The sequence below is a fragment of the Streptomyces sp. NPDC001744 genome (assembly GCF_042892575.1).
In the GTDB taxonomy this organism is placed as follows: Bacteria; Actinomycetota; Actinomycetes; order Streptomycetales; family Streptomycetaceae; genus Streptomyces.
Map to the genome: position 1 here is coordinate 1 of NZ_JBIAUG010000023.1, position 56,943 is coordinate 56,943.

Below are 56,943 nucleotides of genomic sequence, written 5' to 3' on the forward strand. Positions count from 1 at the left end.
GTGCCTACATCGGGGCCGGGCCCTGGGTGACCACACCGATCAGACGGCTCCCGAACCGGGACCTCACCACGACCCAGCAGACGATCAACCGGGCCTTGTCAGCGGCGCGAGCACCGGTCGAACGAAGCGTCGCAAGGCTGAAGTCCTGGCACATCTTCCGCAAAGCCCGCTGCAGCCCCAATCGCATGACCGTCATCGCCGCAGCCGTCCTCACCCTGGAGCGTCAACGCTGAAAACGCTCAGCGACTTAAGCCCGCACTCGGCCAGGAACCGCTGCCGGTGATGCGTCGTCGACGTGGGCTTGTGGCCGAAGACGGGGGCTGCCTGGCCGGTCATCTGATTCACGGGGACGAACAGGTCATCGACGCCGGCCAGGTCGCGGGCCCGCTGACCGAGCCGCATCGCGAGGCGGATCACGCCTCCGGGTGTGCGGAGGTTGCCGCCGTCGCGCACGCGCATCGACTTGTCCCAGGCGCCCTGTGCCCGCCGTTTGAGGTACCGGACGCTGACGTACCCCTTCGAGGGGCTCATCAGGCAACCGGCCTTCAGGGTGCCGATGCATTCGGGTTCCATGCCCGTCTGGCAGCCCAGCAGAATCTGGAACCTGATCACGTCGTTCAAGCTCAGGTGCAGCCTCGCGTTGAGCCGGCGCATCCCCCCATGCGCCGCAATCCCCGTGATGTCCTGCTGCCCGGGCACCAGCGGCCCGCGGTGGGCGATGTACCAGCAGATGTTCTCCAACGCGTCCCAGCCGTGCAGGTCGGGATCACGGCCGGCGGCGGCCAGCCGTTCGCCCTCCAGGATCCGGTCCCGGATCTTGCCCACCTCGCTCAGCGCCGCGGCCTCCAGGGCATCGAACACCGGAAACGGGTACGCGTCCAGCGGCCGCTCAGAGCCGTGTTCCACACCGACCGGCAGGCCGAGGCGCTGGCGGAAGGCGTGGTTGAACGAAGCCGGGCTGTGCTGCTCAGTGAGCCGCAGCAGGCGGCACAGCTCCCGCATCCGTTTGCGCCGCCAGGCGCCGCTGGCCTTGCGACTCACGGGAAGCCTGGCCTCGTAGGCGTCCAGAAGTTCAGGCTCCAGGTCGCCCAGGTCGATCTCCTCGCCGAACTCCGGGCACACCATGCGGGTGAACAGCACGAAGTCCCGCAGTGTCTTGACGCGACGGCGCAAAACCTCCCGCCTGTAGTGCGTCTCGATCTGCTCGACCCCCTCCACGACGGCCTTACCGAAAGGCCGCACGAGTCGAGGCACCCCAATGTCGGAGAGGTCCACCTCCTCGCTCAGCCCTGACGGCATCGGTACGGTGAAGGCGATCAGCCCCAGATCTGGCACGGCCGCGGGCGTCTCTGCGGCTTCCGCTGGGCCGAACCTGACACGGCGCGGGCTCACCGGCCCACCTCGTCAACCTGCAGACCCTCCAGCACGGCGGAATGTTCGTCCCACTCCGCCAATGCGGCCAGCACGATCTCCTGAGCCTCATCCAGCACGTCGAGGTACTGGTGAACCGTGTGCTCGTGCGCATGGCCGAGAAGAAGCTGCAGCTTGCGCATCGGGTTGCCGATCAGCAACCGCTTGATCTGAGCGAGAGTGAACCGGCGGTCCTCCCTCATCCCCAGCGCGCGAACCGTCTGACGGAGCAGCAGACCCAGCATATGGACGGCGAACGTGTGCCTTAGCGTGTGCGGATGAACGTCGAAGTCGAGGCCGAGGGCTGCGCATCGTTCGTTCGCGCGACGGAAGGCCGACTGCCAGGTCGAACTCCTCAGCGGAAGACCGCTCTCCCCCAGCCACAGCCACAGCGGCCCCAGCTCCGCCCCGCGGGCATCCACCGACAGCAGGCGCAGCCTGTCCTCGTAGGTGAGGCTCGCATAGGTCCAGGCCCGGGAGCGCCCTTCAACAACCAGCGCCTGCCGGCTCGAGCGCATGACCCGGTAGCCGTCCTCCCACCCGTAGGCGCCGGCCGCGCGCCTGCGCTGGACCAGCTCGTCGCGTTCGATCGCGATGTAGTGGTGGAGGTCGCGCAGCACGCGCCGGCGCGCGTACACCGTCCGCGTCTTGTTCCGCTTCGTCGTGGCCTTCGACAGGCGGAAGCCACCCCGGTCGTGAGCCAGCGGCGGAACCTCCGGCAGCAACAAGCACGACGCCTCGGTCAGCCGCATCCCGGTGCACACCAGAAGGTCCGCGAACAGCGCGTTCCGCTCGCCGTTACGGCCCCGCCACTTCGGGTCCCGCCCACCGCCCGGAAGGAAGCCGCGCAGCCCCACGTCCCGCCACAGCAGATAGTCCTCGTAGGCCAGGAAGCGGAACGGCTGGCCGTTCTTGCCTGGCTCCGACTCCGAGTTCACCCGCACCTGCTTGGGCCCGTTCGGCGTCATCACCACCTTGTCGACGTACCCGAACGGCTCGGCAGCCAGGATCTCGGCATCCAAAGACCACGCCACCCACTTGTCCAGGGCCGCGATGTACCGCTGCCATGAGCCGTATTCGATCCGCTCGTCCGGATCCTTCGCGAACAGGCGGGCCTGCTTGAAGGCGCGCAGGTCCGCGCCGTCCATCTCCCAGATCGTCTTGCCGCCCCTGGCCTCGTGCAGGAAGCGGCAGGTCAGCATCAGTTCCGAGCAGTACGCCTCCTGCCCGTTGCGTGAGGGGACACCCCAACTCGGCAGATCACGCAGCATCCGGTTCAGCTCCGGGTCGTACGAACCGTCAGGCCCCAGGATGAACCGTTGCCCCTCCTCAACACCCGCCCTCCGCAAAACACCGTCCGCGTCGACCAGCCCCGCTATCTCACCGAACTCGACCACCGTGCGATGGCTCGCGACCACCGCCTCCCCACCGCCACCTTCTCCTGGACGCACCAAACCCACCCCTCCTCACTCGACGGCATGAGACACACCGAGCGGTCAGATAACCCGGTGATCTTTGAGACGCCTCATACTGCCGCGATAACGGACGGCCGTGTGCTGGTGCTGCTGGACCCGGACACGGGCACGGCCTCTCTGCCCGGAGGCGCTCCCGGCCCCGGGGACCGCGAGGACCCGCTGCTCGCACTGCGCCGGAAAGCCCGCGAGGAGGCCGCGGCCGAGTTCGGCGAACCGCTGCTCCTCGGGCACTTCTCCGGGCCCGGCGAGCCGGGTGTCCGTCTCCGCCACGCCGCCGCGCTCACCCGCCTCGGTCCCCCGCCCGTCGATCCGGTCACCGGCCGCGCCCGCATCCGGATCCTGGCCGCGCCCGAGCAGGCCCTGGAACTCTTCGACCGGGGTCCGCAGACCACCGACCCGCTCGCCGCCGTCCACCGGGCCCGCGCCCGGCTCGGCATCCCCAGGGCCGTACGCCGGCCCGTCACCGAACCGGCGGACGACACCGACCTCACCACCTGACGCCCCCGGACCCGGTCTCCGGACCCGGACCCGGGTCCGGGTCCGGAGACCGGGTCCGGGGAGAGGCGGGGCCGTACGAGCGGCGCGTCACGCGTGTGCGGTTCGTGGTTCTCCGCCGGCCGCCAGGGCCTCGGCACCGGGCGCTCCGATCCGTTCGCCGGCCGGCGTCCCCGCCCCGGCCGCGTTCCGACGGGTGGCGCGACGAGTGGCCCCTCGTACCGCTGTCGTCCTATCGTCCCGGTAAGGGACGTTTGCGCCAGAGGGGACGCGAGAGGAAGGGAAGGGACATGCCGGAGAAGTTCTCGGTGGGAGACCACGTCCGGTGGAACTCCGAGGCCGGGTTCGTGGAGGGGGTGATCATCCGGAAGCACACGGAGGACGTGGAGTACAGGGGACACACGCACCGGTGCACCGAGGACGATCCCCAGTACGAGATCAGGAGTGACAGGACCGGTCACATCGCCCTGCACAAGGGCGGCGCGCTGACGAAGTCGCGGACCCCTTCGTGACGGTGGCGCGCTCCCCCGGGCGGACGGCGGGATGACGAACCGGATCTGCACGGTGGGACATTCGACGCGCGGCTTCGACGAGCTGTTGTCGATGCTGCGGGAGAACGAGGTCACCTTTCTGGTCGACGTCCGCGCGTTCCCGTCGTCGCGGAAGTTCCCGCAGTGGAACCAGGAGGCGATCGTCGGGGCGCTGCCCTCCGACATCGGGTACCGGTGGCTCCGGAAGCTGGGCGGTCGGCGGCACACCCCCAAGGGCGTGGAGAGTCCGAACGGCGCGTGGAGGGTGAAGGCGTTCCGCGACTACGCCGACTACATGGCCACCGACGCGTTCGCGGAGGGGCTGGAGGAGCTGATCGGGCTGGCCGGGCACGAGCGACCGGCGATCATGTGCAGTGAGGCCGTGCCGTGGCGCTGCCACCGCCGCCTGATCACCGACGCCCTGATCGTCGCGGGCGTGGAGGTGGTCGACATCCTGTCGGAGACCACGACACGCCCGGCGGTCCTGAACGAGAACGCCCGTGTCCACCACGGGCACCTGACCTATCCGCCCGGACCCTGACATGGGTTTCGTCGAGGACGTACGTGCCGTGGTCGCCGCGATTCCGCCCGGAGCCGTGATGACGTACGGCGACATCGGCGAACGGGTGGGCATCGGCCCCCGGCAGGCCGGGCGGGCGATGGGCCTGCTCGACGACGGCGTCCCGTGGTGGCGGGTCGTTCACGCCGACGGCACCCCCGCGACCTGCCACGGCGGACGGGCGGTGGGCCTCCTCCGCGAGGAGGGCACACCGTTCCGCGGCGCACGGGTGGACATGCCGCGAGCCCGGCACGGGTAGACGGCGTCCGTCTCCGTCCTGTCCCGTCCTGCCAGGGGATCCGTCCGTCGCGCCGGCGTGCCGTCGGACCGAACACGTCGGGGGGCCCGGTCGCCGTCACCGGCGCCCGGGCCCCGAGCCTTCACCACCATGTGCCGGCCGAACCGCACCGGCCTTCTTCTTCCGCTCCCCTGCGCCCACCGGGGCGAAGGAGCGGGGATCGCGGCTGTGTGACCGGGGACCACCTTCCCATCCGGGGCCTGCGGTACCCGGGCGCGTACGCCCGGGCGATCCTGATGGCGTCCGCTCCTTACCTCTTCTTTCCTTCACTCCACCAACGGGTACTGCTGCGCGGCCCCTGGGACCGCCCGGCCCGGCGGCCAGCGGAGGAACCCATCACACCCGGCCCCACCACTCCACCGCCGTTCCGCACCTGCTGAACCTGCTCGCGCGGCAGTGCGTCCCTGCCGCGCCCTTCGGACTTCCTTGGCTACGAACAGAACACTAACCCCACCACCCGCCAATGTCTACCTTCGCCACGATAGATTTTCTACACCGGAACCCGACGGGAAACTACTCCGGGGAAGAGGGGGCACATCGTGCGCGACGGCGGGAGCGACGCTGCCGACGCGGGCCCTTGCGGTGCCGCCGGTGCGCATCCCCTCTCCCGCCGAACCGGCCCCGACACGGCATCCGCCCCCCGCCCGGCGGGGACCGACGTGCGGGGGAGGCGGGTCGATGCCGTCCCCGACGTGTCCGCTCGTGCATGATGCTCGCCACGGGCTCCGCGCCGGGAGCCGAGCGGGAAGGAAGTGGCAGTCGTGGGCACGGGACGGTCCGCTCTGGAACACCGGCGGCAGGCCGAAGAACACCCGTGGCCGCCGCGGTGGATACGCCGGCTGCCGCCCGCGCTGATCGTGGTGTCGATCGTGCTCGACCGGATGACACCGCCGTCCTACTTCTTCGGCTCGCTGCTCACGGCCTCGGTGGCGCTGGCCATCTTCGCCTACCCGCCGCTCGGCGTCGCCGCCACCGGTGCGGCGGCATGCGGCCTGCTGGCCGTCGCCGAGCAGGTCGAGGACGACATCGGTCCCCAGACCATCACGACGCTGATCGTGCTGGCCACGGTCACCCTGCTCTCCGTCGCGCTGTGCGCGGTGCGCGTCCGGACCGAGAAACGTTTCCGCCATGTGCAGGCGGTCGCCGAAGCGGTGCAACTTGCCCTGCTGCGACCGCTCCCCGCCCAGGTGGACGGGGTGCGGATGGCCGGTTTCTACCGGGCCGCCGACGACGAGGCGCTCATCGGCGGGGATTTCTACGGCGTCCGCCGGACCTCCTTCGGGGTCCGCGTGATCGTCGGGGACGTCAAGGGCAAGGGCATGGACACCACCCAGACCGTGGCCACGGTCCTCTCGTCCTTCAGGGAGGCGGCCCTGCTCCAGCCGACGCTCGCCCAGCTCGCCGACCGGATCGACACGGCGATGCAGCTCGACCGCGCCAACGCCGAGCCGCTCGCGGACCTCGACGGCGCACCGGACTCCGCGCCGCCGGAGGACCCCGGAGAGCCGGTGACGCTGGCGGACGAACTCTTCGCCACGGCGGTCCTGCTCGAATTCTCCCCGGACACACGTGAGATGCGGGCCCTGAACCGCGGTCACCAGCCCCTGCTCCTCGTCGGCTCCCGCGGCACGAGCGTCGTGCGGACCGAGCACAGCCTGCCACTGGGCATGGGAGACCTTCTGGTCGGACAACCGTCCACCGCCACCTGCCTGGTGAAACCCGGTGACATCCTGATCGCCTACTCCGACGGCGTCACCGAGGCACGCGACCGCTCCGGCGCCTTCTATCCCCTCCTCGAACGGCTGCGGGCCCACTGCGCCGACAGCGCCCGGCCGCTCTCCCCCCTCGCCATCATCGAGTTCCTCAAGCACGACCTCGCCCAGTGGGCCCCCGCCCTCACCGACGACATCGTCGCCATCGCCCTCCAGCCCTTTCCGCCGGCCCAGGAACGCGTGACCGCCGCCGATCCGCCGGCTCCCGCCGTCTGAGCCGTCCTCATTGCCCAACGCGCCGGGCTCCGGGCGCCTTGCCGGAGGAAGCCGGTGAACCGGGCGGTGCCGAGTGCGCGTTCGCCCGTCCGTCCGGCGATCGTTCACCTGGTGTACACGTCGGGCCGGGGTTACCCGTCGCCCGGTGGCCGCCGTGCCGACACGAGGGGGGCCCAGGCTCTCGCAGGACCACCCGCCCCCCTTTCAGAGGAGATCCGCGTGACCCGCTCCACGATCGTCCGGTCGTCCGTGCTGGCCGTGGCCACGGCCCTCGCGGCGGCCGCCCTGGCCGTGCCGGCCCAAGCCGGGGACCACCACCGCCTCTCCGGCGGTTCGCTGCCGTCCGTGACCCCCCGCGCCGAGACGCCGGTACTGCACGACGACGACGAGGGCGGCAACGCCGACGCGGACGACCCCGCCATCTGGCGCAACGCCGCCGCCCCCGGCCGCAGTCTCGTCATCGCCACCGCCAAGGAGGGCGGCCTGCGCGTCTACGACCTGGACGCGCGCCCGGTGCAGTCGATAGCCGCGCCTCCCGCCGCCGGGGAGGACGACGCCCCGGGCCGCTTCAACAACGTGGACCTCGTCCACGGTCTGCGCCTCTCCTCGGGGAAGGCCGATCTGGCCGTCACCAGCGACCGCGGCAACGACCGGCTGCGTTTCTACCGCATCGACCGCGACCGCGCCGGCGGCCCGCTGACCGACGTCACCGACCCCGCCGCGCCCGCCGTGTTCTCCAAGGACCAGGCCGAGGTCGACGAGCAGCAGACCGCCTACGGCCTGGCGACCTGGACCGATCCCGCGACCGGGAAGGCCTACGCCCTGGTCAGCCGCCGCGAGCGCACCAGCATCACCCTCCTGGAGCTGCTGCCGACGGCGGACGGCAAGGTCACCTACCGCAAGGTCCGCACCCTGGACCTGCCCTCCACCTTCCGCCTCCCCAACGGCACGTCGTGGTCGCCGTGCGCCGAGCCCGGCGAACTGCCGCAGGTCGAGGGCATGGTGGTCGACCCCGCGAACGGCACCCTGTACGCCGGCCAGGAGGACGTCGGCATCTGGCGCCTGAACGCCGACCTCACCGGCACCCCGAAGCTGATCGACAAGGTCCGTGAGTACGGCGTCCCCGGGGTGTACGACGAGGGGACCGAGGAGTGCGCGCCGGGCGCCGACCCCGGTTACGGCGGCACCAGGATCACGGCCGACGTCGAGGGCCTGACGCTGGTCGAGGAGGAGGACGGCGACGGTTACCTCCTCGCCTCCAGCCAGGGCGACAACACCTTCGTGGCCTACGACCGGGAGCTGGAGGACGACAACGAGTACGAGGGCGGCTTCCGGGTCGCGTCCGCGAGCGGCACCCCGGACGGATCGGAGGAGTGCGACGGCGCCGCCGCCCTGAACGCCCCCCTCGGCTCGAAGTACCCCCATGGCCTCCTCGTCGTACAGGACGGCCACGACTCCCCCGGTGACGGCGACCGTCCGTCGACCAACTTCAAGTTCGTCGACCTCGGCACCGTGATGGAGGCCCTCGACAACTGACGCCGGCGGTGCGCGCGGCGGGTCCGTCCCGTCGGCCGGCGAACGGCCCGGACCGTTCCGTCCGGACCGGCCGGCGGGACACCGCCTCGCGCACCCCCTCCCCGGGCCGGGGGGCCCCCCCCCCCCGGGGGGCCCGGGGGGGTGTTTTTTGCCGGGGGGGGCCGGGCGGGGGGGCGGCGGGTGGGGGAGGCCGGGGGGGGGGTCCGGCCGGGCGGCGGGCTACGGGCCCGCCGCGTCCCGCCGGGGGGGGGGGGGGCCACCCCCCCGCCCCCCCCCCCCCCCCGCCCGGGGCCCCCGCCCCCGCGGGGCCCCCCGGTCCGCTTTTCATGCCCGGGAGCGTCCGGAGCGGCGGCCTCGAGTTCGGCGATGCCGTGACCGGGTACATCGGCGGCGGCCACGGCACCGGCGGGTCCGCGAGCGGGTCGAAGTGCTCGGCCCGGAGTCGCCCACGGCGGGGAAGGGGAACGCGGACGGGCCGGCCGTCCGGTGGTCGGCGCCGTTCGTGAGGGACCGCGTCCCCGTGCCCGGCGCGCGGAGCCTGCCGGCGACCGGCTTCTCCGGCCGTAGTGGTGCAGCACGACCCGGGGCCGTCCGGGCCTTCCGGCGCGACGGACCGGTACGGCGGACGATGTGCCCGTGCGGCCGTGCGCGAGCGCCGTACGGAGCCGCCGGGCCGGCGGGCACGGAGGCGGCCCGCCCGCCGGAGCAGGTCGTTTCCCGGGGACGGAGAGCCGTCGTGTCCGATGCCTTGACCCCTCCGGGAGCCGGACCCTACCGTGCTCAAGACCTTGCGGAAAATTTCCGAAAAACCTTGCAACTCCTCGCGTTCACCGGCCCGTTCCGTCGATGCCGCGTGTCCGCGCCCCCCACCCCACCCCCACGAGGAGATCCCCATGAGGTTCCGCCTCAGAAAAGCCTCCCGCCGGGCCGGTGCCGCGCTCGCCGTCGCCGGCCTGACGCTCGGGCTCACCACGACGCTCGCCCTGCCCGCGCAGCGGGCGACGGCCGCGCCGGCCGTCAACGGGGCGAAGAAGGTCACCGCCGTCCTGTTCGAGTGGAACTTCGACTCGGTCGCCCGCGAGTGCGCCCGGACGCTCGGCCCCAAGGGCTACGGGTACGTCCAGGTCTCGCCCCCGCAGGAACGCATCCAGGGCAGCGCCTGGTGGACCGCCTACCAGCCGGTCAGTTACAAGATCCAGGGGCCGCTCGGCGACCGCACCGCCTTCAGGAACATGGTCGACACCTGCCACGGCGCCGGGGTGAAGGTCATCGCCGACACGGTCCTCAACCACATGACGTCCGGCTCGGGCACCGGAACCGCCGGGACGCGGTACACCAAGTACGACTACCCCGGCACCTACTCCGACGCCGACTTCCACGGCTGCCGCCGCCCGATCGGGAGCGACTACTCCGACCGCCGCACCGTCCAGGAGTGCGAACTCGGGGACACGGGCCGGCCCTCACTCTCCGACCTGGACACCGGCAGCGCCTACGTGCGGGGCCGGATCGCGGAATACCTCAACGACCTCCTGTCCCTGGGCGTCGACGGTTTCCGCGTGGACGCCGCCAAGCACATTCCCGCGAGCGACCTCAACGCCGTCCGCGCCAGGCTCAGCGACCCGGACGTCTACTGGATGCAGGAGGCCATCTTCGGCGGCGGCGAGGCGGTCTCCCCCTCGGAGTACCTCGGCAGCGGCGACGTCCAGGAGTTCCGCTACACGACCGACCTCAAGCGGGTCTTCACCCACGAGAAGCTCTCGTACCTCAAGAACTTCGGCGAGGCGTGGGGTTACATGCCGTCCGGCCTGAGCGGCAGCATGGTGGCCAACCACGACACCGAGCGCAACGGCAACAGCCTGAGCTACCGTGACGGCGCGCGCTACACCCTCGCCCACGTCTTCATGCTCGCCCACCCGTACGGCAGCCCGTCGGTCCACTCCGGTTACGCGTTCGGCAGCCAGGACGACGGCGCGCCGACCGGCCACGCCGTGCGCGCCTGCCACAGCGACGGCTGGTCCTGTCAGCACGCCTGGCGCCAGGTGGCCAACATGGTCGCCTTCCGCAACGCCACCGAGGGCACCGGCGTCACCGACTGGTGGGACAACGGCGGCAACGCCATCGCCTTCGGCCGGGGCGACAAGGGCTTCGTCGTCGTCAACCGCGAGAGCGGCCCGGTCACCCGGACCTTCCGGACCTCCCTGCCGGCCGGCACCTACTGCGACGTCCAGCACGGCGACCCGGTCGCCGGGGGCGGTTGCACCGGGACCTCGTACACCGTCGGCCCCGACGGCGGGTTCACCGCCACCGTGGCCGGTGACGACGCGCTCGCCCTCCACGCCGGCGCCCGGGGCGGGGAGTCCCGCGACAACACGGCCACCGTGTACTACGCCACGGACCGGAACTGGTCCGCCCACTACCTCCACTACGCCCCGGCCGGCGGCGCCTGGACCGCCGTCCCCGGTGTCGCCCTGGAACCGGCCTGCGCGGGCTGGGTGAGGAAGACCGTCCCCCTGGGCTCCGCCACGGCCTTCCGGGCCGCCTTCAACAACGGTGCCGGCACCTGGGACAACAACGGTTCCGCCGACTACTCCCTCGGGACGGGTGACGTCACCGTCAGGGGCGGGACCGTCGGCACGGGCAACCCGTGCGGGGGGCGGGAGGAGACCGGCGCCTCGTTCGCCGTCACCGCCACCACCGTGCCCGGCCAGAGCGTCCACGTCGTCGGCGACATCGCCGCCCTGGGCTCCTGGTCGCCCGCGAGCGCCCTCCGGCTGGACCCGGCCGGCTACCCGGTCTGGAAGCTCGACGTGAAACTGCCGGCCGGCACCACCTTCGCGTACAAGTACGTCCGCAAGGAGGCGTCCGGCGCCGTGACCTGGGAGAGCGGCGCCAACCGCACCGCGACGGTCCCGGCCTCCGGCACCGTCACCCTCACGGGCACCTGGCGCGACTGACGCCGCACGCCCGGACCGCGGGCGGGCCCGGCTCCGTGCCGGCCCGCCCGCTCCGTGCGTCCGGCCGCCCTCCGGAGACCCCACACCCCCGGCCGCAACGGCTTGCCGAAACACGCGGCAACGCTTTGCGGACTTGATCGGCCGACTGCTTGACTCGCCGGTGATCGGCGGCAGTCGCAGCCCCTTCGCGAGAGGAACAGCCATGAGCAGCGAGTACGACGTCCTCGTCCTGGGAGGGTCGGGCGTCGACACGATCGTGTACGTTCCCGCGCTCCCGCTCCCCTACGCCGACAGCTACATGATCCGGCCCGGCATCGAGACCCGCGCGGGCCAGACCGGGGACTTCGTGGCGCTGGGCCTGAACTCCCTGGGGCTGCGCACCCACCACATCGACATGATCGGCGACGACCCGTCCGGGGACCTCGTCCGCGCCTTCCACCGCGACCGGGGCATCGGCTTCACGGAGGTGCCCCTGCCCGGCGGGACGAAGCGGGCCGTCAACCTGGTCGACCCCGAGGGGCGCCGTCTCTTCCTCTACGACGACAGCCGTTCGCGGGAGTCCGACCGGCTCCCCGAGGAACTGGTGCGCGGGCTGGCCTCGGTCAGCCGTCACGCGCACGTCTCGATCACCCACCCGTGCGCCTTCGCCCTGCCCCTGCTGCGCGAGGCCGGCCTCACCGTCTCCACGGACCTGCACAACTGGGACGGCGAGAACCCCTACCACGAGGCGTTCGCCCTCGGCGCGGACGTGGTCTTCGTCTCCACCACCGCCCTGGCCGACCACGAACGGACCATGCGGCGCGTCATGGAACGCGGCCGGGCCGAGGTGGTCGTCGCCACCGCCGGCGCCGAGGGCTCCTACCTGCTGACGTCCGACGGCACGCTCCACCACGTCCCGGCGGTCACCCCCCGCGCACCGGTCGTCGACTCCAACGGCGCGGGCGACGCCTATGCCGCCGGTTTCCTCTACGGCCGCCTCACCGGCGAACCCCCCGCGCGGTGCGCCCTGTACGGCGCCGTCGCCGGGGCGTACGCCTGCACCGTGCCGGCCACCGCGAGCGACGCCATCGGCCGCGCGGCCCTCCTCGACGAGGCCGCCGCGCTCACCGGCCGGCGGAGCGGCGCGGAGGCCGGAGCGTGACCGGCCGCACCGGGGCCACGGCCCACGACCACGACAAAAACGAGGAGCGGCAGAACATGACGGAACCACCCGCCGCCGGTGGAGGACGCCTGGTGTACGGATGCATGGGTCTCGGCGGCGGCTGGGACACCCTCCCGTACGCGGCCGCGGACGTCGCCCGCGCCGAGGCGGCCGTCGGGGCGGCCCTCGACATCGGCATCACGGTGTTCGACCACGCGGACATCTACCGGTACGGCAAGTCGGAGGCCGTCTTCGGCGAGGTGCTGTCCCGGGCGCCGGGACTGCGCGAACGGATCACCCTCCAGACCAAGTGCGGCATCCGGCTCCCCGAGGACGGCCGGCCCGGCCTGTACGACCTGCGCGGTCCGAGCGTGCTGCGCCGGGTGGAGGAGAGTCTCACCCGGCTGCGGACGGACCACGTCGACGTCCTGCTGCTGCACCGGCCCGATCCGCTGGCCGATCCGGAGGAGCTGGCCGCCGCGCTCGCCTCCCTGCACCGGCAGGGCATGGTCCGCCGCTTCGGCGTGTCGAACATGCACGCCGCCCAGATCGCGCGCCTGCGGTCCTTCCTGGACCTGCCGCTGACCGTCAACCAGCTGGAGATGAGCCTGCACCGCCGGGACTGGGTCGAGGAGGGCGTGCTCGTCAACACCCCGGCGGGCGCCGGTGTCGGCTTCCCCGCGGGCACGGTGGAGTACTGCCTGGAGCAGGGCATGGAACTCCAGGCGTGGGGCGCGCTCGCCGGCGGCCGCTTCTCCGACCCGGCGTCCGGCCCGGCCGCCGCGCTCGTGGACCGGCTCGCGCGGGCCGCGGGCACCACCTCGGAGACCGTCGTGCTGTGGTGGCTCCAGCGCCATCCCGCCGGAATCGTGCCGGTGATCGGCACCTCGCGTCCCGAGCGCGTCCGCGCCTGCCGCGACGCCGTCTCGCGGGCACCCGCCCTCGGACACGAGGAGTGGTACGAGCTGTGGACGGCGGCACGCGGCGCGCCGCTCCCCTGAGGCCGCTCCGGTCGCGCCCGGGCCGGCGGGTCGGCGGGTGGCCGTACCGCTCACGCCCATCGCCGTGAGCAGGGCGCCCGCGGTGTTCCGACGGATGGTGACGAGCCGGCCGGGAGCGGGAAGCGGCTGCGCTTCCTCTCGTCCCGCGCACCGGCTCGTCCGGGGCCTGCCGGTGGCGCGGGCCGGCCGCCGCGCGCCGGGAACCCCTCGCCCCGCACCGTGGCGGTCACGGTGTGGGGCGAGGGCCGGGGGCTCAGCCGGTCCTGACGCGCAGGAAGGTGACCGAGTGGGCGGGGAAGGTGTGCGTGAAGGTCCGTCCGATGCCGTCCAGCGTCGACTCACGCGGCCGGATCGGCTGGGCGTCGGCGCCGTTCACCGCGTCCGGCGCGCCCTCCAGGGTCGTCAGGCGGGCCGTCGTGGCGACCTTGTCGGTGCCGAGGTCGACGCTCGTGCGGGCCGGGGCGGCCTGGGCGTTGACGACCTTGACGACCAGGTCCTTCCCGTCCCTGGTCACCACCTGGCGGAACGGTTCGGCAGCCTTGTCGTCGGTGAAGGAACCCCACTTCTGACCGTCCAGGTAGAGGGTGACCTGTCGGCCCCGCACCTGGACGCGGATGTCGTAGGCGCGGCCCGTCTCGACGGTGGTGGGGCTCTCCAGCAGGGTCTGCTTGCCCCCGTCGGCGCTCTTCTCGACGGCGGAGCGGGTGTTGCCCCAGCCGCCGAGGTTCCACCAGTAGTGGTTGCCGGTGTCGCGGACGCCGAAGGCGACGAGGAAGCCCTCCTTGCCGGACTTCTTCGTGGCCCTGACCTTCAGGTCGTAGTCCTGCCAGCCCGCGTCGCCCGCGGTGACCAGGGTGTCCTCGGCGGCCTCGTCGGTCTGGACGTACGCTCCGTCCCGGACGGTCCAGGTGCCGCGTCCGGTCGCCGGCTTCCACCCGGTGGCCCCGGCGGAGAAGTCGTCCTTCAGCAGGGTGGTGCCGTTCGCCGCGGTGACCTCGACGTCGTCGTAGGCGGCGCTGGTGGCCCAGGTGGACAGGCCCACCGCGCCCGTGATCGGTCCGGAGACGGCGGGGGTGCCGGAGGCGCGGCTCGGCACGACCCGGTCGCCGGTGTTGTTCATGAAGAGCTTCTGGACCTCGTAGCTGGTCGATCCCCAGGAGCGGTTGTTGTCGAACCAGATCATGTCCGGCCGCCACTGGTTCTTGTCGACGTCGGCCAGCAGCGGGGCGTACGAGGCGAGCTTGACGACGTCGGCGTTGCGCTCCAGGCCGGTCATGAACGCGGCCTCGGAGAGGGCGTTGGAGAACTTGTTGTCGCGGGAGGCGTACTCGCCGAGGAAGACCTTGGGCCCCTTGCGGTCGTACGAGTCGTAGCGGTTGTTGTTCTCCAGGAACCACTGCGGCGAGTTGTAGTAGTGCTCGTCGACCAGGCCGACGCCCGCCTGCCGGTTGAGGTCCCACAGCCGGTCGAAGGTGGCGCCGCTGGACGCGGGGCCGGAGTTGGACACGATCGTGATCTGCGGGTACCTGGCCGCGATGGCCTTGCGGAACTCGGTGAAGCGGGCGAAGAAGGCGTCGGGCAGGTTCTCCTCGTTGCCCACGCCCAGGTGGGTCAGGTTGAAGGGCTTGGGGTGGCCCATCTCGGCCCGCTTGCGGCCCCAGGTGGAGGTGACGGGGCCGTTGGCGAACTCGATCAGGTCCAGGGTGTCCTGGATGTGCCGCTTCAGCAGGGCCGGGTCGTCGGTCGCGCGGTTCTCCCCGCAGCCGGTGACGAGGGCGGGCACGACGGGCAGCGGCATCGCGCCGATGTCCTCGGCGAACTGGAAGTACTCGTAGTAGCCGAGGCCGTAACTCTGGTGGTAGCCCCAGAAGTTGGCGTTGACCGCCCGCTGTTCGACCGGGCCGATCGTGTCCTTCCACTGGTAGGAGCGGCGGCGCTCCCAGTTCGGGGCCTCGTAGGCGTAGTGGCTGCCGGTGTTGACCAGACAGCCGCCCGGGAAGCGGAGGAAACCGGGGTCGAGGGCGGCGATCTTCTCGGCGAGGTCCTTGCGCAGGCCGTTCTCGCGGCCCTTGTAGGTGTCGCGGGGGAAGAGCGAGACCATGTCGAGGCGCAGGGTTCCGGCGCCCGCGGCCGTCACCGCGAGCCGTCCGGTGGTGGTGGTCACCTTGGGGACGAGCGTGCCGGTGTACTCGGTCCACCGGTCGCCCCGTACGGTGACGGCCAGCGGCGCGCTCAAAACGGTCCCGTCGCCGGTGCGCAGTTCGGTGGTGAGGCGCGTGCCGGCCGCGTCGTCCGTGCGGGCCCAGACGGAGAAGTCGTACCGCTTGCCCGCCTTGAGGGCCATGCCCGCGCCGTAGCCGCTGTTGACGATGCCGAAGCGGCCGGTGGCGCCGCCCGTGCCGGCGAGGTCGACGCGCAGGTGGTTGCGGTTGCGTTCGTTCAGCCGCTCGGCGTCGTCGACGACCCGCAGGGTGCCGGTGGCGCCGCCGGACGCGGTCTGCTGCCAGGCGGTCAGCGGGGTGTAGGACCGGTTGTCGACGGGGCCGTACTCGAAGGAGCGGTTCTGGACGAGTTCGGCGTAGAGGCCGCCGTCGGCGGCGTTGTTGATGTCCTCGAAGAAGACGCCGTACAGGGTGGGGTCGATCGCCGGTCCCTCGCGGCCGGCGTCGACGGAGAGGGTGTAGTCCGTCGCGGCGGGGTCGGCCGCCGCCGGGGACTGCGTGAGGAGTCCGGCGGCCAGCGAGGTGGTCAGCAGGCCGCTGACGACGACTCCGGTTCTTCTCGTGATGCGGTTGCGTGTGCGCAAGGCGGCTCTCCTTGAGGGGGACGGTGCGGGGCGTCGTGCTCTCGGCGCGCGGTGTGGTGCGGGCGGGGAACCGGCGTTCCCCGCCGTCCGGGCTCCCGTCGCCCGGGTGCGGGTCCGTTCCGGCGCGCCGTCACGGCGCGGCGCCCCGGTGAAGCGCCGCGCCGTGAGGATGTGGTCACACGGCCGGGGGGTTGCCGTAGTAGGCGCCCGGTCCGTGCTTGCGCGTGAAGTGGCGGTCCAGCAGGTGCCGCGGGGGCTCGACCGCTCCCAGGGCGAGGGTGTGGAGGGCCATCTCGGCCACCGCCTCGCAGACGATGGCGTGCTCCAGGGACTTGGTGGCGCCGGCGCCCCAGGTGAAGGGCCCGTGGTGGGCGACCAGGGCGCCGGGGACCTCGGCGGCCCGGGTGTCGTCGCCTTCCAGCAGGTCCACGATGACCTGGCCGGTGTTGTACTCGTAGTCCTCGGCGCACTGGCGGGGGGTGAGGACCCCGGTGACGGGGACGGGGCCGTTGAAGGTGTCGGCATGGGTCGTGCCGAGCACCGGTATGGGGCGCCGGGCCTGGGCGAAGGCGACGGCGTGGGTGGAGTGCGTGTGGGTCACTCCCCCGATGGAGGGGAAGGCCAGGTAGAGGCTCCGGTGCGTCTCCGTGTCGGTGGACGGGCGCAGCCGGCCGTCCACGACCTTCCCGTCGGCCAGCGAGACGACGACGAGGTCATCCTCGCTCAGCGTCTCGTAGTCCACCCCCGACGGCTTGATGACGAAGACGCCGGCCTGCCTGTCCACCCCGCTCACGTTTCCCCAGGTGAGGGTGGCGAGGCCGGCCCGGGGGATGCGGAGGTTTGCCTCCAGCACCTCCCGGCGCAGCTCCTTGGAGACGGTCGTGGTCACGGAGGGCTCCGTCCTGGCGGGGGTGGCGGTCACGGGCGCCCCTGCGGGGCGGAGGAGGTGCGGGCGGTCACAGGCTCTGGGCCAGACGGTGGTAGGCCTGGTTCCAGCGCAGTTCGCGCGTGAAGCGGCGGACGGTGGTGTCCTCGTCGATGACGGCGAGTTCGGTCCGCAGCATCTCGGCGAGGTCTTCGAGCTCCTCGCCGCCGAGGGCGGTGGTCAGGACGGTGTGGTGCGGCGCGCCGGCCGTCAGCCACGCCTCGGTGGAGGTGCGCAGGTCGGGGCGGGGGCGCCAGACGGCCCGGGCGACGGGGAGCCGGGGCAGCGGCTCGGGCGGGGCGACGACGTCGATGTGGTTGGCGACGAGGCGGAACCGGTCGCCCATGTCGGCGAGGCCGACGACGACGGCCGGGCCGGGGGCCGCGTCGAAGACGAGGCGGACCGGGTCCTCGCGCCCGCCGATGCCGAGCGGGTGGATCTCGCAGCTGGGCGTCGCCGTCGTGAGGGTGGGGCAGACCTCGAGCATGTGGGCGCCGAGGATGAGCTCCCGGCCGGGTGTGAGGTCGTAGGTGTAGTCCTCCATGAAGGAGGTGCCGCCGGGCAGGCCGTCCGCCATCGTCTTCATCGTGCGCAGCAGGACGGAGGTCTTCCAGTCCCCCTCGCCGCCGAAGCCGTAGCCGTCCGCCATCAGGCGCTGCACGGCGAGGCCGGGCAGCTGGCGCAGGCCGCCGAGGTCCTCGAAGTTGGTGGTGAAGGCGCGGAAGCCGCCTTCGGTGAGGAAGGCGCGCAGACCGGCCTCGACGCGGGCGGCGTAGCGCAGGGACTCGTGGCGTTCGCCGCCGGGCCGCAGTTCGGGCGCGAGGGCGTAGAGTTCCTGGTACTCCTTGACGAGCGCGGTGACGGCGTCCTCGTCGGCGGCGTCGACCGAGGCGACGAGGTCGTTGACCCCGTAGGTGTTGACCGAGACCCCGAAGCGGAGCTGTGCCTCGACCTTGTCGCCCTCGGTGACGGCGACGTCGCGCATGTTGTCGCCGAACCGGGCGAGCCTGAGGGTGCTCAGTTCGGCGCGGCCGACGGCCGCGCGGGCCCATCCGGCGATGCGGTCGACGACGTCGGGGGTGGTGACGTGGCCGGCCACGGTCTTGCGGGGGACGCCGAGGCGGGTCTGGACGAAGCCGAACTCGCGGTCGCCGTGGGCGGCCTGGTTCAGGTTCATGAAGTCCATGTCGATGGTGGACCAGGGCAGCCGGCGGTTGGCCTGGGTGTGCAGGTGCAGGAGGGGCTTGCTCAGCGCGTCGAGGCCGGCGATCCACATCTTGGCCGGGGAGAAGGTGTGCATCCAGGCGATCAGGCCGATGCAGCGGTCGTCGGCGTTGGCCTCCAGGCACACCCTGCGGATGGCGGCCGCGTCGGTGAGGACCGGCTTCCAGACGACGCGGACCGTCATTTGCGGCTGGTCGGCGAGGGTCTCGCAGATGGTGCGTGACTGTTCGGCGACCTGGGCCAGGGTCTCGTCGCCGTAGAGGGCCTGGCTGCCGGTGAGGAACCAGATCTCGCGGTCGGGCTGGGCGGACGTCATGTCGGGTGTGCTCCTCGGAGGTGCGCGAGTGGAGAGGTCGGGCCGATGGAGGCCGGGGAGGCGGCCCGGTCAGCCGGTGGTCGCGGTGCGGGCGGCGTTGCGGATGCGCCGCAGGCGGTGCAGGAGGAGGTCCGTGCCGGTGCCGAAGTGGTCGTGCAGGGCGCGGTACTCGCCGAACAGCGCGTCGTAGGCGTCCGCCCGCGCGGGGTCGGGCACGTACGCGTGCCGGCGGACGCTCCCCATGACGGCGGCGGCGGTCCGGACGTCCGGGTGGGCGCCGGCGGCGACGGCGGCGTGGATGGCCGAGCCGAGCGCCGGTCCCTGCTCGGAGGTGCCGAGGGAGACGGGGCGGCGGAGCACGTCGGCGTAGATCTGCATGAGCAGGGCGTTCTTCTTCAGGCCCCCGGTCACGATGAACTCCTCGACGGGGACGCCGCCTTCCTCGAACGCCTCGACGATCATGCGGGTGCCGTAGGCGGTGGATTCGAGGAGGGCCAGGTAGACGTCCTCGGGGCGGGTGTCGAGGGTGAGTCCGGCGACGACTCCGGAGAGGTGGTGGTCGACCAGGGTGGAGCGGTTGCCGTTCATCCAGTCCAGGGCGACCAGGCCGTGCGCGCCGACCGGGCGGCCGGTGGCCTTGCGGGTCAGGAGCTGGTGCAGGTCCTCGCCCGAGGCCTCGGCCTCGGCGCGGTAGTCGTCCGGGACGCCCTGGCGGAGCCACCAGGCGAAGATGTCGCCGACCGCGCTCTGGCCGGCCTCGTAGCCGTAGGCGCCCTCGACGATGCCGCCGTCGACGACTCCGCAGATGCCGGGGACCTCGGCGAGGGCGGCGCCGTTGAGGACGTGGCACGTGGAGGTGCCCATGATGGCGAGCATCCGGCCGTTCTCCACGGCGCCCGCGGCGGGCGCGGCCACGTGGGCGTCGACGTTGCCGGCGGCGACGGCGATGCCCTCGGGGAGGCCGGTCCACCGGGCGGCGCGGCCGCTCAGGGTGCCGACGCGGGAGCCCAGCGGCGACAGCGGGTGCTCCAGGCGCGTGGCGGGGAAGTCGGCGAAGTCCGGGTGGAGGAGGCCGAGGAAGCCGGGCGAGGGGTAGGCGCCGTCCTGGTGGATGCCCTTGTAGCCGGCGGTGCAGGTGTTGCGCGACTCGGTGCCGGTCAGCTGCCAGACGATCCAGTCGGCCGCCTCGATCCAGCGGGCGCAGGCGGCGTAGGCGGCGGGGTCCTCCTCGAGGACCTGGAGGGCCTTGGCGTACTGCCACTCGGAGGAGATCCTGCCGCCGTACCGCGCGATCCACTTCTCGCCCCGGGCGTGCGCGAGGGCGTTGATGCGGTCGGCCTGGTCCTGGGCCGCGTGGTGCTTCCACAGCTTGGGCCAGGCGTGCGGGCGGTCGGCCCACTCGGGCGTCAGGGCGAGGGGGGTGCCGTCCGGCGTGGTGGGCAGGACCGTGCAGGCGGTGAAGTCGGTGGCGATGCCGATGACGTCGGCGGGACGGACCCCGGCGTCGGCGACCGCCGCCGGGACGGCGGTGCGCAGGACGTCGCGCCAGTCCTCGGGGTGCTGGAGGGCCCAGTCGGGGGGCAGGGGGGTGCCGCCGAGAGGGAGACGGTCCTCGATGACGGCGTGGCGGTACTCGTGGACGGCCGAACCCAGTTCGGCGCCGTCCCGGACCCTGACCACGACGGCACGCCCGGAAAGGGTGCCGAAGTCGACTCCGATCGTGCAGGCCTCGGGATCGTGGCGGTCTGCGGGGCCGGAAAGGGCAGGTGTGGTCACGATGCGGTCTCTCTCGTCATGGGCTGGGGGCCGGGAGCGCCCTCGCTGATTGTTAACGCTCACATTTAGGTTCGACAAGAGCTGGGTGCACTTCTGTCCAACATTCGACAGGAGGGCGGGCTCGGGAAGTGAGCGCTCACCCATACGGCGGAGAGGGTCCGCCCGCCCCCGCCCCCGCCCGGCGCGGTCGGCGCGGTCGGCGCGGTCGGCGCGGTCGGCGCGGTCGGCGCGGTCGGCGCGGTCGGCGCGGAGCGGACCGGCGACCCGAAGGATGCGCGGGGCGGCACGGACGGGGGCGAAGGGGCGAAGGGGCGGCGCGAACGGGGGCGGGACGAGAACGGGACGGCGTGCGGACGGACGCCGACGGACACGGAACGGACGACAGGCGGACGGGGCGGCAGGCAGACGGACACGCAGGTCACGGGCACGATACGGTCCGGGCCGTACCACCGGGAACACCCGCGACACCGGGGGGACGCCCGGAGCGCTCGGGACGGCCGGAAGAGGAACGGCCGGGAGGGGAGCGGCCTGGAAGGGAGCGGCCTGGAAAGGAAGAACCGGGAACGCTCGGGGAAGGGGTGCCCGGCAGCCGAGCGGCCAGGAGGGACGCGCGGGTGCCGTCGCGTCAGACCTCGTCCGCCGGGCGCGTACTGGCGCGCATGATGAGCTGCGGTTCCACCAGGAGGTGCTCGGCCTTCCGGGCGCGCCCCTCGATGTGGTCCACCAGGAGCCCGATGCTGCGGCGCCCGATGGCGGTGAAGTCCTGGCGGACCGTGGTCAGCGGCGGGGGGAAGTACTCGGCCTCCGGGATGTCGTCGAAGCCGGCGACGGCCACCTGCGCGGGGGTGCGGATGCCGGCCTCGCGCAGCGCCCGCAGGACCCCGAGCGCCATTTGGTCGTTGGCGACGAAGACGGCGGTGACCGGCGCCGTTCCCCGGCGGGCCAGGGCGAGGCCCGCGAGCTCCTGTCCCGCCCGGTAGCCGGACAGCGGGCTCCAGTCGCCCGCCAGGACGCGCGGGGGCCGGATGCCGCTCTCCTCCAGGACGGCGCGCCATCCGGCGGTGCGGGCCTCGCTCTCCAGCCAGTCCTCGGGCCCCGCCACGTGCCAGACGGTCTCGTGTCCGGCGGCGAGGAGGTGTTCCGTGACCATGCGGGAGCCGAGCTCCTGGTCGAGGGAGACGCCGGGCAGGTCGAGCTGGTGCCCGCCCTCCACGGTGACCACGGGGAAGGGCGCGTCGAGTTCGGCGAGCGCCTGCACGTGCGAGCGCTGGGGGGTGATGGCGACGACGCCCTCCACGCCCCAGGACGCGAGGTGGTCGATGGCGTCCTTGAGCCCCTCCCCCTCCCCCGTGCGCAGGTTGACGGTCGAGACGAGGTAGCCCTCGTCCCGGGCCGCCTGCTGCAGTCCGGTCATGGTGCTGGCCGGGCCGTAGAGGGTGGTGTTGACGGCGATGACGCCCAGTGTGCGCGTGCGGCGCGTCACCAGCGCGCGGGCGGCGGAGTTGCGCCGGTAGCCCAGCCTCTCGATGGCCAGGGTGACCTGCTCGCGGGTGGCCGCGCGCACGTTGGGGTGATGACTCAGCACCCGGGAGACGGTCTGGTGGGACACGCCCGCCTCTCGCGCGACATCGGCCATCGTCGGCGGGCGGACGTCTTCCGCGGGATGCGCCACGTTTGCCTCCCTTCTTTCCGCTTACGGCTGCGTATCGATACGAGAAAAAGCCTAGCGCCTCTTGTATCACGTTGTTGTGAGCGCTAACAATCTAGCTGGCCGGGTCCGCGGACTCCGGCCGTCAAGCCGGGACGACGTCGCCCGGCGGCGCGGGGAGACGCGCTGCCGCCGGGGCCGCCCCGGCCGGAGCCACCTCGACGACGGGATTGCCGGGTACCACCCATGAAGAAGTTCCGAGCCGCATCCGCCCTCCTGGCCATGACCACCGGTTGTGCCCTGCTCCTGACCGCCTGCGGGCAGAACAGCGAAGGGGGGAGCCGGGAGTCGAAGGACAAGAAGGACCTGACCATCGGCATCGCCATGCCCACCAAGTCCTCCGAGAGGTGGATCGCCGACGGCCGGAACATGACCGAGAGCCTGAAGCGGGCCGGCTTCTCCACCACCCTGCAGTACGGGGAGGACGACCCCGACCAACAGGTCGCCCAGATCGAGAACATGATCACCCAGGGGGTCGACGCCCTGGTCGTGGCCGCCATCAACGGGGAGGCTCTGACCAACGTCCTGCAGCAGGCGGCGGACGCCCACATCCCGGTGATCTCCTACGACCGGCTCATCCTGGGCTCCCCGCACGTCGACTACTACGCCTCCTTCGACAACGAGAAGGTCGGCGAACTCCAGGCGACGTACATCGTCGAGAAGCTGGGACTGAAGAACGGCTCCAAGAAGGGGCCCTTCAACATCGAGCTGTTCGCCGGTTCCAACGACGACAACAACACCAAGTACTTCTTCAACGGCGCCATGAAGGTGCTCAAGCCCTACTTCGACAAGAAGCAGCTGGTCGTGCGTTCCCAGCAGACCCGGCTCAACCAGGTCACCACGCTGCGCTGGGACGGGGGAACGGCCCAGAAGCGCATGGACGACCTGCTGACCTCCTCCTACTCCACCGCCCGGGTCGATGCCGTGCTCTCGCCCTACGACGGCATCTCCATCGGCATCCTGTCCGCCCTGAAGTCGGACGACTACGGAAGCGCCGCCAAGCCGCTGCCGGTCGTCACCGGACAGGACGCGGAGATCGCCTCCGTGAAGTCGATCATCGCCGGCCGGCAGACCCAGACCGTCTACAAGGACACCCGCGCGCTCGCCAAGGTCGCCGCGGACATGGTGACCGCCGTCCTCGACGGCAAGAAGCCCCGGGTCAACGACGAGACCACCTACAACAACGGCAAGAAGGTGGTCCCGGCCCTCCTGCTCGACCCGGTCAGCGTCGACAGGTCGAATTACCGGAAGGTCCTGGTCGACTCCGGCTACATCAACGCCGAGGAGCTCCGGTGACCTCCGCCGCGACCGGCTCCCCCGCGGCCTCCGTCCCGGCCGGCCCCGTCCTCGAGATGCGGTCCATCGTCAAGACCTTCCCCGGCGTCAGGGCACTGTCCGAGGTGACCCTGTCCGTGGAACGCGGCGAGGTGCACGCCCTGTGCGGGGAGAACGGCGCCGGCAAGTCGACGCTCATGAAGGTCCTGTCCGGCGTCCACCCGCACGGAACCTACGAGGGCGAGATCCTCTTCGACGGCGAACCGTGCCGGTTCAAGGACATCCGGGCCAGTGAGCGGCGCGGCATCGTCATCATCCACCAGGAGCTCGCGCTCGTCCCCCACCTGTCGATCGCCGAGAACATCTTCCTCGGCAACGAGCCCGCCCGGCGGGGGGTCGTCGACTGGTGCGAGGCCCTGCGCCGCGCCTCCGCACTGCTCGGGCGGGTCGGGCTGGACGAGCACCCCGAGACCCGGGTCGCCGACATCGGCGTCGGCAAGCAGCAGCTCGTGGAGATCGCGAAGGCCCTGGCGAAGGACGTCCGGCTGCTGATCCTCGACGAACCCACCGCCGCGCTGAACGACGAGGACAGCGCGAAACTGCTGCGGCTGATGCAGGAGTTGAGGGACCAGGGCATCACCTCGATCATCATCTCGCACAAGCTGAACGAGATCGCCCGGGTCGCCGACTCCGTCACCATCCTGCGCGACGGGCGCTCCATCGAGACCCTGGACGTCAGGGACCCGGCCACCACCGAGGAGCGCATCATCCGCGGCATGGTGGGCCGGGACCTCGACAGCCGCTTCCCCGACCGCACGCCCTACACGGGCGGGGCCGGCGCCGTCCCCGCCCTGGAGATCCGGGACTGGACCGTGCGCCACCCCCTCGACCGCGGCCGCAAGGTCGTGGACGGGGTCTCGCTCCGGGTCCGCCGCGGGGAGGTCGTCGGCGTCGCCGGACTCATGGGCGCCGGCAGGACCGAACTCGCCATGAGCGTCTTCGGCCGCTCCTACGGCCGCTACGAGCGGGGTTCGGTCCTCAGGGACGGCCGCGAGGTACGGACCCGCACGGTCCCGGAGGCGGTCGCCCACGGCATCGCGTACGTCACCGAGGACCGCAAGCACTACGGTCTCGACCTCGGGGACTCCGTGAGCCGGAACATCTCGCTCGCCTCCCTCGGGAGCCTCGCCCGCCACGGCGTCGTCGACGGCCACGAGGAGCGCAAGGTCGCCGAGCGGTACCGGCGGACCATGAACATCAAGACCCCGAACGTCCTCGAACCGGTCGGCCGCCTCTCCGGCGGCAACCAGCAGAAGGTCGTCCTCAGCAAGTGGATCCTCGCGGGTCCGGACGTCCTGATCCTCGACGAGCCCACGCGCGGGGTCGACGTGGGAGCCAAGTTCGAGATCTACACCGTGATCAACCGGCTCGCCGCCGAGGGCAAGGCGATCCTCCTCATCTCCTCCGAGCTGCCCGAACTCCTCGGCATGTGCGACCGCGTCTACACCATGGCCGCCGGACGGCTGACCGGTGAGATCACCCGCGGGGACGCCACCCAGGAAGTCCTGATGCGGCACATGACGCAGGACCCCTCCGCACCGCCGGCGGTCACCGCAAGCGCCGCCCCCAGTGAAGGACACCAGGAATGAGCACCAACGTCAGCACGAACACGACCACCCCGGCACCCCCGGGCGGCGTCCGGCCGGCCGGGACGCCGGTGGGGCGGGTGCTCCTGGACGGCGTCCGGCGCAACATGCGCCAGTACGGCATGCTCTTCGCGCTCGGCCTGATCGTGCTCCTGTTCCAGATCTGGACGGGCGGCGACCTCCTGCTGCCGCGCAACGTCTCCAACCTGGTGCTGCAGAACAGCTACATCCTCGTCCTGGCCATCGGCATGATGATCGTCATCATCTCCGGGCACATCGACCTGTCGGTGGGCTCCCTGATGGCCCTGGTCGGCGGCGTCGGGGCGGTGCTCATGGTCGAGCACCACGTCTCCTGGCCCGTCGCGGCGCTCCTCACGCTCCTGCTGGGAGCCGTCGCGGGCGCGCTCCAGGGGTTCTTCATCGCGTACGTCGGCATCCCGTCGTTCATCGTGACCCTCGCCGGCATGCTGCTGTTCCGCGGACTCACGGAGATCTTCCTCAAGGGGCAGACCCTCGGGCCGTTCCCGGACGGGCTGCAGAAGATCGCCAACGGCTTCCTCCCGGAGGTGGGGCCGCAGACCAACTACCACAACGTGACCCTGCTCCTCGGCCTCGGGCTGGCCGCCTACGTGGTGTTCCAGGAGGTCCGGGACCGCCGCCGCCGGCGCGAGTTCACCCTGGAGGCGCTCCCCGCCGGCCTGTTCGCGCTGAAGGTCACGGCACTGGTGGCCGCCGTCCTGGTCACCACCCTGCTGCTCGCCAGCTACAAGGGCGCCCCCGTGGTGCTCCTGGTCCTGGCCGTGCTGCTGGTCGGCTTCGGCTACGTGATGCGCAACGCGGTGATCGGCCGTCACGTGTACGCGATCGGCGGGAACCTGCCCGCCGCGAAGCTGTCCGGCGTCAAGGACAGGAAGGTGACCTTCGCGGTCTTCCTCAACATGGGGATGCTCGCGGCGCTCGCCGGCCTCGTCTTCGCGGCCCGCTTCAACGCGGCCTCGCCGAAGGCGGGCGTGAACTTCGAACTGGAGGCCATCGCCGCCGCGTTCATCGGCGGGGCGTCGATGAGCGGCGGCGTCGGGACCGTACTGGGGGCCATCATCGGCGGCCTGGTCCTCGGCGTGCTCAACAACGGCATGAACCTGGTCGGGGTGGGGACCGACTGGCAGCAGGTCATCAAGGGGCTCGTGCTGCTCGCGGCGGTCGGCTTCGACGTGTGGAACAAGAGGAGGGCGGGCGCCTGACCGCGCCGCCACCGACACGGCCGTGCCCGCCGGTTCCTCCACCGGCGGGCACGGCCGTGTCGTCGTTCCCCGCCCCGGTCAGCCGGGGGTGCCGAACCGCAGGACCGTCCTCGACCGGTACTCCTCACCGGGGCGCAGCACCGGGGAGGGGTCGCCGGGACGGTTCGGGGAGTCGGGGAAGTGCTGGGTCTCCAGCGCGATGCCGGCGCCCGCCCGGTAGCGCGTACCGCTCTTGCCGACGACGGTCCCGTCGAACTGCCCGGCGGTGTAGACCTGGAGGCCCGGCTCGGTGGTCAGCACCTCCATGCGCCGGCCCGTGGCCGGTGCGTGGAGGACGGCGGCCCGGCGGAGGGACCCGTCGTCGTCGCGGGGGGCCAGGACGAAGTTGTGGTCGTACCCGCCGCCCGTGTCCACGGGCGGGAGGCCGGGACGGGCCAGCGCCTCGGCGATCACGAGCGGCCGGCGGAGGTCGAACACCGTGCCGGCGACGGGGCGGTGGGGTCCGCTGGGGACGAGGTCCGCGTCGACCGGCGTGTAGTGGGCGGCGTCGACGGCCAGTTCGTGGCCGAGGACGTCGCCCGCGCCCTCCCCCTCCAGGTTGAAGTAGGCGTGGTTGGTCAGGTTGACCGGGGTGGCCGCGTCGGTGACCGCCGCGTAGGAGAAGGTCAGTTCGGCGTTCCGGCCGACGAGGCAGCCGACGGTGACGTCCAGGTTCCCCGGGAACCCCTGGTCGCCGTCGGGGCTGCGCAGGTGCAGGAGCACGCCGGTGCGCTCCGGGGTGTGCACGCTCTCGGCCTCCCAGACCCGGTTGTCGAAGCCGTCGGTTCCGCCGTGCAGGCAGTGGCCGTTCTCCTGTGCGGTCAGCCGGTGGGTCTTCCCGTCCAGGGTGAACCGGCCGTGCGCGATGCGGTTGGCGTAGCGGCCGACGGTGGCACCGAAGTACCGGGCCGCGGGGACGGCCCGGGCCGGGTCGCGGGGGCCGAGGACGACGTCGGCCGGGACGCCGTGCCGGTCGGGCACCCACAGCGCGTGGAGGCGGGCGCCGCGGGTGTGCACCTCCGCCACGAGTCCGTCGGGGAAGCCGAAGGTCCACAGCTGCCCGGACTCCGCGTCGGGCCGGCAGATCGGTGGGCCTCCGGTGAAGGGGGGCGGGGGCGGGTTCATGGGGTTCCTTGTCCGGGACGGGAACGGCCGGGAAGGGGGCCGGACGCGTGTCCGACCCCCTTGCCCGGGCACGGTCGTGTGCGGTGTCTCGATGCGGGGGGGGGGGGGAGCTGGGTGCCGGTGACCGGCGGGAGTCCTACTCGGCCGGCCGGGAGCCGCCGAAGAGGCGCTGCAGGAGGATGAACACGAACAGCAGGCCGCCGATGACGATGCGGGTCCACCACGAGCTGAGGGTGCCCTGGAAGCTGATGATCGTCTGGATCAGGCCGAGGACCGTCACGCCCAGCGCGGTTCCCAGCACGAATCCGGATCCTCCGGTCAGCAGCGTCCCCCCGATGACGGCCGCCGCGATGGCGTCGAGCTCCATGCCGACCGCGTGCAGGGCGTAGCCGGACAGCATGTAGAACGTCAGCAGCAGACCGCCCAGGGCGGAGCACAGACCGCTCACGGCGTAGACCGCGATCTTGGTGCGTCCCACGGGCAGGCCCATGAGGCGGGTCGAGGACTCGTTGCCGCCCAGGGCGTAGACGGTGCGGCCGAAACGGGTGTGGTGCAGGACGACGAAGGCGAGCGCCAGCACGACCAGGGCGACGACCACCCCGAGCGAGACGAACAGGCCGCCGGGCAGGAGGACCCGGGTCTGGGCGATCCGCGTGGTCGTCGGGTCGGTGAGGGAGATGGACTCCGTGCTGATCATGTAGCAGAGGCCGCGGGCGAGGAACATGCCCGCGAGGGTCACGATGAAGGGCTGGATCTCGAAGGCGTGGATCACCCAGCCCATCAGCGCGCCGCCTCCGGCGCCCACCAGCAGGACCAGGGGCACCGCCAGGGCGAGCGGGAGGCCGTTCTGTTCGACGAGCCAGGCCGTCAGCATGGTCGACAGGGCCACCACCGAACCGACGGACAGGTCGATCCCGCCGGTGAGGACGACGAACGTCATGCCGATCGCCACGACGAGCAGGAAGCCGTTGTCGATGAGGACGTTGAGCAGGACCTGCGCGGAGAAGAAGCCTTCGTACCGCAGGGAGCCGACCGAGAACATCGCGATCAGCAGGGTGGCCGTCACCATGAGCGGCAGGCGGGTGGCGTGCCGGGCCGAGAGCCGGTGGAGCGGCCGGGTGAGGGAGGCGAGGGTGGTGCTCACGGGTGGACCTCCTGCTTGCGGGCTCCCGTGTCGCCGGCGGCCGGGGCCTTCTCGGGGACGGCCGGCGCGCGGCGGCGCGAGAGCCGCGCGCGGAACGCGGACGACTGGACGAGGCACACGACGATGACGACCAGGGCCTTGAAGACGAGGGTGGTCTCCGGCGGTACGCCGAGGGTGTAGATCGTGGTCGAGAGGGTCTGGATGATCAGCGCGCCCAGGACCGTTCCGCCGAGGGAGAAGCGGCCGCCGGTGAGGGCGGTGCCGCCGATCACCACGGCCAGGATGGCGTCCAGCTCGATCCAGAGGCCCGCGTTGTTGCCGTCGGCGCTGGAGACGTTGGAGCTGATCATCAGGCCCGCCACCGCCGCGCACACGGCGCTGACGACGTAGACCATGACCAGGAGCCCGCCCGCCCTGATGCCGACGAGGCGGCTCGCGACCGGGTTGCCGCCCACCGATTCGATGAGCATGCCGAGCGCGGTCCGCCGGGTGACGAGGGACGTGACGGCGACGAGGGCGGCGGCCAGCAGGACGGCGAAGGGGAGGGTGAGCCAGTACCCGCCGCCGATCATCTTGTAGGCGCTGCTGGACACGCTGATGATCTGTCCGTCGGTGATCAGCTGGGCCACGCCGCGCCCGGCGACCATGAGCACCAGCGTGGCGACGATGGGCTGGACGCCCAGCCGGGCGACGAGGAAGCCGTTCAGCAGTCCGATCGCGGCGGCGACGGAGAGGGCGATCACGATCGCCGACGTGACGGTGCCCAGGCTTCCGGGGTCCCCGGCGGTGGCGATGTGCTCGCACGCGAGGGCGCCGGCGATGGCCACCGTCGAGCCGACCGAGAGGTCGATGCCCCGGGTGGCGATGACCAGTGTCATGCCGAGCGACACCAGGATCAGCGGGGCGCCGAACTGGAGGATGTCGACGAGGCTGCCGTAGAGGTGTCCGTTCTGGACGCGGACGGCGAAGAAGTCGTGGGTGAGGGCGACGTTCCCCAGCAGCAGGGCGGCGAGGACGGCGGCGGGCCAGAACAGCCGGTGCTCGGTGAGCCGCCGGGCGCCGGCCGTCCGGGCCGGGCGCGCCGCGGCGCCCGTGTCGTCGGGTGGTGTCATGAGGTGGCTCCGGTGGCGATGGCGCCCAGTATCCGGTCGGGCGTCAGGGAGGGGTCGTTGTCGAGGGTGGCGACGAGCCGGTGGTCGCGCAGTACGCCCACCCGGTGGCTCAGCCGCAGCACCTCCTCGAGTTCCGCGGAGATGAAGAGGACGGCGGTGCCCTCGGCGGCCAGACGGGTGACCAGCTTCTGGATCTCCGTCTTGGCGCCGATGTCGATGCCCCGGGTGGGTTCGTCCAGGATCAGCAGCTCGGGATCGGTGAGCAGCCACCGGGCGAGCAGCACCTTCTGCTGGTTCCCGCCGCTGAGGTTGCGGACCTGTGCCTCGGGGTTGGCCGGGCGGATGTCCAGGGTCTCGATCCACCGGGCGGCGATCTCGTCCTGCCGGGCGCGGGAGAGGGGCTTGATCCAGCCGCGGGCGGCCTGGAGGGCCAGCACGATGTTCTCGCGGACGGTCAGTTCCCCGATCAGGCCCTCCGCCTTGCGGTTCTCCGAACAGAAGGCGATCCTGCGGGCGATCGCGGCGCGCGGCGTCCGCAGCACGGCGCGGTCGCCGTCGATCCGCAGCTCGCCCTCGTCGGCGTGGTCGGCCCCGAAGAGCAGCCGGGCCGCCTCGGTGCGTCCGGCTCCGAGGAGTCCGGCGAGGCCGATGACCTCGCCGCGGTGGATGTCCAGGTCGTACGGCTGGATGGAACCGGCGCGGCCGAGTCCGCGGGCGCTCAGGAAGGGGGCGTCCGCGGCACCGGAGGCGGCGGCGCCCGTGTGGGGGGACTCCGCCAGTTCGTCGAGGGTGCTCAGCTCGCTGCCGACCATACGGTGGACCAGGGTGACGGGGGTCAGCTCGTCGATCCGGTACTCGCCCTCGAGCCGTCCGTTGCGCAGGACGGTCACCCGGTCGCACAGGTCGAAGACCTGGTCGAGGAAGTGGGTGACGAAGAGGATCGCGACGCCCCGGTCGCGCAGCCGGCGCACCAGGGCGAAGAGCTGGGCGACCTCGTCCCGGTCGAGGCTGGAGGTGGGCTCGTCGAGGACGAGGACCTTCGCCTTGACGTCCACGGCGCGCACGATCGCGACGAGTTGCTGGACGGCGATGGAGTGGGCGCTCAGCGGCAGGCCGACGTCCAGGTCGAGTTCCAGTTCGGTGATGAGCCGTGCCGCGCGCTCGTGGAGGGCCGACCAGTGGATCAGCCCCAGGCGCCGGGGCTCACGGCCGATGAGGATGTTCTCGGCGACGGAGAGGTTGGGGCACAGGTTCACCTCCTGGTAGACCGTGCTGATCCCGGCGTGCTGCGCGTCCAGCGGTTCGGCGAACCGCCGTGCGTCGCCGTCGACGGAGACGGTGCCGCCGTCGGGCGGGTGGACCCCGGTGAGCACCTTGATGAGCGTCGACTTGCCGGCGCCGTTCTCGCCCATGAGGGCGTGGACCTCGCCCGGGAAGAGGCGCAGGTCCACGCCGTCGAGGGCGAGGACCCCGGGGAAGGACTTGCGGATGCCGCGGGCCTCCAGGACCGGCCGGCCGGTGGGGGTGGGTGTGCGGGGGGTGGGTGGGGCTGCCATCCGCCCTCCTCTCCTGAGGGGGCCGGGGACGGCGCGAGGGCCGTCCCCGGCCGGGTGCGGGCGGGTGATCAGTACTGCCGGGTGGGCAGGGCGGCCGCGGCCTGGTCCTGGGTGAAGACGCCCTCCTTGACCTCGACCCGTCGCGGGACGCTCTCCCCCGCCGCGACCTTCTTGGCGAGTTCCATGAGCTGGTCGCCGAGGAGCGGGTTGCACTCGACCACGACGTTGATCTTCTTCTCCCGCATGGCGACGAAGGCGTCCTTGATGCCGTCGACGGAGATCACCTTGATGTCGGTGCCCGGCTTCTTGCCCGCCTCCTCGATGGCCTGGATGGCGCCCAGGGCCATGTCGTCGTTGTGGGCGTACAGGACGTCGATGTCCTTCTGGGACTTGAGGAAGGCCTGCATGACCTCCTTCCCCTTGGCGCGGGTGAAGTCACCGGTCTGGGAAGCGACGATCTTGAACTTGGGGTCGCCCTTGACGGCCTCGGCGAAGCCGGCCTTGCGGTCGTTGGCGGGCGCGGAGCCGGTGGTGCCCTGGAGTTCGACGATGTTGACCGGTCCGGAGGCGGCCCCGTACTCCTTCACGAGCCACTTGCCGGCCTCCTGGCCCTCCTTGACGAAGTCGGACCCGAGGAAGGTCCGGTAGAGGGAGGTGTCCTGGGAGTCGACCGCGCGGTCGGTGAGGATGACCGGGATTCCGGCGTTCTTGGCCTCCTTGAGGACGGTGTCCCAGCCGGACTCCACGACCGGGGAGAACGCGATGACGTCCACCTTCTGCTGGATGAAGGTGCGGATCGCCTTGATCTGGTTCTCCTGCTTCTGCTGCGCGTCGGAGAACTTCAGCGTGAAGCCGGCCTTCTCGGCCGCCTCGCGCACGGACTTGGTGTTGGCGGTCCGCCAGCCGCTCTCGGCGCCGACCTGTGCGAACCCGAGCACCAGCTTTCCGTCGGAGGAGCCCTTGCCGGCGCCGCCGGTCTTCACGGGTTCGGTGGTACAGGCGGTCAGCACACTGCCGGCCAGAGCGGCGGCGGCGATGATGCGAAGGGCTCTGCGGGACATGTCGTGTTTCCTCTCGAAACGTGCGTTGCACCAGGTGGAGCCCTGAGGCGGCGGACCCGGCGGGGTGGGGCTGTGCGTGGAACGGTGACGGCGGGCACGTCGGATGAAGCGCCGGTCCCGACGTCCGACGGGGTGGCGAATGCGACACATTGTGAGCGCTAACACTGGCGTAACTCAAGGGCTTGCACGACCGTTACCCGTTCTTGATATGCGGGCCCGGATCAACGACCCGGGCCGACGAGGAGGGTTCGACAACCAGTCGGATCAAGTGGCCGACCACAGGACCCCCTCCTCCTCGGCGGGGTGACGGGCCCGGATCGGGTCGGAGTACCGCCCCTCCCTCCCCCCTACTTCGGTGACCGTGCGCCGAGTATTGACCTAACCGATGTGAGCGTTAACACTCAGTGCCGTTATCCGTGCAGGCGAGGAGGAGGAAACGTCGGTCATGCGTCACCCCCGACCGCGACGACCACGACCACCGCGACGTGAACGCCGGGCGCCGGCACCGGACCGCGCACGGGACGACCGGAACGACCCGGGCGGCCGGGCGGTCCGTCGTCCGGCGCGCGCCCGGTAACGTCCGTGACGGCCGGGGGCCGGCGGCGTTTCCGAAGCGGGACCTCCCGCCCGCGCCGGCCAGGGGAAAGGCACGCCGGACAGAACCCCGCCCACGGCCCCGCCGGGCCGTCGGTTCGCTCCCCCGCCCGGGCACCGCCCCCGTCGCCGTTTCCGTACTCCGCCCCGCCTCCGTTCCCTTTGCCGCCGCCACCGTTTCCGGCTCCGCCTCCGTTTCCGCCGCCACGCACGGCGGACGGTGGACACACACGCCCCCACGAGGCCCGTCCCGTACGCCCGGACACCGGTGAGGGCGCCGCCGTCCCCGCCCGTGGCGCCGCTTCCACGGCACCGCCCGGAAGTCCCGTCCGGACCGGCGCCCCGGAGCCGTCCGGGCATCCGCCCGGATCACCGGAGCCACCGAAGCCACCGGCTGCGGCCCTGCGTCTGCCGGGCGGGCGGACCCGTACGCCCCGGCCGGTCCCTCTCCTCACCCCCGCTCCCGCTCCCGATCCCGCCCGGGCCCCTTTCCGGCACGTGGCCCCCACACCCTCGCGAGAACCCGCGAAGCCCCACGAGAAAAGGTGCATCATGCCCTCCTCCGTCAGCAGACGACGCCTCCTCCAACTGGCCGGAGCCACCGCCGCGGCTTCCGCCGCGGGGCCCCTCCTCGGCGGTTCCGCCGCGAGGGCGGCCGTCCCCCCGGCCCGGGCCGACATCGGGACCCTGGCCTCCCCCTTCGCCCTCGGCCAGGTCCGGATGACCGAGAGCCGCTGGCTGGACAACCAGAACCGCACCCGCGCGTACCTGCGGTTCGTCGACGTGGACCGGCTCCTGTACAACTTCCGCGCCAACCACCGGATCTCCACCGCCGGCGCCTCCCCCACCGGCGGGTGGGAAGCTCCCGACTTCCCCTTCCGCAGCCACGTCCAGGGCCACTTCCTCACGGCGTGGGCCCAGCTGTACGCGGTGACCGGGGACACCGTGTGCCGGGACAAGGCCCTCCACATGGTGGAGGAGCTGGCCCGGTGCCAGGCCAACAACGCGGCCGCGGGGTTCGGCGCCGGATACCTGTCGGGCTACCCCGAGGCCGACTTCGCCGCCCTGGAGGCGGGGACGCTGTCCAACGGCAATGTGCCGTACTACACCGTCCACAAGACGATGACCGGTCTGCTGGACGTGTGGCGGCACATCGGCGGCACCCGGGCCCGCGACGTGCTGCTGGCCCTGGCCGGCTGGGTCGACCGGCGGACCGGCCGGCTGGGCACCGCGCAGATGCAGGCCGTCCTGGAGACCGAGTTCGGCGGCATGAACGCCGTCCTGACCGACCTGTACCAGCAGACCGGCGAGGAGCGGTGGCTCGCCGTCGCCCAGCGGTTCGACCACGCCGCGGTGTTCGATCCGCTGGCGGCGAACCAGGACAGGCTGGCCGGACTGCACGCCAACACGCAGGTGCCGAAGTGGATCGGGGCCGTCCGCGCCTACAAGGCGACCGGTGCCACCCGCTACCGGGACATCGCCACCCACGCCTGGGACATCTGCGTCGGCACGCACACCTACGCCATCGGGGGCAACAGCCAGGCGGAGCACTTCCGCGCCCCGCACGCCATCGCCTCCTACCTGCGCCACGACACGTGCGAGAGCTGCAACACCGTCAACATGCTCGCCCTCACGCGGGAGCTGTTCGCGCTGACGCCGGACCGGGCCGCGTTGTTCGACTACTACGAGCAGGCGTGGCTGAACCACATGATCGGCCAGCAGAACCCGGCCGACCCCCACGGCCACGTCACCTACTTCACGCCCCTGAACCCCGGAGGCCGGCGCGGCGTGGGCCCGGCCTGGGGCGGAGGCACCTGGAGCACCGACTACACCACCTTCTGGTGCTGCCAGGGCACGGGCCTCGAGATGCACACCCGGCTGATGGACTCCGTCTACTTCCACGCGGGCACCACGCTGACCGTGAACCTCTTCGTGCCGTCGGTCCTCACCTGGACGCAGCACGGCATCACCGTCACCCAGACCACGTCGTACCCGGCGAGCGACACCACGACCCTGCGCGTCACCGGCGACGCCGGCGGCACCTGGACCATGCGTCTCCGCGTCCCCGGCTGGACCGCCGGAGCCACCGTCAGCGTCAACGGCGTCCCGCAGGGCATCGCCGCCGTGCCCGGAACGTACGCGGCCCTGACCCGTGCCTGGACCCCCGGGGACACGGTCACCGTGCGCCTGCCCATGCGTGTCGTCCCGCGCCCGGCCGACGACGACCCCACCGTCGTCGCGGTCACCTACGGTCCGGTCGTCCTGTCGGGCGACTACGGCACGACCGCCCTGGGTTCCCTGCCGTCACTGGACACGTCCTCGATCAGGCGGACCAGCTCCACCGCGCTCGGTTTCACCGCCACCGCGAACGGCTCCCCCGTCGCCCTCGGCCCGTTCCACGACGCGCACGGCCACAACTACACCGTCTACTGGAGCACCGCCCCCACCGTCCGTCTCGTCAACGCGGGCAGCGGTCTCGTCCTGGGCATCCGGGACATGTCCACCGCGGACGGCGGCCGGGCGCTCCAGTGGACGGACTCGGGCACCGCCGACCACGACTGGCAGATGATCGCGGACGTCGACGCCTTCCGGTTCCGCAACGCCCACAGCGGAAAGGTCCTGGGTGTGCTCGACATGTCCACGGCCGCCGGTGCCGCCGTCCTCCAGTGGGCGGACAACGGCACCGCCGATCACCGGTGGACCCTGCTCGACCAGAACGACGGCACCTTCAAGATCCGCAACGTGCACAGCGGCAGACTTCTCGCGATCGAGAACGGCTCCACCGCCGTCGGCGCCCTCGCGGTCCAGGACGCGGACGACGGCACCGCGGACAACCGGTGGCGCGTCGTGCGCGGTTGACACACCCGTACCGGCCCCCGGACCAGCCGGTACGGGGGCCGGGCGCGGGGACGCCGGTGGGGCGGCACACGGGTGCGCCGCCCCACCGGCCGGTCAGCCGCGGCTCACTGGGTGTGGAAGGTGGCGTCGGCCCGGTCGGCCGCGGTGGCGAGGTCCTGGACCCGCAGCAGGTTGTCGTAGTGGCGCATGTAGCGGCCCGGGAAGTTGGACGACTCGTACGACACCCCGGCCGGGTCGGAGAGCCCGGGCCGGGCGGTCCAGGAGGCGTCGGCGCGGAACAGCGCCGTGGAGTCGGCCTTCTCCAGCCACACCTCGAAGTTCCTGTGCCGCAGGTAGTGGCCGGGGAAGTTGGCCGATTCCAGGGAGACGGTGCCGTTGCCGGCCAGTCCCGTGACGACGCGGAACTGCGAGTCGGCCAGCGGGGAGACGTCCCGTTCGATCCTGGCGCGGAACTCCCGGTGGCGGACGAACCGGTCGGGAAAGTTGTACGAGGAGAGCCGGACGGGGGTGGGGCCGTCCGCGACCGGGATGCCGAAGTCGGGCGTGCCGTCGGCCCGCCAGTAGATCTTCTGGACGCGGGTGCGGCGGTTGGGGTCCTTCAGGGGGTCGCCGCTGATGTCCTTGTAGCCGCGGTCGTGGTAGACGAGGAGGTCGGACTTCCCGTCCTCGGAGACCGTGAACTGGTTGTGCCCGGGGCCGTACTGTCCGGTGGCCGGGTTGCTGGCGAAGACGGGGCCGGCGCCCTTGGTCCAGGACGACGCGTTCAGCAGGTCGGCGGAGGCGGGCGCGGTCAGCAGACCCATGCAGTAGTGGGCGTCGGTGGCGCTGGCCGAGAAGGTCATGAAGACCCTGCCGTTCCGCTGGATCACGGCCGGCCCCTCGTTGACCGTCTGGTTCCCGGCGGTCTCCCACGGGGCGGTCGGCCGGCTGAGCATGACCGGTGTGCCGGTGACGGCCCACGGGCTGGACATCCGCGCCAGGTAGAGGTTGGTGCCGGGGCCCACGGCCGGGTCGTGCTGCGCCCAGGCGAGGTAACGGGTGCCGTTCACGGCGAAGGTCGTCGCGTCCAGGGAGAAGGTGTCGAGGGGCAGCGCGATGCGGCCCTTCTCCGTCCAGGTGCCCGTGACCGGGTTCCCGTCGGCGCACTCCAGGACGTACGGCCGGATCTTCCAGACGTCACCGGCGTCTCCGGCGGCGAAGTAGACGTACCACCTGCCGTCGATGAAGTGGATCTCCGGTGCCCAGATGTGGGCGCCCATCGCACCGCTGGCGTGCTTGGTCCAGATGGTCGTCTCGACGGCCGTGGAGAGCCCCTGGATCGTGGTCGCGCGGCGCAGGACCACGCGGTCGTACGCCGGCACGGTGGCGGTGAAGTAGTAGAAGCCGTCGGTGTGCTTCCAGATGTGCGGATCGGCGCGCTGCTCGGCGAGGGTGTTCGTGTACGTCACCCCGGGGGACGCGGGCACGGCGGCGTGGGCGGTGCCCGGCAGGGCCCCGGTGAGGGCGGCGGCGGCCGAGCCGGTGATCAGGCCGAGCACGGTTCGGCGGGTGGGTTCGAACCTCATGGTCGCTTCCTTCGGGAGGGCGCTGGGACGGATGGGGTGGGTGGCGAGTGCCGGGCGGGGCCGGGCGGCACTCGGAGTCCGGCGGACGGACCGGCGGCACCGGAGGTCCGTCCCTGCCGGGAGGCAGCACAGGGGCGGACGGTTTCGGAACCAGCACCAGCCCGTCGTGCGGCGGACACGGTCGTTCCGGTACGGAAGTGTGAGCGCTAACAATCCTGGAACGCAAGAGGCGTGCGTGAACCAACCGCAGGGAGAGGTGATGCGAGCCGGATCGACAGGAAAGGCGAAGGATCTTTTCTGTTAGCGCTCACAGGCTTATGGAGCGACTTCTCCGACGCAGCAGCCGCCTGGCCGAAGTCGCCACCCGCACCCTCGGCCTCCATCGCACAGGCCGCCGGGCCCCGACACGCTCTCGCCGATGAGCGCCGCGGCCGCCCGGTGGCCACGGCGGCGCCCCGCCCGCGCCGGCGGACGTACGGGCCTCGCACCCAACGGCGCCGGGCCGCGCAGGACCGAAGGGAGCGGATGTACCGGTGCGACGAACGGTGGTCGGCCCGGTGACGTGACTCCTGCCCCCGCCATGACCCCTGAAGCGCCCTGCGGGAAACAACGAGGAGGAAGAATGGCCGCTCTCCTGGCCCTGTTCGGGGCCGTCTTCGGTCTCGGGGCGCTGTCGTTCGTGGTCGTGCTCCGCCGTGACAGAAGGGGGACGGAGACGGCCGAGGGGCTCCTCCAGGAACAGCAGGCGCGGCTTCAGGCCCAGCAGGACCGGACGTCCTACAACGCCTGGGCCGTGCACAACCACCTGCCGACCGCCAGCGACAGCTACGGGCGCCGGGGCCGGTGACATCCCTGTCGCGGCATCAACGGCCTTTTCCCTGAGCCGCGTCCTCACCAGGGGCGGTGGCGCGCAACGCCCCGGACCGGTTCGCCCCTGCCGGCGAGACCCCATGCGTCGGTCGCCCGCGCCGGCCGCATCTCGCGCACCGGCCCCCGCCGGGAGACCGTCATGACCGCGCGGCGCGGGTCGCCCGCGGGGCGGCCCTCGGCGGCTTCGGTCCCGGAGCGGTCGCGCCGTGCGGGTTCACAACGCGCCCCCACCGGCCGACGGCCACATCCGCAGGGGGTGGCCGGTGATGGACAAGTACCGAACGCTTCCCGTTGAATGGGCACGCCCGACCAGCGCGATTATTTGTTCGAATGCAAGGGAGGGTTGGTATGGATCGCACACGAAGGCTGTTCCTCGGCGGTGTCACGGCGGGTGCCGTGTCCGTGGCCGCGGGCACGGGCAGCGCCGCCGCGGTGGAGGCCGGGGCCGCGCCGGGCTGGCACGACGTCAGGGCGTACGGTGCCAGGGGAGACGGCACGAGCGACGACACGGCCGCGATCCAGGCAGCGCTCGACGCCTGCGAGCCGGGCAACAGCGTGTACCTTCCCGCGGGCCAGTACCGCACCAGCGCGCCCGTACGGGTCGGCCCCTACATCACCCTCAGGGGCTCCCACGGTTCCGGCGAGAACGAATACGACGTGGCCGACCCGCCGTTCGGCCTGAAGCCGCTCCCCGGCTTCACCGGCGAAGCCGTGGTGCTGGTCCTCGACCAGATGCGGGGCGGTTACGCGCGCCGGGCCGTCGAGCCGCGGATCTTCGACCTCACCATCGACGGCTCCGCACTGCCGCGCGGCGGGGCGGAGATCGACGGCATCCGGGCCGTCGGTCAGATCCAGCACCTGCAGCTGCGGGACGTACAGATCCGCAAGGTCACCGGTATCGGCATCAACACCGTCTACAACACCGACGTGCCCAAGGGCCCGCAGGCCCCCTTCTGCCTCCATTTCGACCGGGTCTCCGTGCAGTGGACCGGCAGTTACGGCATCGCGCTGAACAACTGCACCGACTCCGTCTTCCACGACGTGTACGCCCTCGGCTGCAACGGAACCGGCTGGTGGATCGCCGGCACCGGAAACTCCACGTTCACCAGCTGCCGGGCGGAGTGGTCGGGCGGCGACGGGTTCATGATGCACGGCTGGGAAGGCGTCATCCAGTTCATCGGCTGCTCCACCGACCGCAGCATGCACAACGGCATCAAGGTGGAGGCCAAGAGCGCCCGGGCCATCCTCCAGCTCACCGGCTGCCGCCTCGACCGGGACGGACGCAACAACGACCTCGGCGGCGGCGGGTACGCCGGCCTGAAGGTCGAGGGAGCGGCCGCCAAGGTGCTCGCCGACGGGCTCGTCGTCACCGCCGGCAACAACGACGACGGTCTGAGCAAGGCGTCCCCGGCACGCGGGGTCTCCGTGACCGGCTCCGCCTACACCGTCGTCAACTCCGGCTACATCGACGGCGTCGAGATCGACTGGCACGACGGCGGCGGCAACACCGTACTGAAGAAGGGCCCCCTCGTTTAGGGCCCCCACCACACGACCGACACCCGGGTCCACACAGACCCGTCGAAGAAAGCCGAGCATGAAACACCCCTCCACGCCTCTCGCCGTCCTTGCCGCGCCGGCGCTCGCCGCCGGCCTCTTCGTCGTTCCGGCCCCCGCGGCCCAGGCCGCCCCCGAGCAGGCCGTGTACGGCGAGTTGGCCCGCAACGGCACCTTCACCACGACCACCGAACACTGGTGGGGAACCGCCGGCGCTTCGGTGAACCCCGACGGGGGCGCACTGCGGGCGACGGTCGAACCGGCCCCCGCACACCAGGTCGGCGAGCTCTACCGCACGGTCGTGGGCCAGAGCGGCATCAAGCTGCGCCAGGGCGCCCGGTACACCCTCTCCTTCGACGCCAAGGCGTCCACAGCCACGGAAATCAAGTCAACCGTCCAGCTCGGCACCGAGCCGTACCCGGAGGCCCTGGGGAACACGCTCGACCTGACCACCACCACCCAGCGGTTCAGCTGGACTTTCACCTCCTCGCTGACCTCGGACGACGGTCACATCGACTTCCAGGTCGGCGGCCGGCCCGTACGGACCGACATCACCTTCGACAACGTCTCGCTGACGACGTCGACGGCGCGCGAGGGCTTCTTCGTCGACCCCGACTCCAACGCGCGCAAGTGGGTGAACGACCACTCCGAGCCCAACCCCGTCGACCTTCGTGCCGCCAAGATCGGCAGCCAGGTGGCCGACCGGATGACCGTCAAGTGGTTCGGCGGCTGGAACACCGACGTCAAGGCGGCCGTCAACGACTACGTCACCAGGGCCACGGCCGCCGGACAGCTGCCCACACTCGTCGCCTACAACATCCCCGGCCGTGACTGCGGCGGCGCCTCCGGCGGCGGCGCGGCCGACGCCGAGGCGTACAAGAGGTGGATGGACGGCTTCATCGCGGGCATCGCCAAGCGGCCGGCGCTCGTCGTCCTGGAGCCGGACGCGGTGGCCCAGGCCGACGTGGAGGAGAACTGCCTGACGCCGGAGAAGCGGGAGGCCCGCTTCGACATGCTCTGGTACGCCAACCAGCACCTCGACGCGCAGGGCCCGTACGTGAAGACGTACCTCGACGCCGGCAACGCGACGTGGACACTGGGCGCGCGCCGTGAGGACGACCCGGCGGACAAGGGGATCGGCCTGAGCGACATGGCCGACCTGCTGGGCCGCTCCGGCATCTACCTGGCCGACGGCGTGGCGGTGAACGTGGCCAACTACCACTCCACCGCCATCTCCGACGACTACGGCCGCCGCCTCGCCGCACGGGTCGAGGAGCGGCTGGGCGTCGACACGACCTGGGTCGTGGACACCTCCCGCAACGGCAACGGCGCGTACGAGGTCCCCGGTGACGAGACCAGCGGCCAGGTCGGTTTCTGCAACCCGCCCCTGCGCAAGCTGGGTTCGGCATCCCGGGTCGGCGAGGGCGGCGCCGCGTACTACCTGTGGATCAAGAACCCCGGCGACTCCGACGGCCGGCACGCCGACGACGCGCGCTGCCCGGCCGGGGGCCTGCAGTACAAGGCCGGTGAATTCTCGCCCGAGTTCGCGGAACGCCTCATCGACGGCGGCTGAGAACGCTTCCGGGCGTTGACCTCCGCTCCCGCTCGGAGCGCGAACCGCCCCGGGACGGAAAGGCAAGACGGGAGGGCGAGACGGCCGGAGGGGCACGCCCGCCGTTCCGCCGGTGGCGGAACACCGGGCGAACCGGGCTCGACGTTCCCTACGGTCCCGTCCCATGACGACGATCACGACGCGTACGGTCGAATACCCGGCCGACGGTTTGACGATGGTCGGGCACCTCGCCCTCCCGGCCGGTGCCGGCCGCCGGCCCGCGGTGCTGCTCGGACCGGAGGGCATGGGGCTCGGCGACGTCGAGCGCCGCCGGGCCGATGCCCTCGCCGGGCTGGGATACGTGGCGCTGGCCTTCGACCTTCACGGCGGGCGCTATCTGGGCGATCCCGAGGAGATGCTGGCCCGTTGCCTGCCCCTGCTCGCCGACCCCGGCCGGATGCGGGGCATCGGCCGTGCGGCACTCGACGTGCTGCGCACCGAACCGCGGGCCGACCCCGACCGGATCGCCGCCGTCGGTTACGGCACCGGGGGCGCCGTCGCGCTGGAACTCGGGCGCGACGGCGTCGACCTGCGCGCGATCGGGACGGTCAACGCGCTGACCACGGGCCGGCCGGGCGAGGCGGCGCGCATCCGCTGCCCGGTGTGGGCCGGCGTCGGGTCGGAGGACCCGATCATGCCGCCCGCTCAACGGGACGCGTTCACCGCCGAGATGCGGGCCGCGGGCGTCGACTGGCGCCTCACGGTCTACGGGGGCGCCCTGCACGCCTTCCACCACCCGCCGGTCGACCACCCCACGGTCCCCGGCGTCGGTCACCATCCGCAGCACGCGCGGCGCGCCTGGCGCGACGTCGTCGACCTGCTCGCCGAGTGCCTGCCCCTGACGGAGGATCCGGAGGCGTGACCCCGGCGGACGGCCCGGTGCCGGGTGGGGGCCGCGCCGGGCACCGGCGGTCCCCCGCCCCCGCGTCCGCACGGCGGAAGCACACCGGGGCGGGACGACGCGGGCGGGCGGCGCACGGGGCGCCGCCGTCGCGCCCGGTCAGCCGCGTACCCCCAGGAGGTGGTCCATGGCCAGCTGGTCGAGGTGTTCGAAGGCCATGGAGCGGGCGGCGGCGGCGTCCGCGTCGAAGTCCTCGAAGGACGCGCGGTCGGCGAGGAGGCCCCGCAGGCCGTCCTCGGCGGTGGGCAGGGCCAGTTCGTCCAGGCGGGAGGCGCGCAGGGCCTCCCGCACCCGCGGGTCGGCCCGGAAGGCCGCCGCCCGCTCCTTGAGGATCAGGTAGGTGCGCATGCAGCCCTCGGCGGAGGCCCAGACGCCGTCGGGTCCCTCGGTGCGCGGGGGCTTGAAGTCGAAGTGGCGGGGGCCCGTGTAGCCGGCGCTCTCCAGGAGGTCCACGAGCCAGAAGGCGGCGCGCAGGTCGCCGGCGCCGAAGCGCAGGTCCTGGTCGTACTTGATGCCGGACTGGCCGTTGAGGTCGATGTGGAAGAGCTTGCCGGCCCACAGCGCCTGGGCGACGCCGTGCGGGAAGTTGAGGCCGGCCATCTGCTCGTGGCCGACCTCGGGGTTCACGCCCACGAGGTCGGGGCGCTCCAGGCGCTCGATGAAGGCCAGGGCGTGGCCGATCGTGGGCAGCAGGATGTCGCCGCGCGGCTCGTTGGGCTTGGGCTCGATGGCGAAGCGCAGGTCGTAGCCCTGCTCGGTGACGTACTCGCCGAGCAGGTCGAACGCCTCCTTCATGCGGTCCAGCGCCAGCCGCACGTCCTTGGCCGCGCCGGACTCGGCGCCCTCGCGGCCGCCCCAGGCGACGTAGACCTCGGCGCCCAGTTCGGCGGCGAGGTCGATGTTGCGGAGGGTCTTGCGGAGGGCGAAGCGGCGCACGTCCCGGTCGTTGGCGGTGAAGGCGCCGTCCTTGAAGACCGGGTGGGTGAAGAGGTTGGTGGTGGCCATCGGCACGGTCAGGCCGGTGGCGTCGAGGGCTTCCCGGAAGCGCTTGACGCACGCCTCGCGCTCGGTGTCGGAGGACCCGAAGGGGATCAGGTCGTCGTCGTGGAACGTGACGCCGGAGGCGCCCAGACCGGCCAGGCGCCGCACCGTCTCGACCGGGTCCAGGGCCGCGCGGGTGGCGTCCCCGAAGGGGTCCCCGCCCCGCCAGCCGACGGTCCACAGGCCGAAGGTGAACCTGTCCTCGGGGGTGGGCCGGTAGTCCATGCCACAGCTCCTTGCTCGGGTGCGCGACGCTCGGGTGCGCGACGCTCGGATGCGCGACGCTCGGATGCGCGACTATTTCGTCATGGCGGTTTACAAATTAGTGTGCCGACGTACGGGTGGGAAGGGTCCCGGAAATGCGGTGATCCGGGCCCGCCGAGAGGGAGAGCGCGATGCCAGTGACCGAGGGACCGTTCGTCATCGGCGTGGACACGTCCACGCAGTCCACCAAGGCGCTCGTCGTCGACGTGCCCACGGGCAGGGTCGTCGCCGACGGCCGGGCGCCGCACACGGTCTCCTCGGGAGCGGGACGGGAGAGCGATCCGCGACAGTGGTGGCGGGCGCTGTGCGAAGCGCTGCGGCAGTGCGGGGCGGACGCGGGCAGGGCCGCCGCGCTGTCGGTCGGCGGGCAGCAGCACGGCCTGGTCACCCTGGACGCGCACGGCGAACCGGTGCGCCCTGCGCTGCTGTGGAACGACCTGCGGTCCGCGCCCCAGGCCCGCCGGCTGACCGGAGGACCGGGGGGCGCGGAGTTCTGGGCCGGGCGCACCGGCAGCGTGCCCACGGCCTCCTTCACGGTGACGAAGTGGGCCTGGCTCGCCGAACACGAGCCGGACGCGGCGCGGGCGACCGAGGCGGTGCGCCTGCCCCACGACTACCTGACCGAACGGCTGACGGGCCGGGGCACCACCGACCGGGGCGACGCGTCCGGCACCGGATGGTGGGCGGCGGCGACGGAGACGTACGACGAGGAGATCCTCGGGCGCGTGGGCCTGGACCCGGCGCTGCTGCCCCGCCTGGTGCGGCCCGGCGAGGTGGCCGGCACCGTGCGCGCCCACCCCGACCTGCCGCTCCCCGGGGGGATCCCGGTCGCGTCGGGCACCGGCGACAACGCGGCGGCCGCCCTGGGCCTCGGGCTGCGCCCCGGCACCCCGGTGATGAGCCTGGGCACCTCGGGCACGGTCTACGCGGTCTCCTCCCGCCGTCCCGCCGACCCGACCGGGACCGTGGCCGGGTTCGCCGACGCGCGCGGCGACTGGCTGCCGCTGGCCTGCACGCTCAACTGCACCCTGGCCGTCGACCGGGTCGCCGCGCTGCTGGGTCTGGACCGCGAGGCCGTCGAGCCCGCCGGGGACGTGACCCTGCTGCCCTATCTGGACGGCGAACGCACCCCGAACCTGCCGGGCGCCTCCGGCCTCCTGCTCGGCCTGCGCCACGACACCACCGCCGGCCAACTGCTGCAGGCCGCCTACGACGGCGCCGTCCACGCCCTGCTCACCGCGCTCGAGCGGGTGCTGGACGAGGACGCGGACCCCACGGCCCCGCTGCTCCTCATCGGCGGCGGCGCCCGCGGCGCCGCCTGGCGGCGGACCGTACGACGGCTGTCGGGGCGCCCGGTCCACGTCCCCCGGGCCGGAGAGCTGGTGGCGCTCGGCGCCGCGGCGCAGGCGGCGGCCCTGCTCACCGGGGAGGACCCGGCCGCGGTCGCCCGGCGCTGGGGCACCGCGCGGGGCCCCGTGCTCGACGCCGTGGCCCGGGACGAGGAGACGCTGGACCGGATCTCCGGGGTACTCTCCCACGCGGCGCCGCTGCTGGAGCGGGGCGTGCCGGCCGGATGACACCGGCCGGACACCGGATCCCCGGGAGGAACGCACTGGTGCACGAGGCCCGTCCCGCGTCCTCCGGCCGCGCGCTGCCCGACACCCAGCGGGGCATGCGCCGGCGCAACCTCGCGCGGGTGATGCACACGGTCAGCGCCGAGGGCCCGCTCTCCCGCGCCGCGGTCGCCTCCCGCATCGGGCTGACCCGGGCGGCGGTGTCGACCCTCGTCGACGAGCTCGTCGGCGCCGGACTGCTGCGGGAGCTGGGGCCCGAGCGGCCGGGCCGGGCGGGCCGGGGCCGGCCCGGTTCCGCCCTCGCCGTCAGCGACCGGGGCCCCGCCGGGATCGGCGCCGAGATCGGCGTCGACCACCTGGCGGTCTGCGTGACGGACCTGCGGGGCGAGGTGCGCGTCCGGGTCGAGCGGCACGTCGCCAACCGGGGCCGCTCCCCCGGGGCGGTCGCCGGGGAGCTGACCGGGCTCGTCCGGGAGGCCGTCGCCCGGAGCGAGGGCGAGGGGCTGCGGCCGGCGGGGCTCGCCGTGGCGGTGCCGGGCCCGGTGGCGCCGGACGGGCGCACCGTCGTCCACGCCCCGAACCTGGGCTGGCGCGATGCCGACCTCGGCCCCCTGCTTCCCGGGGACCTCCCCCTGGTCGTGGACAACGAGGCCCACTTCGGCGGTCTGGCGGAGTTGTGGCTGGGCACGGACACGCCGAGGACCTTCCTGCACGTCTCCGCCGGGACCGGCATCGGCGCGGCGGTGGTCGTGGACGGGCACCTGCTGCGCGGGGCCCGCGGTCTCGCGGGTGAGCTGGGGCACGTGCCGGTCCGCCCGGACGGGCCGGCCTGCGGCTGCGGCGGTCGCGGCTGCCTGGAGCAGTACGCCGGGGAGAGGGCGGTGCTGCGGGCGGCCGGCGGGGAACCGGACGCCCGCGAGGGCCTGCTCGCCGAACGGGCCGCCGCCGGCGACCGGGCGGTGCGGCGGGCCCTGGAGGGGGCCGGCGAGGCGCTGGGCATCGCGCTCACCGGGGCGGTCAACCTGTTCGACCCCGAGGCCGTCGTGCTGGGCGGCGCGCTGGCCGCTCTCGCCCCCTGGCTGCTGCCGTCCCTGCGGAAGGAGCTGGACGGGCGGACGGCCGGGCGGGCCTGCCCGGTGTCGGTCTCCCGGCTCGGCCCGCGAGGCCCCCTGCTGGGGGCGGCGCACTCGGTGGTACGGGCCCTGCTGGACGATCCGGTGGGGGCGGCCGGCCGGCACGCCTGAGGCACGTCCCTCCCCCTCCGCCGCCCTCCCCCTCCGGATCCGGCGCGGCCCCTCCCCCGGTGTCGCGGCGGCACGTCAGAGACTGCGGGCGGTGACGTCGCCGTAGGTGGTGGTCGCGTGGATGTCCAGGGTGGCGGCGCCGTCGTTCCTCAGGTCGTTGCCGACGCGGCCGTGGCCGGTGCCGGCGTCCAGCGAGGCCGAGACCCCGCGGGCCGCGGCGACCGAGATGTCGCCCTGGTCGGTGCGGAGCGTGACCGTACCGCGCACGGCCTCGGCGATCCGGATGTCGCCCCGCCGGGTGCCGATCTCCGCGGGACCGTTCAGCCGGCCGACCTCGATGTCGCCGTCGGTGGCGGTGAGGCGGACGCTCTCCGCCTCGTCGATCTTGGTCTGCCGGTACGCGCCGTCGAAGACGACGTCGCCGAGGCGTCCGACGCCCCGGAACTCGGTGGCGGCCGCCTTCCCCTCGACCCGGGAGCCGGCGGGCAGCCGGACGGTGACCTCGACGGAACCGGAGGGACCGAGGGACTGGTTCCTCACCGGCACCCCGATCCGCAGGACGCCGTCGGCGTACCCGACCGAGGTCTGCTCCGCGGCCTTGACGTCACGGCCCCTGGAGGGGTTCGCGGGCAGGACCTCGACCACGGTGTCGGCCCGGTCGGCGGCGATGACCTGGACGCGTCCGGCGGGGACGTCGAGGACGACGGCGATCGGGGCGGGGGTGTCGAACGTCTGCATGGTGTTCTCCTTGCGGCTTGTCGTTTCTAACACGGGAAAAGCTACGTTGCGTTCACATAGTTGGCAACGCATTGATTGCAGAGAAGTCCCATAACCGCAGATCAAAGGCGTCAAATCGTTGCACCGGGCTGCCGTTTAACGCAACGTCAGGTGGCACGCTCGTTGCAATGAAAGGAGGATGAACGCTATGCTGGGAGCTCCAGGAGGACGAAGGAGGCCCGGATGCCGGGAGGCAGGCTCACCCAGAAGGACCGTCAGCAGATCGCGCTGGGGCTGGCCGGCGGCCTCGCCTACGCGGAGATCGCGAGGGGCCTCGACCGGCCGACCTCGACGGTCACGCGCGAGGTGATGCGCAACGGCGGACCGGCCGGGTACCGCGCGGACCTGGCCCACCGCGCCACGGAACAGCGCGCCCGGCGGCGCGGGCCCGCCCCGGCCCGGTCCGCGCGGACCGGGCCGCAGCCGCACGGACGCGACCCGGGGGCCGTCCGCGCGTACGAGGAGTCGTTCACCACGGTCATGGTGGAGGCGGGCCTGCCCAGGATGGCGGCCCGGGTGATGGTCGCCCTGATGATGACCGACGCCGGCAGCCTGACCGCGTCCGAACTCGCCGAACGCCTTCGGGTCAGCCCGGCGACCGTCTCCAAGTCGATCGCCTTCCTGGAGGGCCAGACCCTCGTCCGCAGGGAGCGCGCCGAGGGCCGCCGCGAGCGCTACGCCGTCGACGGCGACCTCTGGTACCAGTCGATGACGGCCAGCGTCCACTCCCTCGTCCGGCAGGTCGAGGTGGCACGGGAGGGCGTCGCCGTCCTCGGTTCCGGCACCCCGGCGGCCGTCCGCCTGGAGAACGTCGCGCGTTTCCTCGACTACGTCGCCGAAAGTCTCGCGCGCGCCGCCGAACAGGCCCGCGAAGTCCTCTCCACGCGGCCCGCGGCGGCGCCGGACGGCATCACCGGCCCGGGCCCGGAGCGCGGACAGGAAGCCCCGGCGGACGCTCCGGGGACGCGGGGCGCCGCCGTCCGGCACCCGTGAGCGGCGACGGCCGGACCGGGCCGTCCCACCGGGAGGCGGGCGGGGCGCCGGTTGCGTCGTGAAACGGTTCGCGGCCCGGTGGCGTGCCGCCGGGCCGCTCGTCCCGGAGCCCGGAGGCCGGGATCAGAGGTCGTTGTCGATGCCGGTGACGGCCGGCGGACCGAGCGGAGCACCGGATTCCGCGATTCCCGCCGCCCGCAGCGCGGCCGAGACGAGCTTCGTGGCGTCCAGTTCGGCCTCGTACCGGTCCGTGGCCTCGACCTCCAGGCGGACCGAGAAGGTGCCGTCCTCGTTCACGGTGAGGAGGTTCACGCCCTCGCTCTCGCTCACGTCGGTGTGCCGGGGGGCCAGTCCCCGTTCCAGGGCCGAACGCTCGGAACCGGTGATCCCGGAGACGAACGTTCCCGGAACGGTGATGACGAATGTGGTCATGGTGCGTCCTCCCGTGGGCGCGGTCCGGGGTCAGGCGTTCGCGTGGCGGGGAGCGCTCACGCGTCGCGGTGCGGCGCGGCGGGCCGGGCTCCCGGTGGCGGTCCGGAGGCGGCGCAGCCACAGGGAGACCGTGCAGAGCAGCCCGGCGAAGACGGCCAGCAGGAGCGTGGAGATCCACATCTGCCGGGTCCCGGGATGCGCCCATCCCGTCCAGGCCGCGGCGGCCGCCCACAGCAGGACGCCCGCCGCGTAGAAGGCGCGGACCCGGCGCAGCTGCCGCGCCGCCCGCAGGGACATGAGGTCGTCGGTCTTCGGTGCCATGCGGACCCGTGTACCCCGATCGGCGCGATCCACCAGTGGTTCGGCCCGGTGTTTCCGGGCCCCTCCCGGCGGCCTCGCCCGCCGCCGGGACGGGCCCGCTCCCCCGGTCAGCCGGCCACGGCGTCGTTCCGCTCCCGGTGCTCCGCCAGGACCTCGGCGGCCCTGGCCCGGTACGCGCGGAAACGGCGCAGGTACGACCGTGCCATGGGACCGGGCGGGACGCCCCGGGCGAAGGCCCGCATGTTGTGCTCGCCCGTGTTGTAGCCGAGGGCGAGCAGTTCGTCGCGGGTGTAGCGGCGCGCGTGCCGCTCCGGGAGGCTCCGGTCGAGGTCCTTCAGGTGCAGGGCGGCCGCGTGGATGGCGAGGGCCGGGTCGTCGCGGAGGTCCTTCCACCGCTCCGACAGGCCGTGCGCCCGGCGGACCTGCTCGAACGCCGCGCGGTGCATGTTGGCCAGCCCGAAGGAGGCCCCGGGCTTCCACCACTGCCACAGCCGCTCCAGGAGCGGGTGGTGCGGCTTGTACGCCTCGTTGTGGAGCACGGTCATCACCAGCAGGGGCGAGACCCCCGCCTCCTCGGCGCTGCGCACCACGGACGGGGCGTAGTCGGCCGGGTCGTAGTCGCCGGGGCGCAGCGGTGGCGTTCGCACGTCACCCCGGTCCGCCGTCCGGGTCCGTCGCTTCGACGCCGTCGGTCGCTCGGCCATCCTCACCCGTTTCTCTCCCGTTGCTCGCCGCCCGTGAAGGCGGGACTTTCTCGTTCCGGGGAGCGCGTGCCCGTGCCGCCCGGTCTCAATCCGTCTCGTCGGCCCCGTCGTTCCGGAGGTCCGGCCGTACGGCGGCGGGGCCGTACGGAGGACACCGGGACAGGATGGCCGCAGCGAAGCGGGGAAGGGGTCCTGCGGAACGTTCCCGACGCACCAGGTGCGGAAAAGGAGATCGGTGATGGCCCCTACGGTGGGCGAGACCCCGGCCGGCGTCCCACGGCCGAGAAGCATCCGGCTGCCGGGCATCCTGCTCGGGGTGGGGCTGGGCGGGTTCGTCGACGGCATCCTGCTCCACCAGCTGCTGCGGTGGCACCACATGCTCAGCGGCACCGACCAGGACCGCGTCGGCGTGAAGTACTACGACCCCCGCACCGTCTCCGGCCTGGAGATGAACACCGTCTGGGACGGCGTCTTCCACACCGTGTGCTGGCTCGCGGTGCTCCTGGGGCTCGCCGTCCTGTACGCGCGGGTCACCCACGGCCGGCGGCGGGTGTGGGGCTCCCGGGTGCTCTGGGGATGGGTGCTCGTCGGCTGGGGGCTGTTCAACCTCGTCGAGGGCGTGCTGAACCACCACCTCCTCGGCATCCACCACGTCCGTGGCGGAGCCGGCCAGGTCTGGTGGGACCTCGCCTTCCTCGCCCTCGGCGCCCTGCTGGTCGCCGCCGGTCTGCTGTGGCGGCGCGGCGGCCGGCCCCTCGACCCCGACGTCCCCGCTTCCCGGCACGTCTGATGGGACACCCCGCGTCCGGGCACGGGCACACCGGGGGCGGCGGCCTCCCGGAGACGCTGCTGCCCCTCCTCCCGCTGCTGGCCGCCGCCGTCTTCTACGCGCTGCTCGCCCGCCGGGCACGACGCCGCAACCCGGCCCTGGGCCGGAGCCCGTGGCGGACGGCGAGCTTCCTGAGCGGCGTGGTCCTGCTCGGCGTCGCGCTGCTGCCGCCCGTGGCCCCCTTCGCGCACGAGGACTTCCGGGGGCACATGCTCCAGCACGTGCTCATCGGCATGTACGCGCCGCTCGCGCTCGTCCTGGGGGCTCCCGTCACCCTCCTGCTGCGCACGCTGCCCGCCGCACGGGGGCGGCGGCTGAGCGCCGTGCTGCGCAGCGCGCCCGTCGGCGCGCTCACCCGTCCCTGGGTCGCGCTCGCGCTGTCCACGGGCAGCCTGGTCCCGCTCTACTTCACTCCCCTCTACGGGGTGATCACGGGCGACCCCGTGGCGCACTGGTTGCTGCACGCGCACTTCCTGCTGTCCGGCTGCCTGTTCGCCCACGTCGTCGCCGGGCCGGACCCCTCTCCCTCCCGGCCGGACGTGCGTGTGCGGCTGGTCTGGCTCGGTGTGGCGATCGCGGCGCACGCGGTGGTCTCGCAGCTGCTGTACGGGGGTTTCGGGACCCATGTCCACGCGCCCGTCGAGCAGGTCCGGGGCGGTGCGGAGATCATGTACTACGGCGGTGACATCGCCGAACTCCTCCTGGCCGCCGCCCTGGTCACGACCTGGCGCCCGGTCCGCCGGCGTCCGGCGGACCGGGAGGCCGCCGCTCCGCCCGTCCGGCCGGCGGTGTCCTCGTGATCACCGGACGGGCGGGACGACGATCGATGGCGCATACATATGATCGGATGGGGTTCATGAACATCCGGACCTTGTACCTGTTCAGCAGCGCCGCCCCGCCCGTCTTCGACATCGCCCGGGTCGTCGAAGAGGCACAGGCCGACGGCTGGGACGTGTGCCTCGGACTGACGCCGAGGGCCGCGCACTGGCTCGCCGGCTCCCTCGACGGCCTCGCCGCGCTCACCGGACACCCCGTGCGCTGGGACCACGCCCTTCCCGGCGAGCCGGAGGTGTGGCCGGAACCGGACGCGATACTCGTGGCGCCGGCCACGTTCGGCACGGTCAACCAGTGGGCCCTGGGCATCACGGACAAGTGGCTCGTCGGCGTGGTCGCCGAGGGCATCGGGAAGGGCGTCCCCATGGCGGCGCTGCCGTGCGTGACCCCCGCGCACGTCGCGCACCCGCAGTTCGAGCGGTCGGTCGAGACCCTGCGCGGCGCCGGGGTGCGGGTCCTCCACGGCGAGGAAACGCCCGCTCCCCGTCCGTCCGGGCGGGAGGAGCCGGACGCCTACCCCTGGCGGGCCGCGCTCGACGCCGTCGCGGACGTCCTGCGTCCCGCCGCTTCCTGACGGACGGTTCAGGAGGCGCCCGGTCCCGCCCCGGGCGCGGGGCCGTTCCCCGGGCGCGGACGGGTGCGCCCGGGGAACGGCACGGCGGCCCCGGAGGGGGTCAGGCGGTGAGCACCGCCCGGTGGGCGTCGAGGGTGCGCAGGTCCTCCAGGAGGGCGTCGTGGTCGGAGTTCCACAGCAGTACGGCGGCGCTGAAGTCCCGGATGTCGCGGGGCGCCTCCGTGGTCCGGCCCGTCTCGACGTTCCACTGCCAGTGGTGGTCGCTGCGCAGCCGGGCGGTCCGGAGGTCCACGACGGTGCCCGCGCGCTTGGGGAAGTACGCCCAGGCCGCGTGCAGCCCCGTGGCCTCCGGGGCGAGGGGACGTTCCCCGCGCTGGAGCCGGAAGTGGGACTCCTCGATGTCCACTCCCCAGGCGATGCGGTGGGTGGAGGGCACGAGCGCCGCCGGGGCGCGGGACGCGATCTCCAGGAAGACCAGTTCGCCGTCGGGGCGGCGGAAGACCTCGTGGTGGAAGACGCCGTCGCGCGGCTTGTCGCGGAAGGCTTCGAGGACCCGCCGGTTGAACTCCTTGAGGGCCTCGGCCTCCGGCCGGTCGTCGGGCAGCGTCCAGGAGGCGCAGAGACGGCCCTTCAGGTAGTCGTAGCAGGGGTGCAGGTACCTGTTGGCCTTCGCGTGGAGGATCTCTCCGTCCCGGACGGTGGTGTCCACGTGGAAGAGGTCGCCGTCGAGGTACTCGTCCAGCTCGAAGCGGCGTTCGCCGGCCTCCCGGGCCCAGGCGTGCAGGGCGGCGGCGTCGCGCAGGACGGCGGTGCCGACGCTGCCGGACTCGTCGAGCGGTTTCACGAACACCGGCCAGCCGAGGTCGTCACCCAGCCCGGCGGCGTACCGCCCGGGGTCGCGGTGGTAGTCGGCGGCGGACCACTCGCGGTGTTTCGGCAGCCGTACGCCCGCGTCCGCCAGGGCGGCCTTCATCGCCAGTTTGTCGACGAACGGGGCCACCTGCTCCGGGCGGTCGCCCGGGACGCCGGCCAGGAGGCGCGCCTCGGCCACGGCGCCGAGCGCGTACTCGTCGTGGCACAGCAGGCGTACGCCGTCGCGGTCGCCCGGGGGCAGGGCGTCGCGCACCGCCGTCACGCAGCGGGCGATGCCGGACGGGCTGAAGTCCTCGTGGACGATCACGCGGTCGAAGACGTCCGCGCGGTTGCGCTTGAGGAGCTTCTGGTGCTGCGTCGGACTGGTGACCAGGACGGTGCGGCGGTGGGGGCGGGCCAGGACGGCGGGGTCGATCCGGAAGGACGCGACGTTCTGTACGACGATGTCCGTCAGCACGTCAGCTCCCGTCCGGGCGCCGGTCGGGGGTCCGCGCGGTTCCGGGCCCTTCCGCCCCGGGCCGCGCGGTGGGTGCGGCCGGGCGGGGCGTTCCCACGGGCGGCCGGTCCTTCTGCGTCGTCACGCGCTGCATGGCGTTCCTCTCTGAAGCTGCCACTGTCGGCGCCCGATCGGCTGACCGGCGGCGCGCGGATCATGCGCGCGGGGACGCTTCCTCAAGTGGACGTGCCGGAAGTGGAAGCGGGAGGGGCGCCGTCGCGCCCCGGCCCGTGGAACTTTCGGCGTGTACTTCGCCGCCGCCGGACCGGGGCGTGCCAGAGTGCCACGCATGCTGCAAGTCTGTCTCAACGGAACGCGCCGGCCCGACGAGGGCCCCGGGCTGGGAACCACCGCCGGGGAACTGGCGGCCGAGGCGCGGCGGGCGGTCGGTGCGGGGGCCGAGGACGTCCATCTGCACCCCAGGGACGGGCGGGGCCGGGACACGCTGGACCCGGTGGTGGTCCACGACGTGCTCCAGGCCGTTCGCGAGGCCGTCGGGCCCGGGGTCCGCGTCGGGGTGACCACGGGCGCGTGGATCGAGAGCGACCCCGCGCGCCGGGCCCGGCTCGTCGAGTCCTGGACGACGCTGCCGGACCACGCGTCGGTCAACTGGCACGAGGAGGGGGCCGGTCTGGTCGCGCGGACGCTGGAGGACCGGGGGGTCGGCGTCGAGGCCGGGCTCTTCTCCGGTACCGACGGGCCGCGCGCCTTCCTCGCGTCCCCGTTCGCCGGCCGCGTCCTGCGCGTACTGGCCGAGATCACCGACACGCCCGCCGACCGGGCGGCGGACACGGCCCGGGAGATGGTCCGGCGCCTGTCGGCGGCGACACCGGCGCCGATCCTGCTGCACGGCGACGACGCGACGGCGTGGCCCGTCCTGGAGACCGCCGCCGAGCTGGGCCTGGACACCCGCATCGGCCTGGAGGACGTGCTGTTCCTTCCGGACGGTTCACCGGCCGGGGGCAACGCGCCCCTCGTGGAGGCCGCTCTGGGCATCCTGCGGCGGAGCGGGGCCCGTTCCGCGCGCTGAGGGGGCGGAACGGGGCCGGGGCCGGCCGGTGTCCGGGAGACACCGGCCGGCCCCGGCTCCGTCGCGCGGCGGTCAGCCGCGGCGGCGGTCGATCCGGGCGACGAACCGCTTCCGGTCGATGAGGGCCCGGGTGTGGCGGCCGCGCAGGACGACGGCCTCGGAGTCCCGGGCCTCGACGTCGAAGACGAGTTCACGGCCGTCGACGCGGGTCAGGGTGGCCGAGACGGTGACCTCGTCCCCGACGGGCGTGGGCGCGAGGTGACCCGAGTCGTGCGCGAGGCCCACGGTCATGTCGCCCTCGCCGACGGCCTGTTCGACGACCTTCATGGCGGCGATCTCGCTCAGCCACAGCAGGACCGGGGTGGCGAGCACCGGCAGGTCGTTGCCCCAGCGGGTGGCGGCGTCCTCGTCCGTGACGGTGTGGGTGATGCGGGCGACCGTCCCCACCAGGGAGGACGGGTCGGTCGTGGCGCGGGTCGTGGAGGTGGTCATGTCGTCGCCTTCGCTGTCGCGGGGGTGGGGGCGGGGTCCTCGCCGGCGCGTTCCGTGAGGTGGCGCAGGTGCCGGCGGGCGGCTTCGGTGAGCGGGACGAACCAGGCGTCGCGCGGGTGCGTCCGCGCGCCGCGGCGCCGTTTGACGGCGTCCGAGCCGACGGACAGGTCGAGGTGGCGGACGCCGTGGGCGTAGGCCCATCGGACGGGCTCGTGCAGGGCGGCGCCGAAGTAGACCGGGCCGCTGTCGCCGGCCTGCGGATGGAATCCGGCCTGGCGGACGTGGAGGCGGGGTCCGTGGCGGACGAGGGAGACGAACCCGAGGTCGGCGCCGTCGCGGCGGGCGCGTACGAGCAGGGCGTCGTCCCCCAGGTGGTCGAGGTAGGCGCGGTGGAGGGCCACGGCCTCCTCCCGGGCGTACGCGTGGCCGTACTTGTCGTAGAGGCCCAGCTCCAGGGGGACGATCCGGTCGATGTCGGGCTCCCGCAGCGGGGAGACGGTGAACTCGACGCCCGCCCCGTCGAGTTTGCGCAGGTCCGCCTTCTCCTTGGCGCGCTGCTTGCGGGGCAGTGAGGCCATCCAGTCCGACAGGCCGTCGCCGGGCAGGCCGAGGATGTTGGCGCCGTGGGAGGGGAACCTGACGCCGCCGTGGGCGCGGAAGGCGGCGACGAGGTCGGCGTCCCCGGGCGGGCAGTACAGGGCGGCCAGGCAGGCGGCGCCGCGGACGACGGCCCCTTCGGCGGCGGCCTCCAGGAGCAGGGTCAGGGTCCGGGCGCGCTGCCGGACGGAGCCCGCGGTGCAGAACTTGCTGCGCCCGGGGCGGCGCCCGCCGACGGTGAAGGCGGGCAGCAGGGCCTCGTGGCCCTCACCGGTTCCCGTCACGTCGGCCAGGAAGAGGTCGGGGCGGGCGAAGGGCCAGGGGTTGCTGGTGCGGTCGAAGCCGTACGCGGGGGCGAAGGCGGTCGAGTCCCCGGTGCGCGCCCAGGTGTAGAACGCGTCGCCGGGATGGGCCTGTTCCTCGACGCGGAGCCAGCGGGGGCCGCAGTACAGATGGGGGCAGTCGCGTACCAGGGGGTGGTCGAGGGTCCCGGGGGTGAGGACCGCGTCGACGTGTGTTCCGCCGGTGCGGGTGAGCGTGACGTTCACTCTGTCTCCGTGACTTCAGTCGGGGCCGGAGCCGGACGGGGCGTGGCGAGGACCATCGGGACCGCCGCCGCGAGGACGACGCAGCCGGCCACGAGGAGCACCGGCCGCGAGCCGGCGTGGCTGCCGACCACGCCGGCGAGGGCGGAGCCCAGGGGCAGGCAGCCGAAGGCGATCAGGCGGTAGGCCGAGGTGACCCGGCCGAGCATCTCCTGCGGGACGGTGCGCTGGCGGTACGAGACGGTCACCACGTTGATCAGGACGAGCAGGCCGGTGCAGCCCAGTCCGACGCCCAGCGAGGCCGTCGTGAGCACGAGCCCCGGCAGGAGGAAGCCGACGGCCATGCCCGCCAGCCCCAGGGCCATGCAGGGGCGCGTGCCGAGCCGGGCGGTGGCCTTGGCGGACAGCAGTCCGACGGCGAGTCCGCTGACACCGGCGATCATCAGCAGGGTCCCGTAGGCGGAGGGGCTCAGTCCGAGGGGGCCGGGCCGCAGGGCGAGGACGGGCAGGGCCGCGTAGACCGCGGCCCAGGCCAGGTTGAGCGCGCCCACGCCCAGGGCGTAGACGAGGAGGGTGCGGTGGCCGACGAGGAAGGAGAGTCCGGCGCGGATGTCGCGCAGGACGCCGGTGCGGCCGGGCGTCGCGGCCGGCGGGGTCCGGCCGTCCGGGGCCGGGAGCGCGAGGAGGGCCAGCACGGTGGCGAGGTAGAGGACGGCGGTGGCGCCGAAGGCGAGCGCGGCGGTCAGCCCGAGGAGCAGGCCGCCGAGCGGCGGGCCGGCCATCTGGTTGGTGGTGATCTCGGCGGCCTGGAGGCGCGCGTTGGCGCGTTCGAGCTGGGAGGGCTCGACCAGGCCGGGGGTGGTGGTGTGGAAGGCGGTGTCGAAGACGGTCTCGCCGATGCCGAGGAGGAACGCGGCGGCGGCGAGCAGGGAAATACTCCCCTCCCCCAGGGCCAGCAGCAGGGCGACGGCGCCGAGGACGAGGACGCGCCCGGTGTTGACGACGCGCATCAGCCGTCGTTCGTCGT

General features: G+C 72.8%; 47 protein-coding genes (1 of these 47 only partly in view). 25 read left to right on the forward strand and 22 right to left on the reverse strand.

What is annotated here, in order from left to right; translation table 11 throughout:
* Positions 1-233 (forward strand): transposase family protein (locus ACFYZY_RS24455; RefSeq protein ID WP_388697827.1); only part of this gene is annotated, 233 nt, incomplete at its 5' end.
* Here ACFYZY_RS24455 and ACFYZY_RS24460 read toward each other — a convergent pair.
* Together ACFYZY_RS24460 and ACFYZY_RS24465 are read right to left on the reverse strand one after the other, a co-directional pair.
* Positions 211-1,335, reverse strand: coding sequence for a hypothetical protein (locus ACFYZY_RS24460; protein ID WP_388697829.1), 1,125 nt, complete (start codon positions 1,333-1,335; stop codon positions 211-213). The two genes, ACFYZY_RS24455 and ACFYZY_RS24460, sit on opposite strands and share 23 nt — an antisense overlap.
* Before the next feature lie 53 nt (positions 1,336-1,388).
* On the reverse strand, positions 1,389-2,861 hold the full coding sequence (locus ACFYZY_RS24465; RefSeq protein ID WP_388697832.1) for a tyrosine-type recombinase/integrase: 1,473 nt from the start codon (positions 2,859-2,861) through the stop codon (positions 1,389-1,391).
* Positions 2,862-2,963: 102 nt separating this feature from the next.
* On the opposite strand from ACFYZY_RS24465, the gene ACFYZY_RS24470 reads away from it, so the two are divergent.
* The 9 genes from ACFYZY_RS24470 (at position 2,964) to ACFYZY_RS24510 (ending at position 13,387) form a co-directional block, all read left to right on the forward strand.
* Positions 2,964-3,383 (forward strand): hypothetical protein, encoded by a 420-nt coding sequence (locus tag ACFYZY_RS24470; protein WP_388697834.1) that lies wholly within the window; start codon positions 2,964-2,966, stop codon positions 3,381-3,383.
* A 287-nt stretch (positions 3,384-3,670) separates the two neighbouring features.
* On the forward strand, positions 3,671-3,892 hold the full coding sequence (locus tag ACFYZY_RS24475) for a DUF2945 domain-containing protein (RefSeq protein WP_388697835.1): 222 nt from the start codon (positions 3,671-3,673) through the stop codon (positions 3,890-3,892).
* A 31-nt stretch (positions 3,893-3,923) separates the two neighbouring features.
* A complete protein-coding gene (locus ACFYZY_RS24480) occupies positions 3,924-4,451 on the forward strand; it encodes a DUF488 family protein (protein WP_388697837.1) in 528 nt (175 codons plus the stop codon).
* A gap of 1 nt (position 4,452) precedes the next feature.
* Positions 4,453-4,728, forward strand: coding sequence for an MGMT family protein (locus tag ACFYZY_RS24485; RefSeq protein ID WP_388697840.1), 276 nt, complete (start codon positions 4,453-4,455; stop codon positions 4,726-4,728).
* Between the two features lie 800 nt (positions 4,729-5,528).
* Entirely contained in the window at positions 5,529-6,755 is a 1,227-nt protein-coding gene (locus tag ACFYZY_RS24490) for a PP2C family protein-serine/threonine phosphatase (RefSeq protein WP_388697843.1), read from the forward strand.
* Positions 6,756-6,974: 219 nt separating this feature from the next.
* Positions 6,975-8,291 (forward strand): phytase, encoded by a 1,317-nt coding sequence (locus ACFYZY_RS24495; protein ID WP_388697845.1) that lies wholly within the window; start codon positions 6,975-6,977, stop codon positions 8,289-8,291.
* An 893-nt stretch (positions 8,292-9,184) separates the two neighbouring features.
* On the forward strand, positions 9,185-11,245 hold the full coding sequence (locus tag ACFYZY_RS24500; protein ID WP_388697848.1) for a carbohydrate binding domain-containing protein: 2,061 nt from the start codon (positions 9,185-9,187) through the stop codon (positions 11,243-11,245).
* Between the two features lie 202 nt (positions 11,246-11,447).
* Positions 11,448-12,386 (forward strand): adenosine kinase, encoded by a 939-nt coding sequence (locus ACFYZY_RS24505; protein WP_388697851.1) that lies wholly within the window; start codon positions 11,448-11,450, stop codon positions 12,384-12,386.
* Between the two features lie 56 nt (positions 12,387-12,442).
* A complete protein-coding gene (locus ACFYZY_RS24510) occupies positions 12,443-13,387 on the forward strand; it encodes an aldo/keto reductase family oxidoreductase (protein WP_388697853.1) in 945 nt (314 codons plus the stop codon).
* 253 nt (positions 13,388-13,640) lie between these two features.
* Here the strand turns inward: ACFYZY_RS24510 and ACFYZY_RS24515 are convergent, their stop codons facing one another.
* The 5 genes from ACFYZY_RS24515 to ACFYZY_RS24535 all read right to left on the reverse strand — a co-directional run bounded on the left by ACFYZY_RS24515 (position 13,641) and on the right by ACFYZY_RS24535 (position 22,106).
* Positions 13,641-16,193 (reverse strand): alpha-L-arabinofuranosidase C-terminal domain-containing protein, encoded by a 2,553-nt coding sequence (locus ACFYZY_RS24515; protein WP_388697854.1) that lies wholly within the window; start codon positions 16,191-16,193, stop codon positions 13,641-13,643.
* Positions 16,194-16,368: 175 nt separating this feature from the next.
* On the reverse strand, positions 16,369-17,115 hold the full coding sequence (gene araD, locus ACFYZY_RS24520) for an L-ribulose-5-phosphate 4-epimerase AraD (RefSeq protein WP_388697857.1): 747 nt from the start codon (positions 17,113-17,115) through the stop codon (positions 16,369-16,371).
* Between the two features lie 34 nt (positions 17,116-17,149).
* Entirely contained in the window at positions 17,150-18,658 is a 1,509-nt protein-coding gene (gene araA, locus ACFYZY_RS24525; protein WP_388697860.1) for an L-arabinose isomerase, read from the reverse strand.
* A gap of 69 nt (positions 18,659-18,727) precedes the next feature.
* Positions 18,728-20,434 (reverse strand): ribulokinase, encoded by a 1,707-nt coding sequence (araB, locus tag ACFYZY_RS24530; RefSeq protein WP_388697863.1) that lies wholly within the window; start codon positions 20,432-20,434, stop codon positions 18,728-18,730.
* Positions 20,435-21,059: 625 nt separating this feature from the next.
* Positions 21,060-22,106 carry a LacI family DNA-binding transcriptional regulator gene (locus ACFYZY_RS24535; RefSeq protein ID WP_388697866.1) on the reverse strand — a complete coding sequence of 349 codons (1,047 nt, stop codon included), beginning with the start codon at positions 22,104-22,106 and terminating at the stop codon, positions 21,060-21,062.
* Positions 22,107-22,328: 222 nt separating this feature from the next.
* On the opposite strand from ACFYZY_RS24535, the gene chvE reads away from it, so the two are divergent.
* From chvE to mmsB, 3 genes are read left to right on the forward strand one after another with little or no spacing between them, the layout of a single operon-like run.
* The gene (gene chvE, locus ACFYZY_RS24540; protein ID WP_388697869.1) at positions 22,329-23,438 is read left to right on the forward strand and encodes a multiple monosaccharide ABC transporter substrate-binding protein; all 1,110 of its coding nucleotides are present in this window, start codon (positions 22,329-22,331) and stop codon (positions 23,436-23,438) included.
* Between the two features lie 56 nt (positions 23,439-23,494).
* Positions 23,495-25,066 carry a multiple monosaccharide ABC transporter ATP-binding protein gene (gene mmsA / locus ACFYZY_RS24545; RefSeq protein ID WP_388698076.1) on the forward strand — a complete coding sequence of 524 codons (1,572 nt, stop codon included), beginning with the start codon at positions 23,495-23,497 and terminating at the stop codon, positions 25,064-25,066.
* On the forward strand, positions 25,063-26,304 hold the full coding sequence (mmsB, locus tag ACFYZY_RS24550) for a multiple monosaccharide ABC transporter permease (protein WP_388697871.1): 1,242 nt from the start codon (positions 25,063-25,065) through the stop codon (positions 26,302-26,304). The genes mmsA and mmsB overlap by 4 nt, the downstream gene beginning before the upstream one ends.
* A gap of 78 nt (positions 26,305-26,382) precedes the next feature.
* Here mmsB and ACFYZY_RS24555 read toward each other — a convergent pair whose 3' ends face one another.
* The 5 genes from ACFYZY_RS24555 to ACFYZY_RS24575 all read right to left on the reverse strand — a co-directional run bounded on the left by ACFYZY_RS24555 (position 26,383) and on the right by ACFYZY_RS24575 (position 32,341).
* On the reverse strand, positions 26,383-27,468 hold the full coding sequence (locus tag ACFYZY_RS24555) for an aldose epimerase family protein (protein ID WP_388697873.1): 1,086 nt from the start codon (positions 27,466-27,468) through the stop codon (positions 26,383-26,385).
* A 136-nt stretch (positions 27,469-27,604) separates the two neighbouring features.
* Positions 27,605-28,612, reverse strand: coding sequence for a galactofuranose ABC transporter, permease protein YjfF (gene yjfF, locus ACFYZY_RS24560; protein WP_388697875.1), 1,008 nt, complete (start codon positions 28,610-28,612; stop codon positions 27,605-27,607).
* Positions 28,609-29,724 carry an ABC transporter permease gene (locus tag ACFYZY_RS24565; RefSeq protein ID WP_388697878.1) on the reverse strand — a complete coding sequence of 372 codons (1,116 nt, stop codon included), beginning with the start codon at positions 29,722-29,724 and terminating at the stop codon, positions 28,609-28,611. The genes yjfF and ACFYZY_RS24565 overlap by 4 nt, the downstream gene beginning before the upstream one ends.
* Positions 29,721-31,280: a sugar ABC transporter ATP-binding protein gene (locus tag ACFYZY_RS24570; protein WP_388697880.1), complete on the reverse strand. Its 1,560-nt coding sequence runs from the start codon at positions 31,278-31,280 to the stop codon at positions 29,721-29,723. The genes ACFYZY_RS24565 and ACFYZY_RS24570 overlap by 4 nt, the downstream gene beginning before the upstream one ends.
* Positions 31,281-31,348: 68 nt before the next feature.
* Entirely contained in the window at positions 31,349-32,341 is a 993-nt protein-coding gene (locus ACFYZY_RS24575; RefSeq protein ID WP_388697883.1) for an ABC transporter substrate-binding protein, read from the reverse strand.
* Positions 32,342-33,487: 1,146 nt separating this feature from the next.
* On the opposite strand from ACFYZY_RS24575, the gene ACFYZY_RS24580 reads away from it, so the two are divergent.
* Positions 33,488-35,794, forward strand: coding sequence for a beta-L-arabinofuranosidase domain-containing protein (locus ACFYZY_RS24580; RefSeq protein WP_388697886.1), 2,307 nt, complete (start codon positions 33,488-33,490; stop codon positions 35,792-35,794).
* A gap of 104 nt (positions 35,795-35,898) precedes the next feature.
* On the opposite strand, the gene ACFYZY_RS24585 is transcribed toward ACFYZY_RS24580, so the two are convergent.
* On the reverse strand, positions 35,899-37,359 hold the full coding sequence (locus ACFYZY_RS24585) for a family 43 glycosylhydrolase (RefSeq protein ID WP_388697888.1): 1,461 nt from the start codon (positions 37,357-37,359) through the stop codon (positions 35,899-35,901).
* A 622-nt stretch (positions 37,360-37,981) separates the two neighbouring features.
* Between ACFYZY_RS24585 and ACFYZY_RS24590 the strand changes: the two genes are divergently transcribed.
* From ACFYZY_RS24590 to ACFYZY_RS24605, 4 genes are all read left to right on the forward strand, one after another.
* Positions 37,982-38,206: a hypothetical protein gene (locus ACFYZY_RS24590; protein WP_388697891.1), complete on the forward strand. Its 225-nt coding sequence runs from the start codon at positions 37,982-37,984 to the stop codon at positions 38,204-38,206.
* 371 nt (positions 38,207-38,577) lie between these two features.
* A complete protein-coding gene (locus ACFYZY_RS24595) occupies positions 38,578-39,765 on the forward strand; it encodes a glycosyl hydrolase family 28-related protein (protein ID WP_388697893.1) in 1,188 nt (395 codons plus the stop codon).
* A 58-nt stretch (positions 39,766-39,823) separates the two neighbouring features.
* Entirely contained in the window at positions 39,824-41,356 is a 1,533-nt protein-coding gene (locus ACFYZY_RS24600; protein WP_388697895.1) for a glycoside hydrolase family 6 protein, read from the forward strand.
* A 163-nt stretch (positions 41,357-41,519) separates the two neighbouring features.
* Positions 41,520-42,257 (forward strand): dienelactone hydrolase family protein, encoded by a 738-nt coding sequence (locus tag ACFYZY_RS24605; protein ID WP_388697898.1) that lies wholly within the window; start codon positions 41,520-41,522, stop codon positions 42,255-42,257.
* Positions 42,258-42,395: 138 nt separating this feature from the next.
* Here the strand turns inward: ACFYZY_RS24605 and xylA are convergent, their stop codons facing one another.
* Complete coding sequence (gene xylA / locus ACFYZY_RS24610; RefSeq protein ID WP_388697899.1) at positions 42,396-43,562, reverse strand: xylose isomerase; 1,167 nt, start codon at positions 43,560-43,562, stop codon at positions 42,396-42,398.
* Between the two features lie 170 nt (positions 43,563-43,732).
* On the opposite strand from xylA, the gene xylB reads away from it, so the two are divergent.
* Both xylB and ACFYZY_RS24620 read left to right on the forward strand, forming a co-directional pair.
* Entirely contained in the window at positions 43,733-45,178 is a 1,446-nt protein-coding gene (gene xylB / locus ACFYZY_RS24615; RefSeq protein WP_388697902.1) for a xylulokinase, read from the forward strand.
* On the forward strand, positions 45,175-46,419 hold the full coding sequence (locus tag ACFYZY_RS24620; RefSeq protein ID WP_388697905.1) for an ROK family protein: 1,245 nt from the start codon (positions 45,175-45,177) through the stop codon (positions 46,417-46,419). The genes xylB and ACFYZY_RS24620 overlap by 4 nt, the downstream gene beginning before the upstream one ends.
* Before the next feature lie 75 nt (positions 46,420-46,494).
* Here ACFYZY_RS24620 and ACFYZY_RS24625 read toward each other — a convergent pair whose 3' ends face one another.
* Entirely contained in the window at positions 46,495-47,157 is a 663-nt protein-coding gene (locus tag ACFYZY_RS24625) for a DUF4097 family beta strand repeat-containing protein (protein WP_388697907.1), read from the reverse strand.
* 222 nt (positions 47,158-47,379) lie between these two features.
* On the opposite strand from ACFYZY_RS24625, the gene ACFYZY_RS24630 reads away from it, so the two are divergent.
* Complete coding sequence (locus ACFYZY_RS24630) at positions 47,380-48,189, forward strand: helix-turn-helix domain-containing protein (RefSeq protein WP_388697910.1); 810 nt, start codon at positions 47,380-47,382, stop codon at positions 48,187-48,189.
* Positions 48,190-48,312: 123 nt separating this feature from the next.
* On the opposite strand, the gene ACFYZY_RS24635 is transcribed toward ACFYZY_RS24630, so the two are convergent.
* The 3 genes from ACFYZY_RS24635 to ACFYZY_RS24645 all read right to left on the reverse strand — a co-directional run bounded on the left by ACFYZY_RS24635 (position 48,313) and on the right by ACFYZY_RS24645 (position 49,589).
* Complete coding sequence (locus tag ACFYZY_RS24635) at positions 48,313-48,621, reverse strand: hypothetical protein (protein WP_388697913.1); 309 nt, start codon at positions 48,619-48,621, stop codon at positions 48,313-48,315.
* Positions 48,622-48,651: 30 nt separating this feature from the next.
* Positions 48,652-48,942, reverse strand: a complete 291-nt coding sequence (locus ACFYZY_RS24640) for a hypothetical protein (RefSeq protein ID WP_388697915.1) — start codon at positions 48,940-48,942, stop codon at positions 48,652-48,654.
* A gap of 107 nt (positions 48,943-49,049) precedes the next feature.
* Positions 49,050-49,589 carry a lytic transglycosylase domain-containing protein gene (locus ACFYZY_RS24645; protein WP_388697918.1) on the reverse strand — a complete coding sequence of 180 codons (540 nt, stop codon included), beginning with the start codon at positions 49,587-49,589 and terminating at the stop codon, positions 49,050-49,052.
* Between the two features lie 295 nt (positions 49,590-49,884).
* Between ACFYZY_RS24645 and ACFYZY_RS24650 the strand changes: the two genes are divergently transcribed.
* From ACFYZY_RS24650 to ACFYZY_RS24660, 3 genes are read left to right on the forward strand one after another with little or no spacing between them, the layout of a single operon-like run.
* Positions 49,885-50,436 carry a DUF2243 domain-containing protein gene (locus ACFYZY_RS24650; RefSeq protein ID WP_388697920.1) on the forward strand — a complete coding sequence of 184 codons (552 nt, stop codon included), beginning with the start codon at positions 49,885-49,887 and terminating at the stop codon, positions 50,434-50,436.
* On the forward strand, positions 50,436-51,275 hold the full coding sequence (locus tag ACFYZY_RS24655) for a cytochrome c oxidase assembly protein (RefSeq protein ID WP_388697922.1): 840 nt from the start codon (positions 50,436-50,438) through the stop codon (positions 51,273-51,275). The genes ACFYZY_RS24650 and ACFYZY_RS24655 overlap by 1 nt, the downstream gene beginning before the upstream one ends.
* 56 nt (positions 51,276-51,331) lie before the next feature.
* Positions 51,332-51,883: a flavoprotein gene (locus ACFYZY_RS24660; protein WP_388697924.1), complete on the forward strand. Its 552-nt coding sequence runs from the start codon at positions 51,332-51,334 to the stop codon at positions 51,881-51,883.
* Positions 51,884-51,983: 100 nt separating this feature from the next.
* Here ACFYZY_RS24660 and ACFYZY_RS24665 read toward each other — a convergent pair whose 3' ends face one another.
* Positions 51,984-53,213, reverse strand: coding sequence for an acetyl-CoA carboxylase biotin carboxylase subunit family protein (locus ACFYZY_RS24665; protein WP_388697926.1), 1,230 nt, complete (start codon positions 53,211-53,213; stop codon positions 51,984-51,986).
* Between the two features lie 328 nt (positions 53,214-53,541).
* Here ACFYZY_RS24665 and ACFYZY_RS24670 point away from each other — a divergent pair, with 328 nt between their 5' ends.
* A complete protein-coding gene (locus ACFYZY_RS24670) occupies positions 53,542-54,282 on the forward strand; it encodes a 3-keto-5-aminohexanoate cleavage protein (protein WP_388697929.1) in 741 nt (246 codons plus the stop codon).
* Positions 54,283-54,354: 72 nt separating this feature from the next.
* Here the strand turns inward: ACFYZY_RS24670 and ACFYZY_RS24675 are convergent, their stop codons facing one another.
* The 3 genes in view from ACFYZY_RS24675 to ACFYZY_RS24685 are tightly spaced (each overlapping or abutting the next) and all read right to left on the reverse strand, a layout consistent with a single transcriptional unit that may run on beyond the window.
* Positions 54,355-54,774, reverse strand: a complete 420-nt coding sequence (locus ACFYZY_RS24675) for a thioesterase family protein (protein ID WP_388697931.1) — start codon at positions 54,772-54,774, stop codon at positions 54,355-54,357.
* Positions 54,771-55,919: a GNAT family N-acetyltransferase gene (locus ACFYZY_RS24680; RefSeq protein ID WP_388697934.1), complete on the reverse strand. Its 1,149-nt coding sequence runs from the start codon at positions 55,917-55,919 to the stop codon at positions 54,771-54,773. Before ACFYZY_RS24680 ends, ACFYZY_RS24675 begins: the two co-directional genes overlap by 4 nt.
* Positions 55,916-56,943 carry the 3' portion of an MFS transporter gene (locus ACFYZY_RS24685; protein WP_388697936.1) on the reverse strand. Its footprint extends 238 nt past the window's final position, so 1,028 of the gene's 1,266 nt are visible here — the last part of the coding sequence; its start codon lies off the right edge, out of view — the gene reads right to left on this strand; its stop codon occupies positions 55,916-55,918. Before ACFYZY_RS24685 ends, ACFYZY_RS24680 begins: the two co-directional genes overlap by 4 nt.

Excerpts from the sequence above, each read along its gene's own strand:
- ACFYZY_RS24475 (WP_388697835.1), top strand. The coding sequence starts at position 3,671 with ATGCCGGAGAAGTTCTCGGTGGGAGACCACGTCCGGTGGAACTCCGAG.
- ACFYZY_RS24480 (WP_388697837.1), top strand. The coding sequence starts at position 3,924 with ATGACGAACCGGATCTGCACGGTGGGACATTCGACGCGCGGCTTCGAC.
- ACFYZY_RS24485 (WP_388697840.1), top strand. The coding sequence starts at position 4,453 with ATGGGTTTCGTCGAGGACGTACGTGCCGTGGTCGCCGCGATTCCGCCC.
- ACFYZY_RS24500 (WP_388697848.1), top strand. The coding sequence starts at position 9,185 with ATGAGGTTCCGCCTCAGAAAAGCCTCCCGCCGGGCCGGTGCCGCGCTC.
- ACFYZY_RS24505 (WP_388697851.1), top strand. The coding sequence starts at position 11,448 with ATGAGCAGCGAGTACGACGTCCTCGTCCTGGGAGGGTCGGGCGTCGAC.
- ACFYZY_RS24510 (WP_388697853.1), top strand. The coding sequence starts at position 12,443 with ATGACGGAACCACCCGCCGCCGGTGGAGGACGCCTGGTGTACGGATGC.
- araA (WP_388697860.1), bottom strand. The coding sequence starts at position 18,658 with ATGACGTCCGCCCAGCCCGACCGCGAGATCTGGTTCCTCACCGGCAGC.
- chvE (WP_388697869.1), top strand. The coding sequence starts at position 22,329 with ATGAAGAAGTTCCGAGCCGCATCCGCCCTCCTGGCCATGACCACCGGT.
- mmsA (WP_388698076.1), top strand. The coding sequence starts at position 23,495 with ATGCGGTCCATCGTCAAGACCTTCCCCGGCGTCAGGGCACTGTCCGAG.
- mmsB (WP_388697871.1), top strand. The coding sequence starts at position 25,063 with ATGAGCACCAACGTCAGCACGAACACGACCACCCCGGCACCCCCGGGC.
- ACFYZY_RS24555 (WP_388697873.1), bottom strand. The coding sequence starts at position 27,468 with ATGAACCCGCCCCCGCCCCCCTTCACCGGAGGCCCACCGATCTGCCGG.
- ACFYZY_RS24565 (WP_388697878.1), bottom strand. The coding sequence starts at position 29,724 with ATGACACCACCCGACGACACGGGCGCCGCGGCGCGCCCGGCCCGGACG.
- ACFYZY_RS24570 (WP_388697880.1), bottom strand. The coding sequence starts at position 31,280 with ATGGCAGCCCCACCCACCCCCCGCACACCCACCCCCACCGGCCGGCCG.
- ACFYZY_RS24575 (WP_388697883.1), bottom strand. The coding sequence starts at position 32,341 with ATGTCCCGCAGAGCCCTTCGCATCATCGCCGCCGCCGCTCTGGCCGGC.
- ACFYZY_RS24580 (WP_388697886.1), top strand. The coding sequence starts at position 33,488 with ATGCCCTCCTCCGTCAGCAGACGACGCCTCCTCCAACTGGCCGGAGCC.
- ACFYZY_RS24585 (WP_388697888.1), bottom strand. The coding sequence starts at position 37,359 with ATGAGGTTCGAACCCACCCGCCGAACCGTGCTCGGCCTGATCACCGGC.
- ACFYZY_RS24590 (WP_388697891.1), top strand. The coding sequence starts at position 37,982 with ATGGCCGCTCTCCTGGCCCTGTTCGGGGCCGTCTTCGGTCTCGGGGCG.
- ACFYZY_RS24595 (WP_388697893.1), top strand. The coding sequence starts at position 38,578 with ATGGATCGCACACGAAGGCTGTTCCTCGGCGGTGTCACGGCGGGTGCC.
- ACFYZY_RS24600 (WP_388697895.1), top strand. The coding sequence starts at position 39,824 with ATGAAACACCCCTCCACGCCTCTCGCCGTCCTTGCCGCGCCGGCGCTC.
- ACFYZY_RS24605 (WP_388697898.1), top strand. The coding sequence starts at position 41,520 with ATGACGACGATCACGACGCGTACGGTCGAATACCCGGCCGACGGTTTG.
- xylA (WP_388697899.1), bottom strand. The coding sequence starts at position 43,562 with ATGGACTACCGGCCCACCCCCGAGGACAGGTTCACCTTCGGCCTGTGG.
- xylB (WP_388697902.1), top strand. The coding sequence starts at position 43,733 with ATGCCAGTGACCGAGGGACCGTTCGTCATCGGCGTGGACACGTCCACG.
- ACFYZY_RS24620 (WP_388697905.1), top strand. The coding sequence starts at position 45,175 with ATGACACCGGCCGGACACCGGATCCCCGGGAGGAACGCACTGGTGCAC.
- ACFYZY_RS24625 (WP_388697907.1), bottom strand. The coding sequence starts at position 47,157 with ATGCAGACGTTCGACACCCCCGCCCCGATCGCCGTCGTCCTCGACGTC.
- ACFYZY_RS24630 (WP_388697910.1), top strand. The coding sequence starts at position 47,380 with ATGCCGGGAGGCAGGCTCACCCAGAAGGACCGTCAGCAGATCGCGCTG.
- ACFYZY_RS24635 (WP_388697913.1), bottom strand. The coding sequence starts at position 48,621 with ATGACCACATTCGTCATCACCGTTCCGGGAACGTTCGTCTCCGGGATC.
- ACFYZY_RS24640 (WP_388697915.1), bottom strand. The coding sequence starts at position 48,942 with ATGGCACCGAAGACCGACGACCTCATGTCCCTGCGGGCGGCGCGGCAG.
- ACFYZY_RS24650 (WP_388697920.1), top strand. The coding sequence starts at position 49,885 with ATGGCCCCTACGGTGGGCGAGACCCCGGCCGGCGTCCCACGGCCGAGA.
- ACFYZY_RS24655 (WP_388697922.1), top strand. The coding sequence starts at position 50,436 with ATGGGACACCCCGCGTCCGGGCACGGGCACACCGGGGGCGGCGGCCTC.
- ACFYZY_RS24660 (WP_388697924.1), top strand. The coding sequence starts at position 51,332 with ATGAACATCCGGACCTTGTACCTGTTCAGCAGCGCCGCCCCGCCCGTC.
- ACFYZY_RS24670 (WP_388697929.1), top strand. The coding sequence starts at position 53,542 with ATGCTGCAAGTCTGTCTCAACGGAACGCGCCGGCCCGACGAGGGCCCC.
- ACFYZY_RS24675 (WP_388697931.1), bottom strand. The coding sequence starts at position 54,774 with ATGACCACCTCCACGACCCGCGCCACGACCGACCCGTCCTCCCTGGTG.